Origin of the sequence: Streptomyces sp. 8N114 (assembly GCF_052245835.1) — a bacterium.
Classification (GTDB): domain Bacteria; phylum Actinomycetota; class Actinomycetes; order Streptomycetales; family Streptomycetaceae; genus Streptomyces.
In genome coordinates this window covers 57672-113855 of record NZ_JBQQBT010000017.1, presented here as the reverse complement: position 1 = coordinate 113855, position 56184 = coordinate 57672, and the positions used below count along the sequence as shown (strand labels likewise).

Annotated in this window: 48 protein-coding genes and 3 pseudogenes (2 of these 51 running past the window's edge); 27 read left to right on the top strand and 24 right to left on the bottom strand. The window is 71.0% G+C overall.

Going from position 1 to position 56184, the window contains the following annotated elements:
- From ACTWQF_RS27525 to ACTWQF_RS27515, 3 genes are all read right to left on the bottom strand, one after another.
- A protein-coding gene (locus ACTWQF_RS27525) for a histidine kinase (RefSeq protein WP_443282386.1) crosses the window boundary here: on the bottom strand, positions 1-763 show its 5' portion. The gene continues 428 nt to the left of window position 1, outside the view; the window shows 763 of its 1191 coding nt (coding positions 1-763); its start codon is at positions 761-763; the stop codon falls past the left edge of the window.
- Between the two features lie 4 nt (positions 764-767).
- Positions 768-3011, bottom strand: a complete 2244-nt coding sequence (locus ACTWQF_RS27520; RefSeq protein ID WP_443282385.1) for an MMPL family transporter — start codon at positions 3009-3011, stop codon at positions 768-770.
- A gap of 127 nt (positions 3012-3138) precedes the next feature.
- The gene (locus ACTWQF_RS27515) at positions 3139-3738 is read right to left on the bottom strand and encodes a TetR/AcrR family transcriptional regulator (protein ID WP_443282384.1); all 600 of its coding nucleotides are present in this window, start codon (positions 3736-3738) and stop codon (positions 3139-3141) included.
- A gap of 106 nt (positions 3739-3844) precedes the next feature.
- On the opposite strand from ACTWQF_RS27515, the gene ACTWQF_RS27510 reads away from it, so the two are divergent.
- The 6 genes from ACTWQF_RS27510 to ACTWQF_RS27485 all read left to right on the top strand — a co-directional run bounded on the left by ACTWQF_RS27510 (position 3845) and on the right by ACTWQF_RS27485 (position 7133).
- The gene (locus tag ACTWQF_RS27510; RefSeq protein WP_443282383.1) at positions 3845-4690 is read left to right on the top strand and encodes a class I SAM-dependent methyltransferase; all 846 of its coding nucleotides are present in this window, start codon (positions 3845-3847) and stop codon (positions 4688-4690) included.
- Between the two features lie 55 nt (positions 4691-4745).
- Positions 4746-5126 carry a VOC family protein gene (locus ACTWQF_RS27505; protein WP_443282382.1) on the top strand — a complete coding sequence of 127 codons (381 nt, stop codon included), beginning with the start codon at positions 4746-4748 and terminating at the stop codon, positions 5124-5126.
- A 4-nt stretch (positions 5127-5130) separates the two neighbouring features.
- On the top strand, positions 5131-5472 hold the full coding sequence (locus ACTWQF_RS27500) for an ArsR/SmtB family transcription factor (RefSeq protein ID WP_443282381.1): 342 nt from the start codon (positions 5131-5133) through the stop codon (positions 5470-5472).
- A 26-nt stretch (positions 5473-5498) separates the two neighbouring features.
- Entirely contained in the window at positions 5499-5993 is a 495-nt protein-coding gene (locus ACTWQF_RS27495) for an SRPBCC family protein (RefSeq protein WP_443282420.1), read from the top strand.
- 85 nt (positions 5994-6078) lie between these two features.
- The gene (locus ACTWQF_RS27490; RefSeq protein ID WP_443282380.1) at positions 6079-6672 is read left to right on the top strand and encodes a TIGR03086 family metal-binding protein; all 594 of its coding nucleotides are present in this window, start codon (positions 6079-6081) and stop codon (positions 6670-6672) included.
- Positions 6673-6752: 80 nt separating this feature from the next.
- Positions 6753-7133 (top strand): tautomerase family protein, encoded by a 381-nt coding sequence (locus ACTWQF_RS27485; protein ID WP_443282379.1) that lies wholly within the window; start codon positions 6753-6755, stop codon positions 7131-7133.
- A gap of 69 nt (positions 7134-7202) precedes the next feature.
- Here the strand turns inward: ACTWQF_RS27485 and ACTWQF_RS27480 are convergent, their stop codons facing one another.
- From ACTWQF_RS27480 to ACTWQF_RS27470, 3 genes are all read right to left on the bottom strand, one after another.
- The gene (locus ACTWQF_RS27480; RefSeq protein ID WP_443282378.1) at positions 7203-8039 is read right to left on the bottom strand and encodes a helix-turn-helix transcriptional regulator; all 837 of its coding nucleotides are present in this window, start codon (positions 8037-8039) and stop codon (positions 7203-7205) included.
- A gap of 104 nt (positions 8040-8143) precedes the next feature.
- The gene (locus ACTWQF_RS27475; protein ID WP_443282377.1) at positions 8144-8899 is read right to left on the bottom strand and encodes an SDR family NAD(P)-dependent oxidoreductase; all 756 of its coding nucleotides are present in this window, start codon (positions 8897-8899) and stop codon (positions 8144-8146) included.
- A 39-nt stretch (positions 8900-8938) separates the two neighbouring features.
- Positions 8939-9343 carry a hypothetical protein gene (locus tag ACTWQF_RS27470; RefSeq protein WP_443282423.1) on the bottom strand — a complete coding sequence of 135 codons (405 nt, stop codon included), beginning with the start codon at positions 9341-9343 and terminating at the stop codon, positions 8939-8941.
- Between ACTWQF_RS27470 and ACTWQF_RS27465 the strand changes: the two are divergent.
- Positions 9312-9724: pseudogene (locus ACTWQF_RS27465) on the top strand (DUF4232 domain-containing protein). The gene ACTWQF_RS27470 and the pseudogene ACTWQF_RS27465 overlap by 32 nt on opposite strands.
- A 287-nt stretch (positions 9725-10011) precedes the next feature.
- Here the strand turns inward: ACTWQF_RS27465 and ACTWQF_RS27460 are convergent.
- The 3 genes from ACTWQF_RS27460 to ACTWQF_RS27450 all read right to left on the bottom strand — a co-directional run bounded on the left by ACTWQF_RS27460 (position 10012) and on the right by ACTWQF_RS27450 (position 13396).
- Positions 10012-11256 carry a cytochrome P450 family protein gene (locus tag ACTWQF_RS27460; RefSeq protein WP_443282376.1) on the bottom strand — a complete coding sequence of 415 codons (1245 nt, stop codon included), beginning with the start codon at positions 11254-11256 and terminating at the stop codon, positions 10012-10014.
- Between the two features lie 346 nt (positions 11257-11602).
- Positions 11603-11791, bottom strand: a complete 189-nt coding sequence (locus ACTWQF_RS27455; protein WP_443282375.1) for a hypothetical protein — start codon at positions 11789-11791, stop codon at positions 11603-11605.
- 135 nt (positions 11792-11926) lie between these two features.
- On the bottom strand, positions 11927-13396 hold the full coding sequence (locus ACTWQF_RS27450; RefSeq protein WP_443282374.1) for a hypothetical protein: 1470 nt from the start codon (positions 13394-13396) through the stop codon (positions 11927-11929).
- A gap of 722 nt (positions 13397-14118) precedes the next feature.
- Between ACTWQF_RS27450 and ACTWQF_RS27445 the strand changes: the two genes are divergently transcribed.
- From ACTWQF_RS27445 to ACTWQF_RS27425, 5 genes are all read left to right on the top strand, one after another.
- On the top strand, positions 14119-14493 hold the full coding sequence (locus ACTWQF_RS27445; protein WP_443282373.1) for a hypothetical protein: 375 nt from the start codon (positions 14119-14121) through the stop codon (positions 14491-14493).
- Positions 14494-14597: 104 nt separating this feature from the next.
- Positions 14598-15218: a DUF5134 domain-containing protein gene (locus ACTWQF_RS27440; RefSeq protein ID WP_443282372.1), complete on the top strand. Its 621-nt coding sequence runs from the start codon at positions 14598-14600 to the stop codon at positions 15216-15218.
- Positions 15219-15311: 93 nt separating this feature from the next.
- Positions 15312-16250, top strand: coding sequence for a M56 family metallopeptidase (locus ACTWQF_RS27435; protein ID WP_443282371.1), 939 nt, complete (start codon positions 15312-15314; stop codon positions 16248-16250).
- 105 nt (positions 16251-16355) lie between these two features.
- Positions 16356-17054 (top strand): phosphatase PAP2 family protein, encoded by a 699-nt coding sequence (locus tag ACTWQF_RS27430; protein ID WP_443282370.1) that lies wholly within the window; start codon positions 16356-16358, stop codon positions 17052-17054.
- A gap of 493 nt (positions 17055-17547) precedes the next feature.
- A complete protein-coding gene (locus tag ACTWQF_RS27425; RefSeq protein ID WP_443282369.1) occupies positions 17548-18270 on the top strand; it encodes a TetR/AcrR family transcriptional regulator in 723 nt (240 codons plus the stop codon).
- A 10-nt stretch (positions 18271-18280) separates the two neighbouring features.
- On the opposite strand, the gene ACTWQF_RS27420 is transcribed toward ACTWQF_RS27425, so the two are convergent.
- Positions 18281-19066, bottom strand: a complete 786-nt coding sequence (locus ACTWQF_RS27420) for a DUF6214 family protein (protein ID WP_443282368.1) — start codon at positions 19064-19066, stop codon at positions 18281-18283.
- Positions 19067-19324: 258 nt separating this feature from the next.
- Here ACTWQF_RS27420 and ACTWQF_RS27415 point away from each other — a divergent pair, with 258 nt between their 5' ends.
- From ACTWQF_RS27415 to ACTWQF_RS27400, 4 genes are all read left to right on the top strand, one after another.
- A complete protein-coding gene (locus tag ACTWQF_RS27415) occupies positions 19325-20434 on the top strand; it encodes a WD40/YVTN/BNR-like repeat-containing protein (protein ID WP_443282367.1) in 1110 nt (369 codons plus the stop codon).
- An 85-nt stretch (positions 20435-20519) separates the two neighbouring features.
- Positions 20520-21197, top strand: a complete 678-nt coding sequence (locus ACTWQF_RS27410) for a uracil-DNA glycosylase (protein WP_443282366.1) — start codon at positions 20520-20522, stop codon at positions 21195-21197.
- Positions 21194-22375: an N-acetylglucosamine kinase gene (locus ACTWQF_RS27405; RefSeq protein ID WP_443282365.1), complete on the top strand. Its 1182-nt coding sequence runs from the start codon at positions 21194-21196 to the stop codon at positions 22373-22375. Before ACTWQF_RS27410 ends, ACTWQF_RS27405 begins: the two co-directional genes overlap by 4 nt.
- A gap of 159 nt (positions 22376-22534) precedes the next feature.
- Entirely contained in the window at positions 22535-23521 is a 987-nt protein-coding gene (locus ACTWQF_RS27400) for a sirohydrochlorin chelatase (RefSeq protein ID WP_443282364.1), read from the top strand.
- 168 nt (positions 23522-23689) lie between these two features.
- On the opposite strand, the gene ACTWQF_RS27395 is transcribed toward ACTWQF_RS27400, so the two are convergent.
- A complete protein-coding gene (locus tag ACTWQF_RS27395; protein ID WP_443282363.1) occupies positions 23690-24838 on the bottom strand; it encodes a lactonase family protein in 1149 nt (382 codons plus the stop codon).
- A gap of 103 nt (positions 24839-24941) precedes the next feature.
- Positions 24942-26418: pseudogene (locus ACTWQF_RS27390) on the bottom strand (FUSC family protein).
- 206 nt (positions 26419-26624) lie between these two features.
- On the opposite strand from ACTWQF_RS27390, the gene ACTWQF_RS27385 reads away from it, so the two are divergent.
- Together ACTWQF_RS27385 and ACTWQF_RS27380 are read left to right on the top strand one after the other, a co-directional pair.
- Entirely contained in the window at positions 26625-27308 is a 684-nt protein-coding gene (locus ACTWQF_RS27385; RefSeq protein ID WP_443282362.1) for an HAD family hydrolase, read from the top strand.
- Between the two features lie 59 nt (positions 27309-27367).
- Positions 27368-29128, top strand: coding sequence for a hypothetical protein (locus ACTWQF_RS27380; RefSeq protein ID WP_443282361.1), 1761 nt, complete (start codon positions 27368-27370; stop codon positions 29126-29128).
- On the opposite strand, the gene ACTWQF_RS27375 is transcribed toward ACTWQF_RS27380, so the two are convergent.
- The 6 genes from ACTWQF_RS27375 to ACTWQF_RS27350 all read right to left on the bottom strand — a co-directional run bounded on the left by ACTWQF_RS27375 (position 29109) and on the right by ACTWQF_RS27350 (position 36657).
- Positions 29109-31310, bottom strand: a complete 2202-nt coding sequence (locus ACTWQF_RS27375) for a tetratricopeptide repeat protein (RefSeq protein WP_443282360.1) — start codon at positions 31308-31310, stop codon at positions 29109-29111. The genes ACTWQF_RS27380 and ACTWQF_RS27375 overlap by 20 nt on opposite strands.
- Before the next feature lie 224 nt (positions 31311-31534).
- Positions 31535-32392, bottom strand: a complete 858-nt coding sequence (locus ACTWQF_RS27370) for a hypothetical protein (protein WP_443282359.1) — start codon at positions 32390-32392, stop codon at positions 31535-31537.
- A 125-nt stretch (positions 32393-32517) separates the two neighbouring features.
- The gene (locus ACTWQF_RS27365) at positions 32518-34020 is read right to left on the bottom strand and encodes a peptide MFS transporter (RefSeq protein WP_443282358.1); all 1503 of its coding nucleotides are present in this window, start codon (positions 34018-34020) and stop codon (positions 32518-32520) included.
- On the bottom strand, positions 34017-35462 hold the full coding sequence (locus ACTWQF_RS27360) for an NAD(P)/FAD-dependent oxidoreductase (RefSeq protein WP_443282357.1): 1446 nt from the start codon (positions 35460-35462) through the stop codon (positions 34017-34019). Before ACTWQF_RS27360 ends, ACTWQF_RS27365 begins: the two co-directional genes overlap by 4 nt.
- 44 nt (positions 35463-35506) lie before the next feature.
- Positions 35507-36079, bottom strand: coding sequence for a helix-turn-helix domain-containing protein (locus tag ACTWQF_RS27355; protein ID WP_443282356.1), 573 nt, complete (start codon positions 36077-36079; stop codon positions 35507-35509).
- Positions 36080-36234: 155 nt separating this feature from the next.
- Positions 36235-36657, bottom strand: coding sequence for a YjbQ family protein (locus ACTWQF_RS27350; protein WP_443282355.1), 423 nt, complete (start codon positions 36655-36657; stop codon positions 36235-36237).
- Positions 36658-37125: 468 nt separating this feature from the next.
- On the opposite strand from ACTWQF_RS27350, the gene ACTWQF_RS27345 reads away from it, so the two are divergent.
- Entirely contained in the window at positions 37126-38223 is a 1098-nt protein-coding gene (locus tag ACTWQF_RS27345) for an NAD(P)-binding domain-containing protein (protein ID WP_443282354.1), read from the top strand.
- Positions 38224-38245: 22 nt separating this feature from the next.
- On the opposite strand, the gene ACTWQF_RS27340 is transcribed toward ACTWQF_RS27345, so the two are convergent.
- The 5 genes from ACTWQF_RS27340 to ACTWQF_RS27320 form a co-directional block, all read right to left on the bottom strand.
- Positions 38246-39265, bottom strand: coding sequence for a LacI family DNA-binding transcriptional regulator (locus ACTWQF_RS27340; protein WP_443282353.1), 1020 nt, complete (start codon positions 39263-39265; stop codon positions 38246-38248).
- A gap of 169 nt (positions 39266-39434) precedes the next feature.
- Positions 39435-40517, bottom strand: a complete 1083-nt coding sequence (gene rhaS / locus ACTWQF_RS27335) for a rhamnose ABC transporter substrate-binding protein (protein WP_443282419.1) — start codon at positions 40515-40517, stop codon at positions 39435-39437.
- Between the two features lie 94 nt (positions 40518-40611).
- Positions 40612-41592 carry an ABC transporter permease gene (locus ACTWQF_RS27330; RefSeq protein ID WP_443282418.1) on the bottom strand — a complete coding sequence of 327 codons (981 nt, stop codon included), beginning with the start codon at positions 41590-41592 and terminating at the stop codon, positions 40612-40614.
- Positions 41593-41663: 71 nt separating this feature from the next.
- Positions 41664-42701, bottom strand: a complete 1038-nt coding sequence (locus tag ACTWQF_RS27325; protein WP_443282352.1) for an ABC transporter permease — start codon at positions 42699-42701, stop codon at positions 41664-41666.
- The gene (locus ACTWQF_RS27320) at positions 42698-44299 is read right to left on the bottom strand and encodes a sugar ABC transporter ATP-binding protein (protein WP_443282351.1); all 1602 of its coding nucleotides are present in this window, start codon (positions 44297-44299) and stop codon (positions 42698-42700) included. The genes ACTWQF_RS27325 and ACTWQF_RS27320 overlap by 4 nt, the downstream gene beginning before the upstream one ends.
- Positions 44300-44547: 248 nt before the next feature.
- On the opposite strand from ACTWQF_RS27320, the gene ACTWQF_RS27315 reads away from it, so the two are divergent.
- The 6 genes and pseudogenes from ACTWQF_RS27315 to ACTWQF_RS27290 all read left to right on the top strand — a co-directional run.
- Entirely contained in the window at positions 44548-47784 is a 3237-nt protein-coding gene (locus ACTWQF_RS27315) for a family 78 glycoside hydrolase catalytic domain (RefSeq protein ID WP_443282350.1), read from the top strand.
- Positions 47785-47966: 182 nt separating this feature from the next.
- Complete coding sequence (rhaI, locus tag ACTWQF_RS27310) at positions 47967-49160, top strand: L-rhamnose isomerase (protein WP_443282349.1); 1194 nt, start codon at positions 47967-47969, stop codon at positions 49158-49160.
- Positions 49148-50704 carry a rhamnulokinase gene (locus ACTWQF_RS27305; RefSeq protein WP_443282348.1) on the top strand — a complete coding sequence of 519 codons (1557 nt, stop codon included), beginning with the start codon at positions 49148-49150 and terminating at the stop codon, positions 50702-50704. The genes rhaI and ACTWQF_RS27305 overlap by 13 nt, the downstream gene beginning before the upstream one ends.
- On the top strand, positions 50695-51447 hold the full coding sequence (locus tag ACTWQF_RS27300; RefSeq protein ID WP_443282347.1) for a (Fe-S)-binding protein: 753 nt from the start codon (positions 50695-50697) through the stop codon (positions 51445-51447). Before ACTWQF_RS27305 ends, ACTWQF_RS27300 begins: the two co-directional genes overlap by 10 nt.
- Positions 51444-52976, top strand: coding sequence for a lactate utilization protein B (locus ACTWQF_RS27295; protein WP_443282346.1), 1533 nt, complete (start codon positions 51444-51446; stop codon positions 52974-52976). Before ACTWQF_RS27300 ends, ACTWQF_RS27295 begins: the two co-directional genes overlap by 4 nt.
- Positions 52973-53608: pseudogene (locus ACTWQF_RS27290) on the top strand (LutC/YkgG family protein); the annotation flags it as partial. The gene ACTWQF_RS27295 and the pseudogene ACTWQF_RS27290, both read left to right, overlap by 4 nt.
- Positions 53609-53769: 161 nt before the next feature.
- On the opposite strand, the gene ACTWQF_RS27285 reads toward ACTWQF_RS27290, so the two are convergent.
- Positions 53770-54885 (bottom strand): LysR family transcriptional regulator, encoded by a 1116-nt coding sequence (locus ACTWQF_RS27285; protein ID WP_443282345.1) that lies wholly within the window; start codon positions 54883-54885, stop codon positions 53770-53772.
- Positions 54886-55074: 189 nt separating this feature from the next.
- On the opposite strand from ACTWQF_RS27285, the gene ACTWQF_RS27280 reads away from it, so the two are divergent.
- Positions 55075-55683 carry a hypothetical protein gene (locus ACTWQF_RS27280; protein ID WP_443282344.1) on the top strand — a complete coding sequence of 203 codons (609 nt, stop codon included), beginning with the start codon at positions 55075-55077 and terminating at the stop codon, positions 55681-55683.
- Between the two features lie 133 nt (positions 55684-55816).
- Positions 55817-56184 carry the 5' portion of an MBL fold metallo-hydrolase gene (locus tag ACTWQF_RS27275; RefSeq protein WP_443282343.1) on the top strand. 376 nt of this gene lie beyond the right edge of the window, so only the first 368 of its 744 coding nucleotides appear in the window; its start codon is at positions 55817-55819; its stop codon lies off the right edge, out of view.

The window sequence follows — 56184 nt, the reverse complement described above, 5'->3', positions numbered from 1 at the left end:
CGCGGGCTTCGGCCAGGTTCTCGCGGGCCGTCCGCTCGATCGACTCCAGCTGCCGCAGGCTCTCGCCCGGTGCCGCCGCCAGGTTGTCCCGCGCGGCCTCCGCCAGCACCACGATGGAGGCGAACCCCTGGGCGAGGGTGTCGTGGATCTCGCGGGCGAGCCGCTCCCGCTCCTCGGCGGCGCCCTGCCGTTGGTACGCCTCCGCCAACTGCCGCTGCGCGCTGGCCAGTTCGACACCCAGCCGGTGGGCGCGCTCCTCGCCCTGGGCCACCAGACGCCGCACCCACAGCCCCAGTCCTACACCGGCCGCGTACCCGAAAGCGGTGATCACCAGGTCGCCGGTGAAGAACTCCGGGTTCCACTGTTCCCGCGGCAGGCCGGCGACGACGGACACGAAGGCGCCGGCACCGCTCCAGAGCACCGGGGCGCGGGAGCCACGTGCGTGGATCCAGAACAGCGGCAGTGACACCACGAACAGGGCCGCGCCGCCGCCGAGCGCCGCCGACAGCACGGCCATCCCGGCGACCAGCACGGCCAGAAACGTCCGTGGCCGCACCGCCGGGCGCTCCGCGCGTCCGCGCAGACCGGCGTAGCAGAGCCCGAGCACGGCCAGTACCGCCCAGGCGGTCAGCCGCGTCGCGAGGGCGTCGTCCACCACGCCGATGGTGGGAGGCGCCAGCCCGAACAGCACCCAGGTGACGGAGTACCAGCGGTGGAACGTGGCGGCGGAAGCCCGTTCGCCGAGCTGGAGCCAGGGACGCATGAGCTCACCCTATGCGGGCCGGCAGCGGTTCAGGACGCGTGGCCGGGGGAGTCGGTGCCCGGCGCGCGGGCCACCAGGAGCGCTCGCCCAACAACAGCATCAGCGCGGGCAGTACCAGCAGCCGGATGACGAAGGCGTCCAGCAGCACCGCGACGGCGAGGCTGAACCCGATCTGTTTCATCTCGATCAGATGCAGCGCCGCAAAGCTCGCGAAGACCGTCACCATCACGACCGCCGCGCTGGTCACCACACCGGCGGAGCTTCGTACGCCCGCCATGACGGCCTGCCGGGTGGGCAGACCGCTCTGTGCCGCCTCCCGTATCCGGCTGATCACGAACACCTGGTAGTCCATGGAGAGGCCGAAGAGGATCACGAAGAGGAACAGCGGCACCCGGGAGCCGATGGAGCCGGTGGAGGTGAAGTCCAGCAGCCCCTCCGCCCAGCGGTGCTGGAAGACGGCGACCAGCACGCCGAGCGACGCCGCTGCCGAGAGCAGATTGAGTACGACCCCGACCAGGCCGAGGACCACCGAGCGGAACGCCCACACCGTCATCGCGAACGTGACCAGCAGCAGCGCACCGACGACCAGCGGCAGTTGCTGCTTCTGGTGGGCGGGATAGTCGACATGGCGGGCAACGTCACCGGTCACGGCGAGCTCCGCGCCGGGCAGCGCGGTCGCCGCGTGCGGTACGTAGCGCTCGCGGAGCCGTTCCAGCGAGGAGCGGGCCTCGGCGGTGCTCACATGGTGCGGGACGGGCAGTTCCAGCATGCTGATCCGGCCGTCGGGCGATACCCGGATCTGCGGCGTACCGCCCAGAGCCGGGTCGGACTCGGCTTCCTCCGCCAGGCTGTGCAGCGCCCTGGCCACCTGGTCGGCACGGTCGGCACCGGCCCGCACCACGACCCTGTGGGTGGCCTTCAGTTCGGGGAACTCGGCGTTCAGCCGGTCGTAGGTCCGCATCGCGGCGACGGAGCGGGGGTGCGTTTCGCGGCCCATGTCGGTCAGGTTGATGCCGACCACGGGTGCCGCCAGTGCGAGCAGCACTGCCACGGCGAAGCCCAGGGTGGCGGCGGGCCGGCGCTCCACGAGCCGGAGCACGGTACCGGTGAGCCTGCCCTCCCGGGCGCCGTCGCCGCCTCTGTTCGCCGGGTCGGTGCGGCGGCGTATGAGCGGCCGGGTGCCGCGTTCGGCACGCCGGGCCGTACGCCGCTCGGCGCGCTCCCCCATCACGGCGAGCAGGGCGGGCAGCACGGTCAGGGAGCTGACCACGGCCACGACGGTGACGACGATGGCGCCGGTCGCCAGCGAGGAGAAGATGACGTCGTCCGCCAGATAGAGCGTCGCGCTGGAGAGTGCGACGGCCAGCCCCGACCAGACCACGGCCCGCCCCGAAGTGGCCGCCGCGAGCTCGACCACGGCACGGGAGCTGAGTCTGCCGCCGGACCGGGCACGCTCCTCCCGCTCCCGCTTGAGGTAGAACAGGGTGTAGTCGACGCCGACGGCCAGCCCGATGAGCAGGATGACGTTGGTGCCCACGCCCGCGTCGGGGAAGACGTGCGAGGCCAGCATCGAAAGCCCCACGGCCGCGACGATGGACGTCAGCGCCAGCAGCAGCGGCACCAGGGCCATCGCCACCGAGCCGAACACCAGCAGCAGAGTGATCAGGGTGACCGGCAGGGCCACCTTCTCGGTGCGGGCGAGTTCGTCCGAGCGCAGCCCATCGACTCCCTTGCTGATGGACGAGCCGCCCGTCTGCTCGATCCGCAGGCCGGGGTGGTCGGCGGCCGACTTCCGAGTCTGCGCCAGCAGCGGGTCGACGTGCTTCTTGCCGTCGAGTTCGGAGCCCTTCAGGGCCACGTCCAGCCGCAGGGCTGCGCCGTTCGAGGCGCGTACCGGCGCGCTCACGGACCGGACTTCGGGGAGCTTCCGCATCCCCGCGGCGATTTCACGGGCGGCGGTGAGCGCTGCTGTGCCCGACAGCGAACGGCTCTTGTCTCCCCTGTTGTCTCCGCCCGGTTCCCGGGTGATCAGGACGTGTTCCACGGGCCGTTGCTGGAGTCCGCCCTGTGCGGCCATGGCCTCGGCGCGGCCCGCCTCGCCGATGCGGTAGTCCTCGGTGGTGGCGGCGTGGGTCCCCGCGGAGATCCCGGCGCCGAGGCACAGCGCGACGAAGAGGAACCACCCCACGATGCCCTTCCAGGGGTGCGCCGCACTCCAGCGTGCCGTGCGTACAACAATGTTGGTCATGGGAAACATGCTGGTCGCGGGCGGGTCGGCGGCGACAGCATCGCCAGGTTGAACCTGCCGTCAACCGGTCGGTGGACCCCCACGGTTCCCTTGGGTACACCGTTGTGCTCCCGTGCGGACGGGGCCGTCAGCGGGGTGTGCCGGGGCCGGTGAGCGCCGCGATCACCCGGTCGAGCTGTGCGGACGGGTCCGGGGCGCCCGGCCAGCTGGTCATCAGGAGGTGGTGGGCTGTGCCGACCAGGGCGAGGGCAAGGGCCTCGGGGTCCGCGTCGGCGGCCAGGCGCTCCAGGCGCTGCTCGGCGGCCAGATAGGCGGCAACGGACTCCTGGACGGCTGCGAAGCCCGGGGCTCCGGCGGCCATCGCATCGCGGAAGCGGGCAGAGGCGCCGGGGCGGGTGAGGGCGATGCCTGCCATGGTCGGGCCGGCGGAGGTGAGCAGCGCGGTCGTGACGGTGGCGAGGTTCGCGGCGACCGTCTCCTGACCGGCCCGGCGCGGCAGTTCGGCGGCGAGCGCGGCGGTCCGCGCGAAGCGGTCCAGGACGAGTTGGGCGACGAACTCGTCCAGCCCGCCCGCGAAATGGGTGTGCAGCATCCCCTTGGCACAGCCCGCCTCATCGGTGACGGCCCTGCTCGTCAGCGCGCCGGGACCGCCGCGGGCGACAACACGTTCCGCGGCGGCGAAAAGTCGTTCACGGATATCGGGGACGGCCACACCACGAGGGGACATCGGGGACCTTTCGGATAGGACAGCGCTGCGAGTGGACAGTTTGGGCGTGCGCCCATACATTCTTTGGGCACACGCCCATACTAGGCAGGGAAAGCCGAGGTTCGTCATGCAGCAGAGCGCCAACGCCGAGCAGGAGCAGGCATGGAACGGTTACGAGGGCACCCACTGGGCCCGTAACCAGGACCGCTGGGACGCCGTCAACGAAGGGTTCAACCAGCCGCTTCTCGACGCCGCCGGCATCGCACCCGGCGACACCGTGCTGGACATCGGCTGCGGCGCGGGCGCCACCACCCGGCTCGCCGCCCGCCGTGCCACCGAGGGACACGCCACCGGCGTCGACCTCTCCGGACCGCAACTGGAGCGCGCCCGCGCCACCACACGCGCGGAACACCTCGACAACGTGACGTTCGAGCAGGGCGACGCCCAGGTGCACCCCCTTGCCGGACGCGACTTCGACGTGGCGATCAGCCGCTACGGCGTGATGTTCTTCGCGGACCCCGTGGCCGCCTTCACCAACATCGCCCGCGGCCTGCGCACCGAGGGTCGGCTCGCCTTCATCTGCGCGGCCGGCGCCGAGGGGAACGAATGGCTCCAGGCACTCGCCGAGCTGCGCGCCTACCTGCCGGTCGGCGGCTTCGGGGCGACCGGCGGGCCGGGCATGTTCTCCCTCGCCGACCCCGCGCGGGTGCGCGAGGTCCTCGCGGCGGCCGGCTTCACGGACATCGCCGTCCAGCACACCGAAGCGGACGGAAGGTGGGGGCAGGGAGCCCAGGACGCGGCCGACTTCCTGTTCGACTCGGGCCCCGGTCGCCACCTGCTGACGCAGGTGGACCAGGAGACCGGCGCACGGGCCCGGCGGGAACTGACCGAACTGCTGCGCGGCCACGAGGACGCCCAGGGCACGGTACGGCTGCGCAGCTCCGCCTGGCTGGTCACCGCCGTGCGCCGGTGACGGGTTACGACGGGCAGGGGTGACACGTAGGAAATTTCCTACGTATAGTGGGGGCATGAACATCACGCACGCCAAAACCGTCACCGTGCCCGTCTCCGACCAGGACCGGGCGAAGGACTTCTACGTCTCCACGCTCGGCTTCGAGGTCCTCGTCGACCAGCAGAACGGCCCGGTCCGCTGGCTCCAGGTCGCCCCGCGCGGAGCCGCCACCAGCTTCACGCTCGCCTCCGCCGAGCAGGGCTTCACCCCCGGCAGCGCGAGCGGCATCATCCTCGAGACGTCCGACCTCGATGCCGACTGTGCCGGGCTCGCGCAGGCCGGTGCCGCGATCGAGGGCCCGGACGAGCTGCCCTGGGGCCGCCAGGCCACCCTCGCGGATCCCGACGGCAACCGCTTCGTGCTCTCCGCACCGGCCCCGTCGGGAACCCGGGCCTGAACCGATGCCCGCCACCGGGACGCAGGAGGAAAAGGTCTTCGCAGCGCTGGCCAGCCCGGTGCGGCGCGAGGTGCTCGGGCTGCTGCGGGACAACGGACCGCAGCCCGTCACCGAGCTCGCCGCGCACTTCGCCATGGCGCGCCCGAGCTTCTCGGAGCACCTGCGGGTGCTCCGGGAGGCCGGGCTGGTCAGCGAGACCAGATCAGGCCGACAGCGGCTCTACCGACTGGAAGCAGCCGCCTTGTACGAGGTGCAGGAGTGGCTGAACCCGTTCGAGCGGTTCTGGCGCGAGAAGCTGAGCAACCTGCGCGACCTGCTCGACACCCTTGAGGACGATGAGCCGTGACCGATGACGAGGCGGCCGGTAACGCCATGAGCAGCCCCGACGACATGGCCGCCGAGGACATGGCCGCCGATGATGCGACCGCCGTCCGGGTCGACCAGTTCCTGGCGCATCCACCGGCCAAGGTGTGGCGCGCGCTGACCGAGCCGGACCTGATCGCGCAGTGGCTCATGCCCTGCGACTTCCGTCTCGAGGTCGGCCACCGGTACACCATGCAGGCCCGGGCCATGCCCGCCACCGGGTTCTCCGGCACCGTCCAGGCCGAGGTACTCGCTTTCGAGCCCGAGAGCATGCTGCGGGTCGGCTGGCGCGACGCCGACCCCTCCAGCCCGAGCGGCGCCGACTGGACCATCACCTGGACCTTGCGGCCCGAAGGCCGCGGGACCCGGCTCTTCCTCGTCCACGACGGCTTCGACCCCGACAATCCGCTCCAGCAGCGCGCCCGCGACGTGATGGGCGGCGGTTGGGTCTCGGTGGCCGGGCGCCGCCTGGACGAAGTCCTCCGCCACATGCCGCCGCACTGACCAGCGCATACGCGGCCCCGGCCACCCGCGGGCCCGTAGAGAACCGCCCACGTAGCTCCCCACGTACCGAGCAACAGGAGCCCTCATGTCCGATGCCGCAGACCGCTACGCACAGCTCGCCGACGCCTTCCTGGCCCGCGTCCGGGAAGTCCCCGCGGACCGGTGGGATGCGAAGAGCCCGTGCCAGGGCTGGACCGCCCGCGATGTCGTCGCACACGTCATCAACGGGCACCGGGGCATCCTCGCCGCGGTGCACGGCACTTCCCCGTCCCCGGCGCACGGTGTCGCCGTCTCCCCGATGGCGGAGGCGCCCGCCGTGGAGCCGGGCGCCGATCTTGCAGCCGCGTTCCTCGACTGCCGTACCCACATGCTCGCGATGCTCCGCGACCCCGCGTCGGCGGCCCGGCCGCTGCCCGGCGGTCCGCTCGGACCGGTCCCGGTGGAGCAGGCCGTCGATGTGATCGGCTCCCTCGAACTGCTGGGCCACACCTGGGACCTGGCCCGAGCCACCGGAGGCGACGAGATACTCGACCAGGACGCTGTCACCCGTACCCACCAGGCACTGCTCCCCCACCACGCGGAACTCCTGGCGACCGGCGCCTTCGACGAGAGCGTCCCGGCACCCGCGGATGCCGACGCACAGACCACGTTCCTGTGCTTCATCGGCCGTCGGCCCTGACGGTCGACTGTACCTACTAGTATGTACGGTACGTCGACGCCTGCGGCTGTCGTCCCGCCCACTGAAGGAGATCCGCTGCCATGCCATTCGTACGTATCGACGCACTACGGGCCGATGCGGACCGGCTCGACGCGCTCGGCCGGGCCGTGCACGACGCACTGGTCGAGACGATCGGGATACCGTCCGACGACCGGTTCCAGGTCCTCGTCGGCCACGACGGCACCAACAGCACGCTGCGCTACGGCGATTACCTCGGTGTGCACCGCGACGACGGCATCGTCTACGTCGCGATCACCATGCGCTCGGGGCGGACCCCCGCGCAGAAGCAGGCTCTGTACCGACGGATCGCCGAGCTTGCACAGCAGTACGCGGCGGCCGAGCCGCGCAACATGTTCGTCACCGTGACCGAGAACGAGTCGATCGACTGGTCCCTCGGCAACGGCGTCGCACAGTACGTCTGAGCCCGGCCCCGACGCATCGCGGGCCGGGCGGCGGCCGGTGTCCCGCTTCCGTCTCACCCGGCGCGGCGGTCAAGGCCCCGCGGAGCGGGTTCCGACGGCGGGCAGGAGGCGCAGCTTCTCGTCGCTCTCCGAACCGGGCGTGGCCGTGTAGACGAGGAGTGTCTGCGCCTGGTCCGGGTCAAGAAGAACCTGGCAGTGCACCTCGATCTCGCCCAGCTCCGGGTGGCGGAACCGCTTCGGCTCCACCCGTGGCGCACCGACCTCGTGCGCACTCCACCACTCGGCGAACTCCTCGCTGGCCGCAAGCAGCCGTTCCACAAGCGCTTCGGCCCGACTGCCCTTGCCCTGCCGGGAGTAGGCGGCACGCAGCTCCGCGGTGAAGAACCTGCTGTGCCCCGGGTGGTCCTCCTCCGGATAGCTCAGCCGGGTGGCCGGGTCGGTGAACCAACGGTGGTACAAACTGCGGTCCACAACCGTGAAGCGGGACTCGTCGCCGACCAGCGCGGTGGCCAGCGGTGTCTGCCACAGCGTCTCGGCCAGATCGTTGACGACCTGCGCCGGGGTGTCGTCGAGACGGCCCAGGATCCGCATCAGTCCAGGCGTGATGTGGTCCGAACCCAGCCGCGGGGGCGCATTGTGCCCGGCGATGCGGAACAGGTGGTCACGTTCGGCGAGCGACAGGTGGAGGCCGCGGGCTATGGCCGCCAGCATCGGTGCGGACGGCTGCGGGCCGCGCTGTTGCTCCAGTCGGCTGTAATAGTCGGTCGACATGCCGCTCAGTGCCGCCGCCTCCTCGCGCCGCAGCCCCCTGGTCCGCCGGCGCGGCCCCCGGGGCAGGCCCACGTCCTCCGGCTGCAGAGCCTCCCGGCGGGTGCGCAGGAAGTCCGCGAGTTGTGCTCTGTCCACGGTCCGATGCTCCCTGTTCCTTCGCTCCCGTTCCGGTCGCCGCCCTTCGGGACTCTCTTCCGCTCGGCAGCTCTGCTCGTGCCGCCGTGCGTCCCTCGGCCGCCTTACAGCAGCATGCCGCCTGACGCCTCGACGCGCTGCCCGGTGATCCAGGCACTGCCCTCGGCGAGCAGCGCCGCGGCGGCGGCACCGATGTCGTCCGGCTCCCCGACCCTGCCCATCGCGGTGACCGAGCCGATGGAGGTCCTGGCCTCCGCGCTGTCGCGGACGTGCCCGTCACCGAAGTCGGTCGCGGTGGCGCCCGGCGCGAGCACGTTGACGGAGATACCGCGCGGCCCCAGCTCCTTGGCGAGATAGCGGGTGAGGACCTCGACGGCGCCCTTGGCAGCAGCGTATGCCGATGTCTGAGCGGCGATGAAACGGGTCAGGCCGGTGGAGACGTTGAGGATCCGGCCGCCGTCACTGAGGAGCGGCAGCAGCGCCTGGGTGAGGAAGAAGACGCCCTTGACGTGGACGTTCATCAGCCCGTCGAAGTCCTCTTCGGTGGTGTCCACGAACGGCTTCTGGTTGCCGTGGCCGGCGTTGTTGACGAGGAGGTCGAAGTTCTCGCGGTCCCAGTGCTCCTTGAGCAGACCGCGCACGGTGTCGGCAAGAGCCGGAAACGCTGCGGTGTCCGCGGCGTCCAGCGGCAGCGCGACCGCCGTCCGGCCCATGGCGCGGATCTGCGCCACGACGGCCTCGGCCTCCTCGGCGTGCGAGCGGTATGTGAGCAGCAGATCGGTGCCCGCCTCGGCGAGGTGCAGCGCAGTGCTGCGCCCGAGTCCGCGGTTGGCACCGGTGATGAGGGCGATGCGGGTCATGCCGGGTTCTCCGTCCAGTGGTGATGCGGTGCTGAATACCTACAGCTCAACGGTGCCGTCGCCGCGGAACGGGATGGAAGGCAGCAGCTGTCCAGGGATCGCCGGTCCCCCTTTGGCGGCGGGACGGCCGAGGACGTACGGCTGCGTCAGACATGCCAAGGGGGACGCCGCTCCAGCAGGTCTCTCCCCGAATGACAAGGAGAAGGACAGCGGCGACGACAAGGCCAAGGACAGCAGCGTCGGCAAGAAGGCGAAGGACGGCGGCTCGCAGTCCGGCGGTGCGTCCTCCTCCGGCTCCGGCAGCTCCTCAGGCGGCGGCGGGAACAGCGGCAGCACCACCGGTGATGGGGAGGCCAGTGCAGCTCCCGGCTCCGGCTTTGACTCCGGCTCCGGCTCCGGCTCCGAGGGGTCGGTGTGTACGACCTCCGATCTGAAGGCGTCCATAGGCCCCAACAGACCGGGAGCGGGCCAGAACCACTACGCACTCATCTTCACGAACAGCTCGGGCCAGCCCTGCAGCTTGAGCGGTTTCCCGGGGTTCGCCTTCATCAACGCCTCCGGTGCACAGGTCTCCGTCCCCCGGAGCGCGAAGGCAGCAGTTCGCAGCCGGTCAAGCTCTCGTCCGGCGCGAGCGCCTGGGCACCGCTCTCGTACACCAACCCGCAGGTGTCGGGCGCCGAGACCGTCACCCCGGATGCTGCTCTGCTCACCCCGCCCGACCAGCATGCGTCTCTCCGGGTCGGCTGGTCCGGTGGCCCGGCCCCCGCCGCGGGCGAGGGGTCGGTGCCAAAGATCGGCCCGCTCACCCCCGGCACCGGCGGATGAGCACCGCAGGCAGCCGGTCGGCGGGTCGGGCTTGTCCGGCGGATCTGGCCCCCCCTCTGTTGTCCGGTAAGGAGTGCCCCTACCTGATGCCAGCGGGCTGCGGGTGCTCCCCCAAGCTCTTCGAGCAGGGAGGTACCCCCATGGCTGGTGGGGGCACCTCCCGGCCGGAGGCTGGGGGAGCGGTTCCCCGCGCCCCTTACCGGGCGCGGGGAACTGCGAAGCTTGGGGCAGCAGGGTGGGCAAGCGCAGCCCACCATGCCGGGTACACAGGAGGCGCTGGACAAGCCCTAGTCGGCGGCGGGCGCCGGGCGCAGCACCACCGGCAGGGTCTGGTGACCGTTACTGATCAGCGAGGGCACGGGACGCAACTCCTCTGCGGGAACCCCCAGTTGCGCGTCGGGGAAGCGGGCGAAGAACTTCTCGAGCGCCGTGGTGCCCTCCAGCCGCGCGAGCGGCGCGCCGAGGCAGAAGTGGACACCGTGCCCGAAGGCGAGGTGTTCCGGACCGGGCGCGGAGCGCGTCAGGTCGAACGTGTCGGCAGTCTCACCGTGCCAGTCGGGGTGCCGGTTGGCCGCCGCGTACGAGGCGAGGATCGGCTCCCCCTTGGCGATGACCTGTCCATCCGGCAGAGCGATGTCGCGCACCGCGAAGCGCATGGGCAGGTGCTTGACGGCCGGCTCGAACCGCAGCGTCTCCTCGACCACGTCGGTCCAGCCGGCCTTCCCCTCCCGCACCAGCGCAAGCTGCTCGGGGTGGGTCAGCAGCACGGTGATGGCCTGGTCGAGAAGGTTCACAGTGGTCTCGTAGCCCGCGCTGATCATCAGCAGCAGCGTGTCCCGCAGTTCGGCCTCCGAGAGCGTGGAGCCGTCTCCCTCCTCGTCCCGGGTGTCGATGAGAAGTGAGGTCATGTCCTCGCCAGGCCGTTCCCGCTTCTCGGCTATGAGGTCGTCGAGCGTCGCGTACAGGCTGGCGGTGTTGGCTGCGGCCTCTTCCGGAGTGAGGGTCGTGGCGAAGACGTTGTCGACCAGTTCGCGGAAGCCCTCGCGGCGCTCCTCCGGCACCCCCATGAGGTGGCAGATGACCTGGATCGGCAGCGGATAGGCGAACAGCTCACGGATATCCGCCGCTTCCCCGTCCGGCGTGCGCTCCAGCACGTCCAGCAGGTCGTCGACGATGAGCTCGACGCGCTCCCCCAGCGCCGCGATGCGCCGGGCACTGAAGGACGGGGCCACCATGCGGCGGAGCCTGCGGTGATCGCTGCCGTAGGAGGTGAACATGTTCTCCACGGCGACCCACAGCGCCAACGGCCAGCTGGCGACCGCCTCGGCGAACTGGGGCCAGTGCTGCCGTGCGTCCTTGGAGACGTCCGGGCCGGTCAGCAGCTTCTTGAGGAGAACGGGGTCGCTGACCGACCAGGCAGTGACACCGAGGATGTCCACCTTGGTCGCCGGACCCCGCTCGCGCAGTGCCTTGTGTTCACCGTGCGGGTCGCTGCCGGTGGGGTCGAGAATCAAAGGCTCGGAAACAGACACGGTGAGTCGCAATCTCCGTTCGGGGCGGGGAGTTGACGCGGTGACGACTGCCACAGTACGAGCCGATCAAGCGTCCGTGTAGAGGGCAGAAGCATCAAGATCATCTCACGTCGAACGAAGTCCCTCCGTGGGCGCCGCCGTACGAGCCTCGCGAGGCAAGCCGCAAACGACCCCGGAACGGCCCGCCGGCTCTTCGCAGACGAACACCTCGAGGGCCTGCGGTACACCGCCCCGGTGCCCGCGCACTGCCGCGCCGTCCGGACATGCGGACGGCGCGGCAGTCGGTGCAACGACCGGACGGATGCCGGTACCTGCCCGGGTCGGTGTCGGTCGGCGGGATCTGCTGTCAGCTGCCGCCGAGGTTGACGACGCCGCCCAGCACGGTGCCCAGGATCTTCTCCGTGATCTTGACGGCCGCGTGTTCGCGCGGGGTCAGATCGTGGGGCTTGGGGGCGGATGCGGCAGCAGCGGGGGCTGCGGCCAAGACAGTTGCCGCGAGCAGTGTTGCCAGTGCCAGTGCGGGTCGACGGGACATGCGCGCTCCTTGGTGGTTGTCACGGACAGTGCGCGATACAGCGTCCGAGATGTGCCACCGGATGAGTGCTCGGCTGGTCCGGTGCTGCTGCGAACGGACCAACCGGTGCCACTCCTGCGGATGCCGCCCCTCTGTTCACTGTTCGACGCCGCCGAGGAGGCGCTCCGCGCGCTCCTCCACCAGCCGTACGGCGCCGGGCTGGCGACCGGGCACCCGACGGCGAAGGAGGACCAGTTCCGGGGCCAGCTCGCGGGCCATGGCCTCGTCGTCGAGAGACTGCCACTGGTGGTGGGCTCGGTCGACGGCGCCTTCGACTTCCAGCGCGTTCTCCGCCTCGCCGAGTTCGAGGCGGCCTCGGGCCACCCGCAGCCACAGTTCGCAGCTGCGGGCCGGGTCACCTGCGAGGCGGGCGAGGTCGGCGCGGACCTCCACCCAGTGCAGCGCACCCTCCGAACCGGGGCCTTCGGTGCGCTCGGCGGCGTCCTGCCAAGCTGCCGCGAGGGACTCGGCCTCCTGGTGACGGCCTGCCCGCGCGGCGTCCATGATCGTCTCGTGCGGGTCCTCCGCGGGCTGCGCGCGCGGGGGTTGGGCGGCGGGGGGCGGGGCTGCCGCGGCTTGGGCCGCCGAAGGCTGTTGGGCCGCCGAAGGCTGTGCTGCGGCTTGGGGCTGGGGGGCAGCACCGTTCTCGGCCGCGGTCGGCGTCGGGGCGGGCAGCGCGTGACCAGTCTCGCGCCGCCACTCCGCCGGCAGGTCCGGCCCGGGCTGGTGCTCCCAGCCGTTCTGGGCGACGGGCGCCTCCACGGACTGATAGCCGTTCGGCATGCCGGCTGCCGGCACGGGAGCCTGGTTCCCCGCCGGATACTGGTTCCCCGCCGGAGACGGGAACGCGGCTGCGGTGGCCGAGGCGATGAACAGCGGCTGCTCGTTCTCTGTCGGACCGGAGACCGCCGAGGCCCGCTCATGCAGTTCTGCGAAGGGCATACGACCGCCCGCGCGCCACAGCCGTACGCACTCCTGGAGATACGCGGGTTCCATCGGCGCCTTGCCGGCCCGCCGCCGTCGCCACTTCGACTCGCGGCCCTGTCGTACGACCCGGCCGTAGACCCCTACGCCGGGGGCTTCCGGCAGGCCGCCCGCCTGGATCGCCTCCCAGGTGCCCGCCTCCGCCGCCACGTCCAGCAGCACCGTCGTCGTCCCGGGATGCCTTATGGCCAACTCCCCTATCAGCCACTCCCAGGGCAGTCCGCTGTACCGCACCACTGCCGAGTGCTGGCCGGGCGCTCCCAGTCCGACGTGCAGCCCGCCCTTGCGCGGGTCCCTGCGCAATTCCCCGACGATGACGACCAGCAGCTGCCCGGACACCCCGGCGACCAGGCGCACACGCGCCAGCACCATCTGTGGGTCGACCGGGCCCACCAGTTCGACGACTCCCACTCCGCCTCTGCTGCCGACGGGTTCGCCGCCCGCGCCGGCCAGTACTCCGCTCCAGGACACTCCGCCCAGACCCGCCACGACGACGCCGACATCCATCAGTCCCCCGCCGACGCCCGCCACCACCAGCACACCGTCGCCCGCGCCCTCGGAGCCCACACCCGGAACCGACACCAGAACCCCCCACACACCAAACCGATCAGAACACGGACAGTTTCAGCCCAAGGCCCGGCGGGCCGTCGCCGCCGCCCGGGTCGGAGCCGGCCGGTACCGGACCACGTGGGGCCCGACGGTGGCGCACATGGCGGGCCTGGCAGCAGAGCCCTTGCTGGCAGCGACCTCCAACCCATCGACGGCGGACTCCAATTCAACACGACCGCGTCTCCGTCGGCGATCCGGCTGCCGCTGCTCGGGGAGCCGGAAGGGGACATCCGGGCGGATTCGGACGCGATGCCGGTTCGCCACCCTGACGGGTGAAATTCGTGTGCCACACCGCGACGGTTTCCACCATCGTCGTCGGGGGCGGGATTGCGGCGAGTGGCCAGATGCCGCATCGAAAGCGGTCCCTGCATCACTCAAGACGGTCACCTTCGATCACAGGGGAAAGAAAATAAGGCTCTTCCTCGCCCGGCAGTTCGACGTGCCGATGTCTTCCGTTCGTGGCAGCTGCTCATGCAATTGCCGATGAATTTGCACGCGACAGGCACTCGTGGCGTACGGCCCATCCGGAGCTGTAGCTTCCGGCAGGAGGGGGTCCGTAACGGAGGGAATGGGAGGGGAAGAGAACGTTGAGCGTTCGTATGCCCTTGCCGTGCGAACACCACTGCACCGCGAATTCGGCGCAGCCGGACACCGAACGGAAGCACAACAGCCCGGAACCCGAACGAGATGTACCAGTGGAGTTCGCTGCTTTCTGTGCTCTTTACCAACACCGGTATCGGGAGTACGCGCACAGCCGCCTGTCCGATGCGCGACAGGCGGACACTGCCGTACGGCTGGCCTTCGCCGAACTGGCCGACCAATGGGACCAGGCGCTGCGGAGCCCGCACACCAACGCCTATGCCTGGCGGCTCCTCAACCGTCACATCCGCGCGGGCGCCGCGGAGGAGGAACGGGACGGGCGGGAGGACGTCGAGAGCCGGGCGGAGCACCAGGACCGCTCGTTCCTGCCCGACCACGCGGACGAGGCCCGTATCCTCCACCAGGATTTGGGCATGCCGTTGCCCGAAGCCTCCGAAATGATGGGCCACACCACTCCCCGGCCCCGCTGAGCAGCAGCGAACAGCCCCTGCTGCGGCGCGCCCTCGTTGCTCCCGTGCGCTCCCGTGTGCGGCACAGGGCGGGGCAGCCTCTCCGCGAGCCAGGAGGTGAGCGGATGCACGGCCCTGCCACGATCGGGTGGCTGCTGGTGGCGCTCTGCGCGGCGACGGGCGCCTCGTGCGTACTGCGGGCGCGGGACGCGGAACGCGGACAGCGGGCAGAAGCGCAGAGCGAGGCGGCGATGGGTTTCGGGATGGCGGCCATGGCCGTGCCGGCGCTGTGGGGCGGGGCACCAGTGCTGCACACGACAGCGGCTTGGGCCTTCACCGCGGCCTTCGGTCTGCTGCTGGCACGTGAGCTGTGGCTGGTGACGGGCGGACGGCACCGGATCGCCTGCCGGGCGGGGCATCTGCACCATGTACTGGGCAGTGCGGCGATGGTGTACGTGGCACTTTCCATGGCTCTCGGCGCCTCCTCCGGTACCGGCGCGCACCACCCCGCAGTCGGCGGCGTACCCCTGGTGACGGGCGTGCTGTTGGCGTACTTCGCGGTGTACGTGCTGTGGACGGGCACGCGCCTGATGCCCGTAGCAGCAGGGGCGGGCAGCGTGGTCACAGCGGGCGCCGACGGCGGCCGGCGGGCCGTGGCGCTGCCCGTGATGCGGCAGGCCGGGGTCGCGGCCGGCTGCCGAGTGGCCATGGGAGCGGGGATGTTCGCGATGCTGCTGACGGTATGAGCGGCAGTCGGAACGCGGCTGTGCAGTGAGCCGCGTCACTTCTGCACTGTCGGGCATATCACTGTCTCGTAACAGCCTCTTAGGCTGAGCGGTATGACGGTCCCGCTCGCGCTGATGGTGCTCGCCCTGTTCGCCGCGGGTCTCGCGCCGCGCGTACTGACCCGCTGCACGTGGCCCGACCGGGAGCCGGTGCTCGCCCTGTGGGTGTGGCAGTGCGTTGTCGGGGCTGTACTGCTGTGCTGTCTGCTGGCAATGGCCCTCTCGGGTGCCGCGGCCTTCACCGTGGTGCGCAGTCACGTCTTCGCCGGGGCCCCGAACGGAGTGGCGGAGGCGTACACCTCCAGCGCGCACACCCCGTGGTCGGGGGCCCTGTGCGTGCTGCTGGCATGCGGGGGTGCCTGGACGGGCGCGATGCTGCTGCGGGAGATCAGGGACGCGCGGGCCACGCGCCGCAGGCGACGTGCGGAGCTGCGGGAGCGGGCGCCCCAACTGCCGGGCGAGGACACATCGTCGAGCGAACGGCTGCTCGTCCTGGAGGACGAGAAACCGGATGCCTGGTGGCTTCCGGGTGCCACCCCGCAGTTGGTCATCACCACGGGTGCGCTGCGGCGGCTCAAGGGACGGCAGCTGGACGCGGTGGTGGAGCACGAGCAGGGGCACGCGCGGGCGCGGCACGACTGGCTGCTGAACTGCTCGGCCGCGCTGGCCACCGGCTTCTCCCGGGTACCGGTCTTCGCAGGCTTCCGCGATCAGGTGCACCGGCTGGTCGAGCTGGCCGCGGACGATGCCGCCTCCCGCCGTTACGGCAGGCTGACGATCGCGCTGGCGCTGGTGGAACTCAACGAGGGCCGTGGAATCTTCGGCCCTGGTCCGGCTCCGTTGGCGATGGTGCCGCAGCGGGTGCACCGGCTGCTCGCCCCCGCTCCGCGGCTGCCGGTCAGCCGCAGACTGCGGATGACGGCGGTGGCGTCTCTGGTGCCGGTGATCCCACTGCTCGTGGCAGTCGCTCCGGGTCTGTCCGCGCTGCGCTGACGGCGGCCGGTACGGTTCCGGTCGCGGAGGAACGTATCAATGAGCTGCCGGAAGGGCGTGCCCGTGAATTGTGCTGTCACGGACGGCAGGGGCGATGATCGGCACATGAGTGGTGCGACCCGCCCGAGTTCGCCCGGCGTGCGGCCGGCCGGAGTGGCCGCCGCGCTGGGTGCTGCCGGCGTCCTGCTGACCGTCCTGGCACTGCTGCCGTGGCAGCCGTTGGCCGCGCTCGACCGGAGCACCGCATCCGGGCTGCACACAGTCGCGCTGGAGCACCCCGCACTGACCCGGACCATGCGGATCCTGACCGACTGGGTGTGGGACCCGTGGACGTTCCGGCTGCTGCTGGCGGTGGTGTTCGTGCGGCTGATGTGGTGCCGGGAGCGTCTGCCGGCGTACTGGGCGGCGGGGACGGCGCTGGTCGGCTCCGGGGTGCAGCAGGGCATGAAAGCTGCGCTCGGGAGGGAACGCCCGCGTTGGCGGCAGCCGGTGGACTCCGCGGAGTACGCCGCGATGCCGTCGGGGCACGCGATGACTGCCGCGTTGGTGTGTGTGGTGCTGCTGTGGCTTTGGCGCGAGCGGGGAGCGCCGGTGAGCGACGCGTGGTGGCGGCCGGCGGTCGCCGTCGCGGTGGTGTCCGTGATCGGCGTGGCATTCACCAGGGTGTGGCTGGGCGTTCACTGGCTGACGGACACAGTGGTCGGCATGCTGCTGGGAACGGCGGTGGCCTTGGCGTCCGCTGCGGCGTGGGAGGCTCTGCGGCCCGGTGAGCGGCTGCCTGACCCCGCGGGCCGGAGAGGCTAGCGCAGGCCCCTCAACGGGGCTTCAGGGCCCGTCTCCGAGGGCTCAGGGTCTACGGGTCACGCCCCTCACGTTGTCGACCTCGGCCGGCGCCGGGCTTGAGGAAGTCGAGGATCCCGGCCGCCCGTCATGGTTCTGCCCCGGCCTCGGTACGTCCTCGATGCCCGCCGCCACATACGCGGCAACGCACCCATGGGCCGGTGTTCGGACGTCGGCCCGAGAAAGTGAGGGCTGCGGGAGGGGTGTTGGGGAAGCGTACGTCCTCTAGAGTCGGGCCTGCGGCTGCCGCTGTCGGGACGCTCGGCAACTCTCGCCGGAACCTGACCGGTCCACCTCGCCGAGCCACCTGGTCGATGCCGATACCGGGGCGATCCCCCGCGTCGCCCCGATATCGGCCGCTGTACCGGGTGTCGTACTCCGCGCTCGAAAGGGGACGCGAACACCCGAAGTCGTGCTGAGTATATTGGCTGCGAGCCAGTCAACGCAGGAGTCCAGCATGTCCCCCCGGAGCGCATCGGTCAATGAAGAGTTGCGCCGACGCTCGCGCGAGCGCCTCCTTCAGGCGACCGTCGAGCTGGTCGCCGAGCGCGGCTACGAGTCGACGACGCTGGGGGCGATCGCCGACCGGGCGGGGTCGGCACGCGGCCTGATCTCGTACTACTTTCCGGGCAAACGGCAGCTGTTCCAGTCGGCGGTGCACCGGCTGATGCATCTCACGCTCGCCGAGGCGCTGGACCGCGGCCCACTGCCCGAAGCGCCGGACGGTGGGAAGGAGATGCTGGCGCGGGCCATCGACGCCGTACTGGGACTGGCGCGTGATCAGCCGGTGCTGATGCGCGCCCATATGGCAGGCATCCTGCAACAGGAGGGGTTCGTCCAGTGCGACGAGCAGCAGCGCCTCGCTTCCTTGCTGCGGGCCGCTGTGGTCCGGTACGGCTCCCCCGACCCGGACACCGACTACCCACTGCTGCGCGCCAATCTGATGGGCTCTGTCGTCGCGGTTCTGCTGCCCGGCGCTCCGATGCCACTGGAGCGGCTACGGGGTGAGCTGTTCGCCCGGTACGGCCTCAAGTGGGAGCAGGGAGAACCGCCCGACCAGGCGGAGAGAGGCATGAGCCAGGCGTCGCCCGCGGCGTGCGTCCGGCGCTTGCAGCGGCTGCGGCCGTGCGGCTGGGAGGCGAGCCCCGGACAGGGGGCGGCAAGGGATCAGCGGGAGTGAGCTCTGTGGATCAGCGCCGCGCGTGGCGCGGGCTCAGCAGGCCCGCATCACGGGCACTCGCGATGACGCGCAACGACTTGCGCCGGCTGTGCCCGGTGACGCGCATGACGGCCAGCACGGGATCCTGACCCAGTTCCCGGGCCGCGCTGTACGCCTCGGCTGCCGCACGCAGCGCGTCCCGGCCCCGGGGCGCAGGCGGCCGCCTCCGGCCCCTGGCCCGCGCGGGGGACGGCGCCGTATGCGCTGCGGGAGCCGGGTGCGGTGGCGGCGACTGATAGGGCATCGGGGGCAAGGCCGGAGAGGGGGGCGGCGTTCCCGGAGCCGGCGGGGGCGGGGGCGGCGGCTCCGAAAGGGCCGGTGCCGCGTGTGGTGGCGACACAGGCAGCGGCGCCGCAGGCAATGCGCAGGCGCCCGTCGTCCGGGCCGTGGGGCCGGTCTGCGGCGGCCGGATGGCCGACGGGCACGCCTTCGTCAGCGGCTCCCGGAGACACGGCGCGAGCCTGGCGAACTCCTGGAGCGTCAGGGGCGGATCGGCCCGCACCTCTTCCAGGCGGACCCGGCCGTCCACCACGGCGGCCACCACCTCCACCTGGGTACCGTCCGCGCGGCTGACACCGACGGCGAACCAGGGCGGCTGGGCCCCGGCGGCGTGCGGGCCGGGGCCTGCGCCGGTGCCGTACCCCCGTAGCTTCCACGCCGGGCACGGCGGCGCCAGCGGGTCGCCGTCCGGCGGGCAGCCACCCCGTTCGTACGAGTGATCCGACGAATAGCAAGAGCAAGAGGATCTCTCCGACACGTCGGCACCGTAGACCCGGCCGCCCGGCGCCGGGCGGCGCGGCACGCTCGGCCGGACGGAGGGCAACCCTGACGACGGAGGCCACAGCAGCCCGAACGGCGCACCGGCTGCCGCCGTACGGGCGTCGGGGCGCCCGCCTCGGCCGAGCATCGGGGCGGGCCTCCAGCTGAACATCCGCGCAGGCCAGGGGCGAGTGTCAGTGGCCGGGTGCAGACTGTTCCGTACCTCAGACAACGACGTCTCGAAGGCGGTGCCGCCATGGCGGATGTACTGCTCGCGGTAGGTACGAGAAAGGGCCTGTTCCTCGCCCGGCAGAAGGCCGGCCGACGGGATTCGGGGGACTGGGAATTCACCGGCCCGCATTTCAATGCGCAGGCCGTCTACTCCTTCACCGTCGACCGGCGCGGCCCCGGGTCGCCCAGACTGCTGGCCGGGGGCGACAGCGCGCACTGGGGCCCGTCGGTCTTCCACTCCGACGACCTCGGCAAGACCTGGAAGGAGCCCGAACAGCCTCCGGTGAAGTATCCGAAGGACACCGGAACCTCCCTGGAACGGGTGTGGCAGTTGCAGCCGGGAGGAGAGAACGAGCCGGGAGTGGTGTACGCCGGGACGGAACCCGGGGGGCTGTTCCGCTCGACGGACGGCGGCGAGTCCTTCGAACTCGTCCGCTCGCTGTGGGAGCATCCCACGCGCCAGGAGTGGGAGCCCGGCGGAGGCGGGCTGGGGCTCCACACGATCCTGGTCGACCCCCGTGACGCGCGGCGTATGACGATCGCCGTCTCGACGGGCGGCGCCTACCGCACGGCGGACGGCGGTGAGAGCTGGGAGCCGTGCAACCGGGGCGTCTCCGCGGTCTTCCTGCCCGAGAGCATGCGCTACCCGGAGTACGGGCAGTGTGTGCACAAGATCGCCCGGGACGCGGAGAACCCGGACCGGTTCTATCTGCAGAACCACTGGGGAGTCTTCCGCAGCGACGACAACGCCACGAGCTGGCAGTCGATCGGCGACTCCCTCCCCTCGGACTTCGGTTTTCCGGTCGCCACCCACCCACGGCGCGGCGGCGTGGCCTACCTCTTCCCGCTCAACGCGGACGCGGACCGGGTCCCGGCAGAGCATCGCTGCCGCGTCCACCGCACTCAGGACGCCGGTGAGAGCTGGGAGGCGCTGGGCCCGGGCCTGCCCGAGGCGGCGCACTACGGACCGGTGCTGCGGGACGCGCTGTGCACCGACGACGCCGACCCGGCAGGCGTCTACTTCGGCAACCGCAACGGGGAGGTCTTCGCCAGCGCGGACGAGGGCGAGAGCTGGCGGCAGTTGGCGTCACACCTGCCAGACGTGCTGTGCGTGCGGGCGGCGGTGATCGACTGAGACGGTGACCGACCGACGCGGCGGAGGACGGCGGTTTCCGGCGAGCGGGCCGGGCCCGGTCGCTGAGCCAGTAGAGTGACGGCTCGTGGCTGCACGACCGTTGAACGAAATTGTCGAACCGGGCTGGGCGAAGGCGCTGGAGCCGGTCGCCGAACGGATCGCCGCGATGGGCGACTTCCTCCGCGCGGAGGTCGCGGCGGGGAGAACGTACCTCCCGTCGGGGGCGAACGTCCTACGGGCGTTTCAGCAGCCCTTCGACGAGGTGCGTGTCCTCATCGTCGGCCAGGACCCGTATCCGACGCCGGGGCACGCTGTGGGGCTGTCCTTCTCGGTGGCGCCGGAGGTGCGGCGTCTGCCGGGCAGTCTGGAGAACATCTTCCGGGAGATGAACAGCGATCTCGGGCTCCCCCGGCCCTCTTCGGGCGACCTGACGCCCTGGACGAAGCAGGGCGTGCTGCTGCTCAACAGGGCGCTGACGACGGCGCCGCGCCAGCCCGCGGCACACCGCGGAAAGGGCTGGGAGGAGGTCACCGAGCAGGCGATCCGTGCGCTGGTGGGGCGGGGGCGTCCGATGGTGTCGGTGCTGTGGGGCAGGGACGCCAGGAATCTGCGGCCGCTGTTGGGAGACCTGCCGGCGGTCGAGTCCGCACACCCCTCACCGATGTCGGCGGACCGGGGCTTCTTCGGCTCGCGTCCGTTCAGCCGGGTCAACGATCTGCTGGCCAGGCAGGGGGCCGATCCGGTGGACTGGCGCCTGCCGTGAGCCCGGCTGCGGGCGGAGCCGCCGACGGCACGGGCAGCGCCGCGGACGTCGCGGGCGGGTGGCTGCTCGGCGTCGACTCGGGCGGATCCGGGCTGCGGGTCGCCCTGGCCCGGCAGGGCACGGGCTCGGCTGCTGAGCGTACGGGCGGCGCGGGGGTGTCCGGGGGCCCGAGCGGGGCTCCGGAGGTCGTCGGTGCCCTCACCTGCCAGGAGCCGGTGCGCACCGGCGCTGCGGGCATCGACGCGGCGCACATGGCGGAGCAGTTGGTGCCCGCGGTGCGCTCGCTGCTGGCGGACGCCGGGGCCGGTACGGACGACGGTGGGGCTGCGCACATCGCCGCTGCCTGTGTGGGGGCCGCCGGAATGGCGACCCTCGGTGCGGAGTTGCGGGCCGAGCTGCCGGGCATGCTGGCGGAGGCGTTCGGGGTGCGACGGCTGGCACTGGCGGCGGACGCGGTGACGGCGTACGCGGGTGCACTGGGCGAACGGCCCGGCGCTGTGGTGGCTGCCGGAACTGGCGTGATCGCCATGGGCACAGACCTGCGGTCCTGGCGGCGCGCCGACGGCTGGGGACATCTGCTGGGCGACTGCGGCAGCGGCGCCTGGATCGGCCGCGCAGGGCTGGAGGCCGCTCTGCGCGCCTTCGACGGCCGTACGGGCGGCTCGGCCGCGCTGCGGGCCAGGGCGGAGGCAATGTTCGGCGCGCCGCTCAGCACGTTGCCGGGACAGCTGTATCCGCGTACGGACCGGGCCGCCGTCCTGGCCTCGTTCGCCCCGGAGGTGGCACGGTCCGCTGAGGAGGACCCGGTCGCGGCAGGGATCATGCGGGAGGCAGCGCGCGAGATCGCCGCGAGCGCTGTCGCGGTGTGCCCGCGCGGAGCTGTTCCGGTGCGCCCGGGTGAAGGTGACGCGTCCCGGCCCGGGGAGGGCTCGGCAGGGTCGGCGGCAGGAGCCGAGGGAGCCGATGGGGAGGCCAGGGTCGCCTTCACAGGAGGGATGGTCAAGCTCGGTGAGGCACTGCTCGGACCGCTGCGCGCGGAGTTGGCGGAGCAGCGTCCTGGAGCCCGGGTCGTCGAAGCGGCCGGCGGGCCCCTGGACGGCGCGCTGTTGATCGCCGCGCGGCTGGCGGTCGGAGGGCTCGCACTGCCGTTGGACCCGGCGCTGCTGTCGGTCGCGTAGGAGGCCGGTAGCGTGCCTTTCCCGGGCACGCACGGCACGGCACCGCTGCGCAGGGCGACCGGAACCCGCGACTACCCCTCCGGGATGAATCGGGACATAAGCCCATCGGTCTCCCCCAGCCGAACAGCAAAGCCCATGAAGGCATTAGCATGCAGGCGCATGAGCTCCCCCACAGGACCGGACAATGGCCTGCCCGTACGAATGCCACGTCCCCGCCAGCCCGGACGGCACCGCCGACCGGAGCCCGTCGTCGCCCCCGAGGGCGCGCCGGCACTGGTTCTGGCTGTCCCCGGCACCCCCTCCAGCGCCACGCGCAGCCTCGCTGAGGAGACGCTGAGTATCGCGCGCTCGGAGCTGCCCGGTCTCGACGCGCGCATCGGTTTCACCGAGGGCGACGGCGAGGAGTTCCCGACCATCCGCTCCGCTCTCGGTCAGGCGGTGACCGACCGCGCGACGCGCCGCCGGTACGCGCGCGAGGCGGCTGCCATGGCGGAGGCGGAGGAGGCCGCGGCGCAGGAGGGCGAGACCGCGGTGGCCGCGCCCGCGCCTGAGGCGGCCGACGACGGCCTGCCCGCCGTGGTGGTACCGCTGTTGGCGGGCCCGGACGCCGCGCAGCTGCGGCGGATCCGCCAGGAGGTCCTCAACAGCGGCTCGGGTGCCGAGCTGACCGACGTGCTGGGGCCGCACCCGCTGCTCGCCGAGGCCGTACATGTGCGGCTCTCCGAGGCGGGCCTGGCGCGTGCCGACCGGGCGCGGCTGTTCACGGTGGCGACGGCAGCGGACGGGATCATCCTGGCGACCGTCGGCGGCGAGGAGGCCGTGCAGGCGGCAGGGATCACCGGCATGCTGCTGGCGGCCCGGCTGGCGGTACCGGTTCTCGCCGCGGCGCTCGACGACGAGGGCGCCATCCAGCACACTGCCGAGCAGCTGCGCAACTCCGGCTCGCAGCAGCTGGCCATCGCCCCGTGCCTGATCGGCCCGGAGATCGCCGAGGGACTGCTGGAGGCGGCGGCCGAGGAAGCGAGCTGCTCGACGGCCGAGCCGCTGGGTGCCTACCCCGCGCTGGGCAAGCTGGTGGCCTCCACGTACGCCGCCAAGGCCGGCATCGCCCAGCCGCAGGCCCGGCAGGGCGCGCCGGTGCGCTGAGCACCCACACCACGCGGATCGTTGTCGGCGTGCAGAAGCGATACCGGCCGGGGAGTACGCTCTCCGGCCCGTATCGGCGATGCTCATGCCGTCACCACCGTGGCGGCGCGGCGGGTCTCTCTCCCCGCTCGTCCGCTCTCCTGCTTGACTGCTCACCCTGCTCCCCGCTCACCCGTCGGCTGTTGGCCCGAAGACGACGCATGAGGCGGCCGGAGCGGTGAGGGATCCGGCCAGGAGCGGTGTACCGGTGACAGGGTCGACGTCGAACCAGGTGACGTCGCCCGAGCGCTCGTTGGCGGCGTAGAGCAGGCAACCCATCGGGTGTACGGCCAGGTCGCGAGGCCAGTGGCCGCCGCAGGGCACGGTGGTTGCGTATTCCGGCAGAGCTGCCGAGGTCAGATCGAGGACGGTCACGCTGTCGTCGCCCCGGTTGGCGACCCAGGCGAAGCGGCCGTCCGGCGAGAGGGCGAGCGCGGAGGGGTAGTTGGTGGCTGCTGCGCGCTCCGGCGGCAGGAGACGCGTCTCGCCCAGTGGTTCCAGCTCGCAATTGTCGGCGCTCCAACGGCAGGTCGTCACGGTGGAGTCGAGCTCGTTGACGACGTACGCGCGCCGGAGCGTGGCCTGCTGTCCGGGAAGTCCCGGCGCGAACGCCAGGTGGCGGGGGCCGGTTCCGGCGCGCAGCGGGATCTCGCGGTGGAGCCGCAGACCGGCTTCCTTTCCCCGCAGGTCGTAGATCCACACCGAGTCGGTTCCCAGATCGGTGGAGAGCAGCCACTGTCCGGACGGGTCCGGGACGACGGCGTGCGCGTGCGGCCCCTGCTGCCGCTCCGCCACCGGCCCCCGGCCGCGATGCTGGTGGGTGAGTGCACGAGTGCCCAGACTGCCGTCGGCGCGCAGCGGGAGTGCGGTGACGCTGCCCGAGGTGTAGTTCGCGGTGTAGAGGGTGCGCCCGGCCACGGCGAGGTGCGTGGGTCCGGCACCGGCCACGGGCACGGTGCCGCCGAGCAGCCCGGGGCCGGGGACAGTGCCGTCGAAGGACGCTCCCGGCTCGTCGAGAAGTACGGTGCCGGGCGGTGCGGAGCCGTCGAGGGAGAAGGCCGCGGCTCCGCCCCGGTCGGTCTCGCTGACGGCGTAGAGGACGCCCCCTCCGGGTGCCAGGGCCAGGAACGAGGGGTCGGTGACGGCGCCTTCCGTGTGGTGCAGCGCGGTGAGCGCGCCGGTGCGGGGGTCGAGGGCCGCCGTGGTGATCCCGCGGCCTCCCGCCGAGGTGAACGATCCGATATACGCCCGCAGTCGGCTCTCCGTACCGTCAGCCATCGGGCTGCCCCCCTTCGCTGCCGTATCCGGGTGCACGACGGTAACAGGCAACGGTTCTTTGGTCTGGACCACAGCCCTACGGCGGAGTGACCGCCCCAGCCTGCTAGGCAGTCGCCTTCGGAGAGGTGTGCAGCGGTGCGGCGAGCTGGTGGAGGGAGTTTTCCAGCGCATGCAGGTGCGCCAGGGCACGGTCACCCGGCGTCGGCGGTTCGACGGCGGCAGCGGCAGCCGGAGCGAGGGCACTCGGCGCCGTGCCGTCCGGAGCCGGGGCGGGGGCCGCCAGGCGGCGTACGGCGTCCTCCACCCGCTCGCAGGCTGCCGTGAGCCGCGCGTCGTGCGAGGCGGCCGGATCCGCGGCGGCCTCCGCCAGGCCGCGGACCTGGCGGGCGCAGTCGTCCAGGAGAGCCAGCACCTGCCGGGCCCTCGCCTTGCGGGCACGCATGGGGCTGAGCGGGTGCACGAGCGGCGCGACCGACAGGCGTACGCGCCCCAGCAGCAGCTCCAGCTCGGCGATGCGGGCCTCGGGTCCGTCGCCGCTGTCCCCCGCCAGGCGGCGCGCCGCGTCGAGGGCGCACTCGTGGACGCAGTGCACCGCCCGCCGTATCCACACCTCTGTCGCGGCATGCGTGGTGACGGGCAGCACCAGAGCGACGGCGAGCACCGCGCCCACAGCGCCCACGGCGGTCTCTTCGAGACGCAGCCCGAGCAGGCCCGGGTGGAGCACACCCAGCAGGCCGTAGAGCATGCCGACCATGAGCGTGACGAAGAACATCATCCACGAGTACGACAGCTGCGCCGTGTAGAAGATCCCGAAAACGCAGCAGGCTACGACGGCGAGGGTGGGAGCTACAGCACCGTCCGCGGGCACAGCGATGAGCAGCCCGGCGGCGAGCCCGGTGACGGTGCCGAGGACCCGGCGGAAGCCGCGGACGAGCGTCTCACCGCGGGAAGCGGTGTTCACGAAGATCCACCAGGCGGCGCCGACCGCCCAGTACCAGCGGTCCAGGGAAGAGCGCCTGCCCGGCGGCCAGCGCGAACCCGCAGGCGAACAGCGCCTGGAACGCCTGCCGCGTGGTGGGACGGCTCAGCCCTCGGCCGCCCACCGGCGCGATCGCGGGCTGCGGGCCGGTGCCACGTTCGACGGGCCACAGGACGAAACGGGTGAGCGCGGCGGCCACGAGGGCGATAAGGCCCGCGGCCAGGGTCTCCGGAAGCCGCTCGGGGACGGTGTGCAGGAACTGCGCCGCGAAGAACTCCATGAATGCGAAGATCCCGAGCGCGTTCCCGCGCGGCCCCCAGCGCCGGGCGTAGACCCCGGCGAAGACCACAGCTAGGAACGCGGCGTCCCTGGCGAGCGGCAGCTCGTGCAGGAACGCGGCCAGCGCGAGGACGGGGAAACCGGCGACCGGCAGCAGTGCCGTGGTGACGGCCTGCCCGCGCACGGTGGTGTCCGCGACGGTGAACAGCGCGAGGAGCGCCACCAGCCCGCCCGCGACGACGGCCTGCAGCGGGAGTCCGCTGAGCGCGCAAACGGCGACTGCCAGTCCGATGCCGATGACGGCGCGCGACGAAACACGCACCCTGAGGGAGCGTTCTGGACCGAGTGTCGCGACGGTGCGACGGAGGAGATGTGCTGGGGTTCGTCCCCCGGGCTTCCGAAGCGACTTCTCCAAAACCCCTCCAATCCGGGCTTACCTGGCCGACCACCTGTCCACATGCTGGTACGAAGAGGAAAGCACCCCTTCCCACCTGCGACCAAATCGCACGCGTTTGGCATGCTGGGATCATGATCGGTTCTCCCGCCGCCCCCGCGGTCGTCTTCGACTTGGACGGCACCCTCGTCGACAGCGAGCCGCACTACTACGAGGCGGGCAGGCGCCTGCTCGCCGCGCACGGCGTTACCGGCTTCACCTGGGAAGACCACTCGCGGTTCGTCGGGATCGGCACCCGGGAGACCCTGGAGACGCTCCGCCGCAAACACGGGCTCACGGCGTCCGTGGACCAGCTGCTGGCGGAGAAGAACCGTCTGTATCTGGAGCTAGCGCGCTCGGGGACCGAGGTATTCCCCGAGATGCGAAAGCTCGTGGAGCGCCTCCACGCGGCCGGACATCCCCTCGCCGTCGCCTCCGGGTCATCGCGCGCAGCCATCGACGCCGTACTGGGAGCCACCAGCCTGGATGCACTGCTGCCGCTCCGAGTGTCGGCGGAGGAGGTGGCACACGGCAAGCCCGAGCCAGACGTCTTCCTGGAGTCGGCCCGCAGGCTCGACGTCTCCCCCGCCGACTGCGTCGTCATCGAGGACGCCCCGCCCGGCGCGGAGGCGGCCCGCCGCGCCGGGATGCGGTGCGTGGCCGTTCCGTACATGACCGCCCATGCGACGGATCCGGCCGTCGCCGCTGCCGATCTGCTGTTCCCGGGCGGCCAGCGCGAGTTCGACGCGCAGAAGGTCCACGACTGGATCGCCGGCTGACGGGCCGATCGCCGGGCGACAGCAGAAGAAGCCAACGGGGGAAGCCCGGAGGGAGATACATGAGCGGGGTGGGAACGCCGGGCTGGATACGGGTTCCGGTCGGGGACGACGCGGCCCGGTGGGCCACGCGCGGACGGTGCCGCCGCGTGCTGCTCGTGGTGCACAACGTCACATGCGCCAGCCGCCTGCTGGATGTCGTACCGCTGTTCCACGACGACGTACGGGTGCAGCTGCTGCTCACCTGCACCGGGTCCTCCGCGTTCCAGGCAGGGGTCGGTGAACTCTTCGCGGAGACGGGACTGCCGACCGTGCCTTGGGAGCAGGCTTCGGCCACCCCCGTCGACCTGGCGGTCTCCGCAAGCTTCGGCGGCCAACTCCACCGGATCCAGGGACCGTTGGCGATTCTGTCGCATGGAGTTGGATACACTAAAAGGCTGGCAACAGCCGAACAGCCGAACAGCCGAACAGCCGAACAGCCGAACAGCCCCGCTCCCGCGCCCGCGCCTGTCTTCGGGCTCTCGCCGGAGTGGCTGCTCACAGACGGCTCGCCGCTCGCGGATGCCCTCGTGCTCTCCCACCCCGAGCAGGTCGAACGGCTGCGGGCAGCCTGTCCGCAGGCCGCGCACACCGCGGTACTCGCGGGGGACCCCTGCTTCGACCGGATGCTCGCCGCGCGTCCGTACCGGGAGAGGTTCCGCCGCGCGCTGGGCGTACGGCGCGGACAGAAGCTGATCGTCCTCAACTCCACCTGGAATCCGGAAGGGCTGTTCGGGGACGGTGGTGACGCGGATGTCCTGCCGTATCTGCTGTCCCGATTGACGTCCGAACTGCCCGTCGACGACTACCGGCTGGTGGCCGTACTGCATCCCAACATCTGGCACGGGCACGGTCCGGGGCAGATCCGTGCCTGGCTCGACCGGGCGCGCCGCCGGGGGTTGACGCTGGTCGACCCGCTGCACGGCTGGCGGCAGGCGCTGCTCGGCGCTGACGCCGTGATCGGCGACCACGGCGCTGTCACCTTCTACGCGGCGGCGTTGGAAACGCCCGTCCTCCTGGGAGCCGCGCCACTGTCGGGGCTCGCCCCGGACTCCCCCGTGGCCGCGTTCGTTCGGTCCGCGCCACGTCTCGACCCGTCGGCGTCACTGCTGACGCAGTTGGAGAAGGTGCTGGCCGACCACCGTCCGCCCCTCGGGCCTGCCGAGTTCACCACGTCGGTGCCCGGCGAGTCAGGGGCCCTCCTGAGACGGCTCTTCTACCGGATGATGAGACTGCCGGAACCGCCCTGGCCCGCCCTGCTGGAGCCCTTGCCGCTGCCCTCGTACGAGCCGCCCGCCCCCTCCGCGCCGCTGCGCGTGCTGACCGAGCCGGGGACGGTCCGCGGGGAGGTCTCCGTACGCCGCCTTCCTGATCCCCCGTATGAACCCGCAGCGGGCGGAGTCGCGCACACCGCCGTGCACGAGGACACCCGGGAGACCGGCGCGCTCGGGGTTGCAGACGTGATCTTCCGCAGCGGGCCGCTGGACGATCCGCGGCTGGGCCCTCCCGCGGAGTGGACGGCTGAGGTCCTGGAGCGCTACCCGCACTGCTCCCTCGCGGCCTACGTCACCGGACCCGACAGCTGCCTGGTGCGCACCCGCGGCGGGCACTTTCTGGCCTTGCGTGCGGCGTCCGCGCAAGGTGCCGACCCGGCAGCATACGCGTCGGCCCTGCACGCGTTGCTGGCGCCGGGCAAGGCGCCGGAGGAGCTGGTGGGGGGCGTGCTGAGGGTGCGTATCGGGGCCGCCGTTCACACCGTCTCGGTCACTCCGGCGGAGGGCTGACGCAGCGTCGGCGCAGGGAGCGGAGATATACCAGGTGGTATTCCGCGCCTTCGTCGGTCAGGGCGGCCATGGCCCGGTCGATCAGCGGCAGTGCCGCAGCGGCGTCCTCGGCGTCAAGCAGGGTTTCCGCCAGGTCGGTGAGCGTACGGGCCGTGTTGTACGCCTCGCCGCTCTCCTCGAAGAACCGCAGTGCCTCGTCCAGCCGCTCACTCGCCTCCGCCCGGCGTCCCAGCCCACGCAGCGCCCGCCCCTGGTGGCGTTTCAGCAGGGCGTGTGCGCGGGGAAGGTCGGCTGCTTCCTCGGCTTCCGGAGGGACGTCGGCGTAGCGGCGCATGGCCTCCTCGAAGCAGTCGTACGCCTCGGCGAATCGCCACTGTCGCAACCTCAACAGCCCGAGGAACTCGACGGCGGAGGCGTGGCCGCGTACGTGGCCGGCCGCGGCCTCGCTGTCGGCGGCGGCCCGGGCCGCCGCCTCGGCCTCGCCGAAGCGGCGCAGTTCCGTGAGGCTGTGGGCGAGCTGGGCGTGCAGCGCCCCTGCGGCGCGGGAGCCCGGCACATGGTCGTCGGCGGTGCGGGCCGCGAGGCGGAGAGCCGGCAATACCTCGTCATGACGCCCGGCCTTGAGCTGCAACGGCCACAGGGCCTGTCCGAGTAGTACGACGGTGGTCGGGTCGCCGAACTCTTCCGCCGCGTAGAGGGCTTGGACCAGATTGCCCAGCTCGGTGGTGAGGTGGATGACGGCCTCCGCGCGGTCGAGGCCGCCGCCATTGTCGTGGCGCTCGTGGCCGGGGCCGTGCGCATCGGAGGTGAGCTCTTCCGGGAGGGGCGGCACCCGCCAGCTTGCGGGCAGAGCAGCGTTCGCGGCGCGGAGTGCTCCGTGCAGATGCGCTTGGACGACGCGGGAGACGGCGGCCGCGCACTCCCCCAGTCCGTCCTCACGAAGCGCCGTCTCTTGGGCGTGCTCCCGGACTGCCGGGCGGTAGCTGTAGCGGCCGGTCGCCACATGTTCGAGCAGTTGTGCCGCTGCCAGCTCGTCGAGCAGTTCCGCGGCTGATGCTTCGTCGAGGGCTGCGCCGCCGACGGCGTGGGCCGCTGCGGCAGGTCCGAAAGCGGGCCAGGGCCGCAGGGACATCAGCCGGTACAGCCGTGCCGCCTGTGGGCTCAGCAGCCGGTAACCGGCCTCGGCCGCGGCGCGGACGGGATCGGGCTCGGACTCGGTCATGTTTGCCGCCTCCGAAGGTCGGGCCGACACCGTGGGCGTGGCCAGTCGGGGCGCGGCGGCACGCAGCGCGAACGGGGAACCTCCGCACCGTGTGAGCACCGCGGGAAGTTCGGAGCCGGCCCCTGTGACGGTTTCCTTTCCCGCCACGTCGGTCAGCAGCCGCAGCGCGTCCCGCTTCTTCAGCGGACCGACGGTCACCGGTACGGCGTCCAGCCCGGCCAGCGGGCTGCCCGCGACGACCAGGAGGAAGACGCCGGGTGCGGAAGTGAGCAGCGGCCGTACCTGGGCGGCCGAGTGGGCATGGTCGAGGACGATCAGCAGCCGCTGCTCGGCCACCAGTTGCCGGTAGAGGCCGACGCGTGCGTCGGGGGCCGGGGGGATCTCCGCCTCGGGCACGCCCAGCTGCCACAGCAGGCTGCGCAGTGCGGCGCCCGCGTCCAAGGCGCTCCCGGCAGCGGAGCCGCGCAGATCGACATAGAGCTGACCGTCCGGGAACCGCTCGGCCTCGCGGCAGCCCCAGTGCACGGCGAGCGTGCTGGTTCCCATGCCGTGACGGCCGTGGAGCAGAGCGATACGGGGCCGCCCGTCGGGAGCCCTGGACGCCTCCCGGTCCAGCTTCTTCATCGCGTCACCGCGGTCGGTGAAGAAGCGCGGGGATGGGGGGAACCCGGGCCTCGCTCTGAGGTCGGAGGCGGCGGCCGGGCCCGTCGCCGACACGCTGTGCGCGAAGGCGCTCCAGGCACGGGCGAGTCGAGGATCGCGGTGCACTCCGTCGTACACCGCTCGGGCCACCTCCTCGATGCCCGCAGAACCGGAAGGTGCCGGAACCTCCCGTCCGACGATCCTCCGGACCAGCCCGCCCGCCGACTCCCACGCCCGCTTCCCTGCCTCGTTGGCCATCCCGGCCCCGACCGCGCCCAGCGCCGCCGTGATGGCCGTCAGCGAAATAGGCTCGAGCATGCAGCCCCTGCCCCCCACGTGTCTGCGCCGTATGCAGCCGCAACAGCGCGCCCGATCATGGTCCGCAGCCCACCCTAGCGGGCGCCGCGGTCGGCACGGTGGGCTGTGAGGACGCTCGATGCGGGACACGCAGGGGGGCTCAACCCCGACTGCTGAGTGCGCAGTTCCTTCGCGACGGCTTGGCCGTGATCACCGGTTGCGGCCGGTACGGGCCGGAAGGGACGTCAGCTGTCCGTGGACCGGACAGTGCTCATGATCTTCTTGATCTCGGCGGCCTTCAGCGCCTTCGGAACTCCTTGGTCCGCGTAGATCACCCAGCCGTGCATGGTGCCGTCGGGGAGCTTCTGCGCGATGCTGTGCACGACTGCCTTCGCCGGGACACACGAGCTGGGCTGGTGGGTGACCGTGACCTGGGCGGTCGCGGTGTAGCCGTTGATACCGCCCTGCTTCCACGGCTTGGCCTTGCTGACCTTGATCTTGGGCTTGTGGTCCTCACCGCCGTACGCGGCGAAGCCCCAGTTGCCCGCCCAGTTACGAGCGTTCTCCTGGAGGGAGCCGTCCTTGCCGCCGCCCGTGGTGCCGACGGTGGCGAGCTGTCCCTTGCCCGCCTCGCCGTATGCCTTGGGATTGGGACTCGACGCGCAACCGCCCTCGCGGTAGTTGCCGGTTCCGGTCATGACGACGATCGGCTTGCCCTCCTTGTCCGTGTAGGAGAGCGCCGTGCTCTCGGGGAGGATCTTCCACTTCTTCGCCTTGCCGGGCACGTCATAGCGGAAGTGGTGCTTCTGCGAGGTCTGCGTCTGCCATCCCGCGACAAACGGCTTCTTGCCCGAGGGGCTCTTCGGCTTGCCGGCGGGGCTGTTCGGGTTGGAGGACTGGGACGACTTCGCCGAGGGGGTCTTCGAGGCGGCGGCGTCGGAGCCCTTCTTCTTGGACTTGCCGACGTCTTCGTTGCACCCGCTCAGAGCGACGGCCAGGCCGATGCCGGCGGCCACGATCAGGGTCTTCTTCGTTCGGCGGGACGGCATCGGGTTGGACTGCCGGAGCTGGGCTATGTGCTGGAGGGCCTTTGACTGAGACATGCCCGATACCTTAAGTGAGCTGCACTTCCGCACATTCATCAGGTGGGCATCCCCTACGAGACGTATACCGGCTCGTGACACATCACTCAAAGCTGTTACGCGCGGTATGCGAAGCACCGGCTCCGTCAGTGCTCCAGCCCGGCCCTCAGCAGACGGCCCACCGGCCGCCGCACGAGGAACAGGACCAGGCCGATTGCGACGCCGCATACAGCAGTGAGGGTGAAGTAGGAAGCGTTGTCGATCGCGGCGAACAGCTGGCCGAGCAGGCCCGCCAGGGACGAGCCCAGGGCAAGCGTGAGGAAGTTCAGGCCGACCATCTGCGAGCGGAATTTCTCGGGGCCGATCTTCGTGGCCAGGGACAGCCCGATCGGGCCGACGAAGACCTCGGAGGAACCGGCCGCCATCATGAACAGGAGAATGAGGATCAGCGGGATATCGGCCTCTCCGGTGGCCTCGGAGATGATGAGCAGGAACAGATAGGCGCAGCCGATCTGGGTCAGTCCGATGGCGACCTTGGCCACCGTTCCGGGCTGGCGCTCCCCCAGGGTTTTCCACATTCTCGCGACGAGCGGGGTGATGAGAACGGCCGCCAGCGGGCTGACGGTTGTGATCCAGGCGACCGGGAATGTCCAGCCGCCGATCTTCAGATCGATACGTTCGGTGATGAGGATCGAGATCGCGGTGAACTTCTGGAACAGGAAGCCGAAATACACCCCGGAGGCCAGGAAGAGAGGAAGGTAGCCGAGGATGCGTCGGCGCTCGTCCCGGCCGACTGCCGACGACGTGGTCATGGTGAGGAAGTAGGCGGCAGCGGCCACCAGCGAGGCGACGGTCACCACGGTGGACAGGTTCTGCGCACGGAGCAGGCCCGTCGCGACGGCGGCACCGACGGCGGCGAGGAAGGCGAGGGCCGCCAGCACTGCGAGCGGACGACGGTTGGCGGGCAGGGGGTTGTTCACGGTCCGGGCGCGCTCGGGGAGCCTCTTCATGGAGGCGATGTACTGGACGAGCGCCGCTGCCATGCCGATCGCGGCGAGCCCGAACCCGTAGTGGAAGCCGAGTTCGTTCTGAGCGAGCCCGGTGGTGAGCGGGCCGACCACCGCGCCGATGTTGATCGCCATGTAGAAGTAGGAGAAGCCCGCGTCCCGGTAGCGTTCGTTCTGGTCCAGGATGAAGCCGACGATCGAGGTGATGTTCGTCTTCAGCGCGCCGGTGCCCAGGACGATGCAGACGAGCCCGACGCCCAGCCCGGCGAAGCCGGGGACGAAGGCGAGGACCATGTGTCCGGCGGTGATGACGACAGCGCCGTACAGCACCATTTTCTGCGGGCTGATGAGCCGGTCACCCAGCCATGCGCCGAGGATCTGGGACAGATAGACAGCGCCGCCATAGGCTCCGACGATGCCTGAAGCGACGGCCGGATCCAGGTGGAGACCGCCGTCCGCGAGTGCGTAGAGCAGGTAGAACGAGAGAATTCCCTGCAGGCCGTAGAAGGAGTAACGCTCCCACAGTTCGGTGAAGGCCATGCTCAGCAGGGCGGGCCGGAAGGGCTGACCGGATGCCTCGGCCGGTGTCTCGCGGGGCTCGGGGTCGACTGCCGTGGTGGTCTGGTGCGGTGTTTTTCTCATTCGCTGAGTCCTGCCAGTCGTGAACCGAAACGGGCGATGAGGGAGGTGTTCTGGGAGTGCCGGCTCTCCTCCCACCGGTCGGCGACGCCGAAGAGCCGGTACATGGCGTGGACTCCGAGCCAGCGCAGCGGTTCGAGCTCCCAGCGTCCGGAGTCGTGGTCGTTCCACGGCAGCCGGGTCAGCGCGGTGTCGCGTCCGGCTGCCCGGTCGAGGAGGGTCCGTGCGGCCAGGTGGGTCGCGGTCACGCCGTGTCCGGCGAAACCCCGCGCGACGCCGATCCCGGTGGTGGGGTCGAAGGTGATTCCGGCGCACCAGTCGCGGGTCACGCCGATGGCACCCCGCCAGGCGTGTTCGACGGTGAACTGCAGGCCGGGGAAGAACAGTCGGATCCGTTCGCTCAGGGTGCGCACGGTGCGGGCATCCACCCGGCCCTGGCCGGGGGTTCGGGAGTTGAAGGCGTAGGGCGTGCCACGGCCGCCGATGGCGATGCGGTCGTCGGCGGTGCGCTGTGCGTAGACGAAGGTGTGCGCCGCATCGCCGAGGCATTCCCGGCCCTGCCAGCCGATCTGTTCCCAGATCTGTTCGGGCAGCTGATTGGTGACGATCATCGAGGAGTTGACGGGGATGATCTCGCGCCTGCCGAGGCCGCGCGCTTCGCTGTCGACCTCTCCGGAGTACGCCTCCAGGCAGGTCAGGACGGTCGTGGCCGATACGGTTCCGCGGGTGGTGGTCACGGCACCGGGCGCGATGCGTGTGACGCGCGTGTTCTCGAGGATGTGTACGCCCTTGGCCTCCACGGCCGCCGCGAGCCCGTGCGTGAGCTTGGCGGGGTCGACGCACGCGGTGGTACGGGTCAGCAGGCCGCCCAGTGCCGGGGTGATGGCCACCCGTTTCCTGACGGCGTCGGCGTCGAGGAGTTCGAGGTCCTCCGGGCGGTATCCGGCTGCGAGGTCCGCCGCGTGGGTCAGTTCCAGGCGTTTCATCGCGGCCGGTGTGGTGGCCACGCGCAGATGCCCGCCCCGGTGCTGATCCGCCTGTATCCCCTCGTCCTGGAGGATGCGGAGCGTGTCGTCGATGGCTCCGTCCATCTCCCGCTGGAAAGAGGTGACGGCGGCGGCACCGTCCTGCCCCCGCTTGCGCGCGGCCTTGGCGTACACGGCCCGGTTGCCCGGAATGAGGGGTGAGAGCCAGCCACCGTTGCGTCCGGAGGCGCCGTAGCCGACCTCTTTGGCCTCCAGGACGGTGATCTTCGCTCCGGGGCGTTCCACGGCGGCGTGATAGGCGGCCCACAGCCCGGTCAGACCGCCACCGACGATGACGAGGTCCTGTTCTTCCGCCTCGGGCAGGCCGTCGGACCGGCGGTCCGAAGAGCTGGTCCGGCCGTTCGCGGCGCGGGAGGCCCTCATCCAGTGCGATATTTCGCCGTTTCGGTAGGCGGTCATGGCTGTCTCCAACGGTGGACGGGCGGTGATCCGGCGGTGCGGACTCAGTAGGTGGGGGGCGCTATCGCCCACAGGACCCGGGCCTCTTGCGTCCCGGTGGTCTCGGCGACGCGGTGGGGGTCGCTACTGAGGTAGTGGATCGAATCCAGCGCGGAGAGCCTGTGGTGCTGCTCGCCGACCCACACCTCCACCTCACCTGCGAGCACCAGGAGCAGCTCCTCGGAGCTGCCATGCGTGTACGGCTCCACACCGGTGGAACCGCCCGGCGCGAAGTGGCCGAGGAGCACCTCCAGGTGGTCGAAGGCCCCGGGAGTGAGTTTGATCTTCGTTGCGCCCTCACCGAACGACATGCCATGGGCGTCGCGGAACCGCAGAACCGGACTGGCCACGGGTCCGCCCTGATCGAAGAGGTCACCGACGTTGAGCTTGAGGACCTCGCACAACCGCTGAAGCGTGCGCACGCTCGCGTTCACCTGGTCGCGCTCGACCTGGGAGAGGTATCCCTCGGTGAGGCCGGTCTGGTGGGCCAGGTCCTTGAGTGTCAGATGAAGGGCCCGTCTGCGCCGACGCAGCCGGGCACCAACGCCGGAACGGGAGTCGGGCTTGTCATTCGGCATGGGCGAGAACCTAACAGGGCTTTGTCCTCACCACAATGAATTCTTCTCTCATCAAAGTTTTCTTTGATGGCGTGCGGGTTCGCCGAAGCGGACGGCGATGGTCCGGAGGTGTTCGAGTCGGTGGAGCGGGCGCTCGACGAGGTTGCGGTGCGGGGTCAGCCGAAGAACGACAGCCTGACCCGGCGGCTCGCGTTGTCGACGTTCGTATCCACCAGGCAGACCGACTGCCAGGTGCCCAGCGCCAGTTCTCCGCCGACGACGGGCAGCGTGGCGTGCGGGGGTACGAGGGCGGGGAGGACGTGGTCGCGGCCGTGGCCGGGGCTGCCGTGCTTGTGCCGCCAGCGGTCGTCCGCGGGGAGGAGGTCGCGGAGAGCGGACAGCAGGTCGGCGTCGCTGCCGGCGCCGGTCTCCAGGAGTGCCACGCCCATGGTGGCGTGCGGCGCGAAGACGTTCAGCAGCCCGTCCCGGCCACCGGCGACGTCCCGCAGGAAGGACACACAGTCACCGGTCAGGTCGTGGACCGTCTCCTGTGAACCGGTCCTGACGTCGATCTCCAGCGTTGTGAAGCGCTCAGCCATGGGTCGATCTTCTCAAAGAAGGCCCACGAAGCGGCCGATGCCGAGCGCGGCCACGCGGGGCTGAGGGTTTCGGGAAGTGGGCCCAAGAAGTACGGGGGGAACCTCCCGGGCCCAGGGGGTGTCTATCGATCACCCATGGAAGTGATGGCCGAACAGTCTCTCGAGCAGTGCCCAGAGGGCGCGTGCCCCCAGTGCGACCGCGAGCCGGCTGCCGACCCCGTCTCCCCTCCCCTTGTGCTGTCGGGAGGTTTGTGACGCTTCTACCACTTCGCACCTCATCTCCGGGGCCGCGTCCCTGCACCGGTGTGAAGGGGCGCCCCCCTCTTCCCGAGATGAGCCGCGCTCAGCATACGGGGCCGTACGGCCTGGCCGCAGTACAACCCCGCAAGAATCATGGGGAGTTGGGGGCGTAGGCCGCCGTCCGGGACCCGCGGGAAGGTTTCGGGGCTCCGGAGGGTTCGCACAGGCATGAACAACGTGGCGGTCGTGGTCGTCGGTGCAGGTCAGGCGGGGCTCTCCAGCGCGTATCACCTGCGGCGCACGGGGTTGGAGCCCGGTGTGGACTTCGTCGTCCTGGATCATTCGCCCGCGCCGGGCGGCGCCTGGCAGTTCCGGTGGCCGACGCTGACCTACGGCCGGGTGCACGGTATGCATGCGCTCCCCGGCATGGAGCTGACCGGCGCGGACCCGGAGCGTCCGTCGTCCGCGGTGATCGGGGAGTACTTCGCCGCCTATGAGCGCGCTTTCCGGCTGCGGGTACGGCGGCCCGTGGAGGTGCACGAGGTGCGGGAAGCGGGCTGGGGCGGACGGCTGCTGGTGCGGACCTCGGAGGGTGACTGGGCGGCACAGGCCCTGATCAACGCCACCGGTACCTGGGACCGGCCGTTCTGGCCCCGGGTGCCCGGCCAGGAGGTCTTCCGGGGCCGGCAGCTGCACACGGCGCAGTACCCGGGGCCCGAGGTGGACGCCTTCGTGGGCAAGCGGGTGGTCGTCGTCGGGGGCGGGACGTCGGCGGTGCAGCATCTGATGGAGATCGCCGAGGTCGCGCGGGAGACGCTGTGGGTGACGCGTCGGCCGCCGCTCTTCCGTAGCGGTCCGTTCGGCGAGGAGGAGGGCCGGGCCGCCGTTGCGCTGGTCGAGGAGCGGGTGCGGGAGGGTCTGCCGCCACGCAGCGTGGTGTCGGTGACCGGGCTGCCGATGACCGAGGCGGTCCGGCGCGCCCGGGCGAGCGGGGTGCTGGAGCGGCACCCGATGTTCGCGCGGCTCACCGAGGACGGCGTCGAGTGGGCCGACGGCAGCCGGGCCCCGGCGGACACGGTGCTGTGGGCGACCGGCTTCCGCCCCGTCATCGCCCATCTGGCGCCGCTGCGGCTGCGTGAGCCGGGCGGTGGCATCCGGCTGGAGGGCACCCGCGCTGTTCGCGACCCCCGCGTCCACCTGGTCGGCTACGGCCCCTCCGCCAGCACGATCGGCGCCAACCGCGCGGGGCGGTCCGCCGTACGGGACGTGAGGGCACTGCTGTCGGCCGCGGAGGAGCGGGCCGCGGTGCCCGCCTCCGCCGCGTGACCCGGCCGGGCGCCTGCGTGTGTCAGCCGCGCGACGGCAACGAGGACGCCCGTACGACGAGCTCGGGCTGGAGGACGATGCGCTGGTGTTCGTGGCGGTCCGCGTCCTCGCCGGTCTCCTCGATCAGCAGGTCGGCCGCCGCCCGGCCCATGCGGTAGGCGGGCTGGCGTACGGAGGTGAGGGGGACGGCCGCCGCGGCGGCGAACTCGATGTCGTCGTAGCCCACCAGGGCCACTTCCTCCGGGACGGCGACGCCCGCCCCGTACAGCGCCTGCAGCACGCCGAGGGCCATCAGATCGTTGGCGCAGAAGACGGCTGTGGGGCGCGGTGACATGCCCAGCAGCCGGGCGCCCGCGTCGCGGCCGGCCGCCACGTCCATCCGGGCACCCTCGATGTGCCGCAGCTGGGCGCCGGTGCCGAAGGCGCGCAGGACCTGGGTGCCGCCGGTGTGCCGGTCGCGGCACTGGCTCAGATGCATCGGTCCGCTGACGTAGGCGATGTCCCGGTGGCCGTTTTCGAGCAGATGGCGCACGGCGAGCCCGGCGCCCTCGATGTCGTCGACGGAGACCGAACACCCTTCCGCGCTGGGCACCACGCGGTCCACGGAGACGAACGGGATGCCGTGCCGTTGGAAGGCGGTGAGGTTGTCCCCCGTCGTCTCCGTGGGGGTGATCAGGACGCCGCGGACGCGCTGTTCGGCGAAGAGGGCGAGGTAGTCGGCCTCCTCGCCGGGGCTCTGCGCGCTGTTGCAGAGCATCACGCCCAGCCCCGCGGCCCGCGCCGCCCGCTCGGCGCCCGTGGCGACGTCGACGAAGAACGGGTTGGCCATGTCGAGAACCAGCAGGGCGATGATGCGGCTGCGCCCGGCGCGCAGCTGCCGGGCGGACTCGCTGCGCACATAGCCGAGCCGTTCGATGGCGGACTGCACCCTCACGCGGGTCTCCTCGGCCACCATGGCGGGCCGGTTGATGACGTTGGAGACCGTGCCGACGGAGACCCCGGCTGCGCGGGCGACCTCCTTGATTCCGACCGTCCGGCTCACCTGTGCGCTCCGGTGGCTTCCGGTCGCCCGCGCCGCTTCCGCCGCACCTGTCCAGCCCCTCCCTGCCGGCCCGCCCGGCCCCGTCAGAAGTCGACGTCCCGGTTCGGGGTGACGCCGCACAGGCCCAAGTTTCGCAGAGGCCCGGATTCTCTCAGCAGCCGGAAGCTGCTCAGAAGTCGAAGTCGTCGATGTTCTTGCTGGTGAACACCGTGGGAGGACCGAGGACGACTTCGCCGTCCTTGCCGACCGTGTACTCCCCGAGCTTCCCCGCCTTGAACTTCTCGCCCTCCTTGCCGGTGATCTGCCCGGAGGAGAGGGCCGCGGCGGCGTAGGCGCCCAGGTAGCCGAGCTTGGAGGCGTCCCACAGGGAGAACTGCTCGATGGTGCCGTCCTTGATGTACTTGCGCATCTGGTTGGGCGTGCCCAGTCCGCCGAGGGTGACCTTGCCCTTGTACTTGGAGCCACTGACGTAGCGGGCCGCAGCGGCCAGTCCGACCGTGGTGGGCGAGATGATGCCCTTCAGGTCCGGGTACGCCTTGAGCAGTCCCTGGGTCTCCTGGAAGGACTTCTGGTCGACGTCGTCGCCGTACGCCGTCTTGACGAGCTTCATGTCCTTGTACTTGGGCTTCTTCAGCTCGTCCTTCATGATCTTGATCCAGGCGTTCTGGTTGGTGGCGTTCTGGGTCGCCGAGAGGATCGCGATGTCGCCCTTGTAGTCGAGCTGTTCGGCCATGTCCTTGACCAGGCCGCGGCCGATGTCCTCGGAGCCCGCCTGGTTGATGAACAGGTGGCGGCAGTCCTTGCCCGCGTCGGAGTCGTAGGTGACGATTTTGACGTCCTGCTTCATGGCCGCCTTGAGGGGCCCGCACACCGCGTTGGGGTCGTTGGCGGCGAGCAGGATGGCGTCCTGACGCTGCTGGGTCAGAGTGTTGATGTAGCTGACCTGAGAGGACGCCTTGGCGTCGGAGGGGCCCACCTCTTTGCCCTTGCCGCCGAACTCCTTGGCGGCTTTGATGCCGCCCTTGTCGACGACGGTCATATAGGGGTTGTTGATCTGCTTGGGCAGGAAGGCGAGCTTGAGGCCCTTCTTCAGTGGCGCGTCCGGGTCGGCCTTGGCGTTCTGTGCCTTCTCCTTCGCGTCGTCCTTGGCGTCGCTCTTCGTCGTACCGGAACAGCCCGCGAGGGTGACGCTCAGGGCGCAGGCCGCCGCGGTGACGGCGAGGGCGCGGGAGGAACGGTGATGCGGTCGCATGGACATGGCCTTTCGGGAGGGTGCGGGGGACCTGCGATTCAGCTGCCGAGGCCGGTGGGTGACCGCCGGGGGCGCACCCGTCGCTGCCGCTGCGTCAAGGGGTCTCGCCGACCGCTGTGCGGCGGTGTTTGCGGGCAGTGAGCAGCGAGATCACTCTGGGGGTGAGCACCGAGACGATCAACAGCACGCCGGTGACGATCACTTGGATCTCGTGGGAGACGTCGTTGAGGGTCAGGAGGTTGTTGAGCACGCCGATGAGCAGTACCCCCGCCACCGCGCCGCCGAGCGTTCCCTTGCCGCCGTCGAAGTCGATACCGCCCAGCAGCACGGCGGCGACGACGGTCAGTTCCAGGCCCAGTCCGTTGTCGGCGCGTGCGCTGCCGTAGCGCAGGGTGTAGACGATCCCGGCGAAGGACGCCACGAAACCGCTGACGGCGAAGAGAATCAGCTTGAGGCGTTTGACCCGGACCCCGGCGAAGTAGGCGGCGTCCTCCTGCGCGCCGACGGCGAACAGTGCACGGCCGAAACCGGTGCAGTGCAGCACGACGGCGGCGGCGACGGCCAGCACGGCGAAGAGCGCCAACGGATACGGCACGAACGTGCCCGGCACGGTCTCGGTGTTGCTCGCCCAGTGGGCGTAGGTCTCGGGGAAGTCGGCGACGGCCTTGTTGCCCAGCACCACGGAGGCCAGCCCTCGGTAGAGGGTGAGGGTGCCGATGGTGACGGCGAGCGAGGGCAGTCCGACCCGGGTGACGAGCCAGCCGTTGAGCAGTCCGCCGAGCAGCCCGACCACCAGACAGACCGGAACCAGCGTCTCGAAGGTCCACCCCGCATCCCACAGTGCCCCCGCCAGGGCGCTGGAGAGGCCGAGCATGGAGGCGACGGACAGGTCGACCTGGCCCGCGACCACCAGAAGGGTCATCGGCAGCGCCAGCAGGGCGATCTCCGCGGTGTCGTTGAGGGCCGCCGCCAGGTTCGCCGTGTCGGAGAAGCCCTCGGTGGTGCCGGTGCCCACCAGGAAGGCGGCGACCAGCAGGGCACCGACAGCCGCGTCCCAGCGCAGGAAGCGGCTCAGGCCACGGCCGGCCTCACCTCGGTCCTCGGCAGGCGGTGTGGGCGTGTCCGCCGGCGCGGCTGGTGGTGCGTTCACTGCCTTCTCCTCTTCCTGAGCGCACGGGTGCTGCGGCTGCGTACGACCCGGTCGGTGCTGATGGCGGCGAGCAGCAGCGCACCGGTGATGGCCTGCTCCCAGAAGGAGCTGACTTTCAGCACGACCAGGGCGCTGCCGATGGTGGTCAGCAGCAGCGCGCCCAGCGCGGCGCCCCACACGGTGCCCACTCCCCCGGTGATGGCCACGCCGCCGACGACGACCGCGCTGACGACGGTCAGCTCCCAGCCGTTGGCCGCGTCGGCGACGACGGTGCCGAAGCGGGCCAGCCACAGCGCACCGGCGAACCCGGCGACGGCACCGGAGAAGGCGTACGCGGTGAGCACCCGGCGGCGGATGGGGATGCCCGCCAGACGCGCTGCCTCCGGGTTGGAACCGATGGCGTACAGCTCCCTGCCGCTGCGGTAGGTGCGCAGGAAGTAGCCCGTCGCGGCGAGCACCAGCGCGGAGATGAGCGGCAGATAGGGGACGCCGAGGACGCTGCCGCTGCCCAGGGTGAGGATGTCGTCGGGCACGGTGGCCGCGTTGATCTGCTCCCCGTGCGCCCAGGCGTGGTCGACGCCCTGGATGACGTACAGCATGCCGAGAGTGACGACCAGCGCGGGCACCCTGCCGAAGCTGACGAGGGCACCGCTGACGAGCCCGCAGGCGGCGCCCAGGGCGATGCCGAGCAGGACGAGGGTCAGCGGCCCGTGGTCGGTACCGGAGACGAACGAGCCGCAGGCGAACGCGGTCAGCCCGACGACGGAGCCGACGGACAGGTCGATGTTGCGGGTGAGGACGACGACGGACTGTCCGGTGGCGAGCAGCACGAGGATGGAGGAGTTGAGCAGCAGATCCTTGATGCCCTGGTCGTCGAGGAAGGAGGGGTTGACCAGCCAGGTGACGAGGATCAGCAGGACGAGGGCGCCGCCGATGCTGTACTCGCGGACCCGCAGCACGGTTTCGGCCGTGGAGCGGCCGGTGCGCTCCGGCTCGGTGCGGGTGGCGGCGGGGGGCGGCAGGGTGGTGCTCACGCGGCGCCTCCTTCCGGCCCTTGCGGCGTTCCCGATGTCTGCGGTGCTGCCGCTCCTACCGGGCCTTCTGGTCCTGCCGGTCGGGTGCGTCCGGTGGCCGCCGCCATCACGCTCTCCTCGTCGGCGCGGTCGCGGGGTATCTCGGTGACGAGGCGGCCCTCGTGCATGACGAGGACCCGGTCGGCCATGCCGAGGACTTCGGGCAGGTCGGAGGAGATCATCAGGATGGCGAGCCCTTCGGCGGCCAGTGAGGTCAGCAGGCGGTGCACCTCGGCCTTGGTGCCGACGTCGATGCCGCGGGTGGGTTCGTCGACGATGAGCACCGCCGGCTCGGTGGCCAGCCACTTGGCGAGGACGACCTTCTGCTGGTTGCCGCCGGAGAGCACGCTCACGGAGTCGGAGAGGCGGTCGTACTTCAGCCGCAGCTTCAGCCCCCAGTCCCCCGCGCGGGCCCGCTCAGCGGCACGGCGGACGAGTCCGCCCCGGCCGAGGCTGCCGAGACCGGTGAGACCGATGTTGCGCTCGATGGAGGCTTCCATGACCAGCCCGCGTTGTCTGCGGTCCTCCGGTACGAGGGCGACTCCGGCGCTCATGGCGGCGGTGGGTGAGCCCGTGCGGAGCACCTTCCCGGCGACCCGGACCTCGCCCGCGTCGGGGCGGTCGACGCCGAAGACGGCCTGGGCGACCTCGCTCCGACCCGCGCCCACCAGTCCGGCCAGCGCGACGATCTCCCCTTTGTGCACCTCGAAGGAGATGTCGCGGAAGACGCCTTCGCGGGTGAGCCGGTGCACGGTGAGCGCCACCTCATCGACGCGGGTCTCCTGCTTGGGATAGAGCTCCCCCAGGTCGCGGCCGACCATCCGGCGGACGAGTTCGTCCTCCGTCAGGCCGGCCAGGGGTTCGGAGGCGACGAGCCGGCCGTCGCGCAGAGTGGTGACGCACTGGCACAGTTCGAAGATCTCGCCGAGCCGGTGGGAGATGAACAGCACGGCCGCGCCCTCGGCACGTAGGGCCTCGACGACGGAGAAGAGCCGCGCCGTCTCGCTCCCGGTGAGCGCCGCTGTCGGCTCGTCCATGATCAGTACCCGTGCGTCGAAGGAGAGCGCTTTGGCGATCTCGACGATCTGCTGGTCGGCGATGGACAGTCCGCGTGCGGCCCGGTCCGGGTGCAGGTCGACGCCGAGCCGCTCCATCAGCGCCGCGGTGGCCTCCCGGACGGCGGCATGGTCGATCCGGCCCAGAGAGCGACGGGGCTGACGGCCCATGAAGATGTTCTCGGCAATGGACAGGTCGCCGAAGAGCGTCGGTTCCTGGTAGATGACCGCGATGCCGGCGTCACGCGCGTCGGCGGGACCGTGGAAGGCGGCCGGGGAACCGTCGAGCAGCACGGTGCCGCTGTCGGGGGCGTGCACACCGGCGAGGATCTTGATCAGCGTGGACTTGCCCGCGCCGTTCTCTCCCGCGAGGGCGTGTGCCTCCCCGGCGTACAGCTCGAGATGCACGCCGCGCAGCGCACGCACACTGCCGAAGGACTTGTTCACCCCCTTCAGCGCGAGAACCGGCGCCTGGTCGGCGCCGGCCGGTGCGGTCCTGCTCATGCTTCTCCTCCGGTGCGCAGCAAGGCAACTGACGGTGAGTCAACGACGGTCATGCAGAAGTGAAATGATTCAAGGCGTCAGGGAACAATGGACGGGAAGCTAGCCCCAACCCACAGCCGGGTCAAGAGGGTGAGAGGCAGCTAAATCCCAGCAAGGGCGAGGGTATTGACCGCCTCTGAAGAACGCCTCTACGTTCCCCCAAGCCGGTACTGAATCGTTTTTAGTCGTACGGCTTCCAGGAGGCGCACGTGATCAGCAGACGCCAGATCCTCGCCACAGCCACCGTCACAGCCGCCGTTTCAGGCACTGTGCAAGCGCTGCCCGAGCTGACGCCGCCAGCTTTCGCGAACACCGACCGGCACGACGGCGAGGGGCTGCACATCGGAAGCACCACTACCGAGTACGCCGACCAGCCCCTCGGGCTGGACACTCCTCGCCCCCGGCTGAGCTGGACCCTCCACTCCCGTACCCGCGGCCAGCGGCAGACCGCCTACCGGATCCGCGTCGCCACCTCCGCCGCCGGGCTGCGTTCCCCCGACGTATGGGACAGCGGCAAACAGAAGTCGGGCCGGTCGGTGCTGGTGTCCTACGACGGCCCGGCGCTCCGTCCCCGGACGCGCTACCACTGGTCGGTCCGCGTATGGGACAAGGACGGCCGGCCTTCCGCGTGGAGCGAACCGACCTGGTGGGAGACCGGGCTCGGCCCACAGGCGGACTGGCACGCCGACTGGATCACCGCACCTCCCGCGTTGGTGGCACCGCCGTCCGTCGAGGACGCAGCCTGGGTGTGGTTCCCGGAGGCAGGCGGTACCGGACGGGCGCCGGCGGCCACCCGCTGGTTCCGCGGCACGTTCGAGGTCTCGGGAAAGGTCGGCAAGGCCGAACTCGTCATGGCCGCCGACGACGGCTTCACCGCGTGGGTCAACGGCGACCGGGCGACGGATCGAGAGGCGGTGGGCGTGCAGAAGTCCTGGAGCCGGCCGGCACGCGCCGATGTCACCGAGCTGGTGCGCGCAGGCCGCAACGTGCTGGCCGTCTCCGCGCGCAACGCTGCGGCGGGCGCCGCGGGGCTGCTCGCCGTCCTGGAGGTGACCACGGACGCGGGCACCTCCCGCTTCACCACCGATGCCACGGGGTGGCGTGCCACAGCGGATGAACCGGAGGGCGACGACTGGCGCGGCCCGGGGTACGACGACAGCGGCTGGCGGCAGGCGCAGAAGGTCGCGGACTGGGGCGCGGATCCATGGGGCAAGGTGCTCCCCCAGCAGAGCCCCGCACTGCTACGGCGCTCGTTCCGGCTGCCGAGTGGCCCGGTGGCACGCGCACGGCTGTACGCGAGCGCGCTCGGCCTGTACGAGGCACGGTTCAACGGAGAGCGGGTCGGACACGACCAGCTCACCCCGGGCTGGACCGACTACCGCAAGCGTGTCGCCTACCAGGCGTACGACGTGACCGACATGGTGCGCGACGGCAACAACGCGCTGGCCGTCACCCTGGCGCCCGGCTGGTACGCCGGCCACGTCGCCTGGTTCGGGCAGCAGCAGTACGGCGAGCACCCGGCGCTGCTCGCCCTGCTGGAGGTCACCTACCAGGACGGTCGCACCGAGCGGGTGGCCAGCGACGGCTCGTGGCGCTCCGCCGCGGGGCCGCTGCTGACGGCTGATCTGCTGCTGGGCGAGGAGTACGACGCACGCAAGGAGGCGGAGGGCTGGGACCGGCAAGGTTTCGACGACACGGCCTGGCAGCCCGCCGGAGCGATGGCGGGGAAGACCCCTGAGGTGGTCGCCATGACCGACGCGCCGACCCGGGTGATGAAGGAGATCGAGCCGGTCGACGTCAAGGAGATACGACCCGGAGTCCACCTCTTCGACCTCGGCCGGAACATGGTGGGTTCGGTCCGGCTGAAGGTCGCCGGGCAGGCCGGCGAGCGTGTCACCCTGCGCCACGTCGAGGTCCTGGACCAGGACGGCGCGCTCTACACCGAGAATCTGCGTACCGCGCGCCCGGTCGACACCTACACCCTCAAGGGCACCGGCCGCACGGAGACGTACGAGCCGCGCTTCACCTTCCACGGCTTCCGCTACGTCGAGGTCTCCGGCTATCCGGGCACCCCGGGCAAGGACGCCGTCACGGGGCGCGTCATGCACACCTCCGCGCCGTTCACGATGGAGTTCTCCAGCGACTCGGAAATGCTCAACCAGCTGCACCGCAACATCACCTGGGGCCAGCGCGGCAACTTCCTGTCCATACCCACGGACACTCCCGCACGGGACGAGCGGCTCGGCTGGACCGGTGACATCAACGTCTTCGCACCCACCGCCGCCTACGTGATGGAAGCGGCACGGTTCCTCACCAAGTGGCTGCAGGACCTGCGCGACGGTCAGCCGGCGGAGGGGAACGAGAAGGGCGCCTTCCCCGATGTGGCCCCGTTCTTGGGGACCGTCGGCAAGGGCGTCGCCGGGTGGGGCGATGCCGGGGTGACCGTGCCCTGGAATCTGCACCGCGCATACGGGGACGAGCGGGTGCTGGAGGAGAACTGGCAGGCGATGCGTGCCTGGATCGACTACCTGGAGGCGCACAGCGAAGGGCTGCTGCGCCCTGCGGAGGGCTACGGAGACTGGCTCAACGTCGACGACGAGACCCCCAAGGACGTCATCGGCACGGCCTGCTTCGCGGATGTCACCGATCTGGTGGCCCGTACAGCGCGACTGCTGGGCAAGGACGCGGCACCGTACGAGGAGCTGTCCAAGCGCATCCGCAGCGCCTTCAACGCCGCCTATGTGGACGGCAACGGGCGCATCAAGGGAGACACCCAGACCGGGTACGTACTGGCGCTGTCCATGGATCTGCTGCCGACGGCCGCGCTGCGGCGTGCGGCAGCCGACCGGCTGGTGGAGCTGATCGACGCCCGGGGCGGCCATCTCTCAACCGGTTTCCTGGGCACTCCGCGGCTGCTGCCCGCGCTCACCGGCGCCGGGCACACGGAGGTGGCGTACCGGCTGCTGGAGCAGCGGACGTTCCCCTCCTGGGGCTATCAGATCGACCGGGGCTCCACGACGATGTGGGAGCGGTGGGACTCGATCAAACCGGACGGCAGCTTTCAGGACGTGGGGATGAACTCCTTCAACCACTACGCCTACGGTTCCGTCGGACAGTGGATGTACGAGAACATCACCGGGATCTCGCCCAAGGAGCCGGGCTTCCGCGCCATCACCGTCAGGCCGCGGCCGGGCGGCAGTCTGCGGAGTGCCTCGGCACGGTTCGGTTCCCTGTACGGCACCGTCGCCACGCACTGGACGCGTGCGGAGGACGGCAAGTTCACGCTGGATGTGACGGTGCCGGTGAACACCACCGCTCAAGTGTGGGTGCCTGCACGGCAGCGGGAGCAGGTCACACAGGAGGGCGCGAAGTTCCAGCGCATCGAGGACGGCTGCGCCGTCTTCCTCACCGGCTCGGGGAAGTACCGCTTCGTCTGCCGCACCTGAGGCTTGCCCGCGCCGCAGGGGGACGCGCCCCGTACGGCGCAGGCCGCAACTCCCCTGCTTGCACGGACCCTTGACGGCCATTGGAGGGCGGTCTAGTTTCGGTCCGGCCAATGCTCTGAATCGTTTCATGGGCGCGCTTTCATGAGCGCTCCGCCCGTTCCCGCGTCCACTCAAGGAGCCGTATGCCTGAGCAGAACCTCGCGCTCGTGAAATCCGCGCTGAGCGAGCAGCGGATCGAGACGCCGTCATGGGCGTACGGGAACTCCGGTACGCGCTTCAAGGTGTTCGCACAGGCCGGGGTCCCGCGTACGGTCCACGAGAAGCTGGACGACGCGGCACGGGTGCACCAGCACACCGGGGTGGCACCCCAGGTTGCCCTGCACATTCCCTGGGACCACACGGACGACTACGCCGCGCTCGCCGACCACGCCCGGGAACGCGGGCTGCAGCTGGGTGCCATCAACGCGAACGTCTTCCAGGAGGACGAGTACAAGCTCGGCTCGGTCACCAACCCGGACCCCGCGGTACGGCGCAAGGCACTGGACCATCTGATGGAGTGCGTCGACATCATGGACGCCACGGGTTCGCGCGACCTGAAGCTGTGGTTCTCCGACGGACTCAACTACCCGGGCCAGGACGACCTGCGGGCCCGTCAGGGGCGGCTGGCGGAGGCGCTGTGTGCCGTCTACGAGCGGCTGGGGCCCGAACAGCGACTGGTGCTGGAGTACAAGCTGTTCGAGCCGGCCTTCTACGCGACGGACGTGCCCGACTGGGGCACCTCCTACGCGCACTGCCTCAAGCTCGGCCCCAAGGCGCAGGTCTGCGTGGACACCGGCCACCACGCCCCGGGCACCAACATCGAGTTCATCGTCGCCTCCCTGCTGAACGAGGGGAAGCTGGGCGCGTTCGACTTCAACTCACGCTTCTACGCGGACGACGACCTGATGGCGGGCGCCGCCGACCCCTTCCAGCTGTTCCGCATCATGTACGAGGTGCGCGCCGGTGGCGGCCTGCCCGGCACACCGGAGAGCGCCGAGAGCGACCCTGGGATCGCCTTCATGCTCGACCAGTGCCACAACATCGAACCCAAGATCCCTGCCATCATCCGCTCGGTGATGAACGTCCAGGAGGCCACCGCCAAGGCTCTCCTGGTGGACCGGGAGGCCCTGCGCGAGGCGCAGCGGTCCGGTGATGTGCTGGGCGCCAACGCCATCCTGATGGACGCCTACAACACCGATGTCCGGCCGCTGCTGGCCGACGTACGGGAAAAGCTGGGCGCCGACCGCGACCCGGTTGCGGCCTACGCGGCCTCCGGCTGGGCGGAGGCCATCGAGCGCGACCGGGTGGGCGGCCGGCAGGCAGGATGGGGAGCGTGAGGCACCCCGCGGCTGCCCGGGGCGCGTTCGCCGCCGTCGACCTGGGCGCGTCCAGCGGCCGGGTCATGCTCGGCCGGGCACAGGACGGCAAGCTGGCGCTGGAGGAGGTGCACCGGTTCGCCAACCGGCCGGTGCGGGTGCTCGGCACCCTGCACTGGGACGTGCTGGGGCTCTACGCGGGCGTGCTGGACGGGCTGCGTGCCGCAGGCGCTGCGGCGGGCAACGGCCCGGAGGAGCCGGCCTCCGTGGGCATCGACTCCTGGGGCGTCGACTACGGGCTGCTGGACGCGGACGGCGCCCTGCTCGGCAATCCCGTGCACTACCGCGACGCACGCACCCAGGACATGCCGACCGAGGTCGGGAAAGTACTGCCCGCCGATGAGCTGTACGCGCACACCGGTATCCAGCGGATGCCCATCAACACGCTGTACCAGCTGGCCGCCGCCCACGGCAGCCGCCAGTTCCAGGCAGCCCACCAGTTGCTGCTCGTCCCCGACCTGATCTCGTACTGGCTGACCGGGCAGCGCGGCACCGAGCTGACCATCGCCTCCACCACGCAGCTGATCGACCCGCGTACCCACAGCTGGTCGGAGCCGGTGCTGGACGCGCTCGGGCTTGAACCGAGCCTCTTCCCCCCGCTGCGCTCCCCCGGGGACCCGGCCGGGCAGCTGCTGCCCGGCGTGCTCGCCGAGACGGGACTGACGGGGCCGGTACCCGTCACGGCAGTGGGCGCGCACGACACGGCGTCCGCCGTCGCGGGAGTGCCCGCACAGGGCGGCAGGTTCGCGTACATCGCCACCGGCACATGGTCGCTGGCCGGGGTCGAGCTTGCCTCCCCGGTGCTCACCGAGGAGAGCCGGGCGGCGAACTTCACCCACGAGCTGGGTGTGGACGGCACCGTGCGCTATCTGCGCAACATCATGGGGTTGTGGCTGCTCCAGGAGTGCCTGCGCGCATGGGAGGCGGAGGGCACACCGCAAGAGCTGGACACCCTGCTGGAGTCGGCAGCCCGGGTACCGGGGCTGCGTTCGGTCGTGGACGCGGGTGGTGCGGAGTTCCTGGAGCCCGGGCAGATGCCCCGGCGGATCGCCGAGGCGTGTCGCCGCAGCGGCCAGCCCGTGCCGCGCGACCCTGCCGAGACCGCACGCTGCGTCCTGGACTCCCTCGCCCTCGCGCACCGGGAAGCCGTCTTCGACGCCCGGCGGCTGTCCGGGCAGGAGGTGGAGACAGTGCACATCGTCGGCGGAGGAGCGCGCAACGCACTGCTGTGCCAGCTGACCGCCGACGCCTGCGGGCTGCCGGTCGTCGCCGGACCCGTGGAGGCCGCGGCATACGGGAACGTGCTGGTCCAGGCGCGTACGGCCGGAGCGGTGACCGGTCCGCTCTCCGCGCTACGAGACCTGGTGCGCAGCAGTGTGCGGCTGCGACAGTATGCACCGACGGCTGATCACTCGTCGTGGGAGCAGGCCGCTGCGCGCGTCCGTACGGACGCGCCCCGGGACGGCAGGCAGCGCGAGGACGGAAGGGAGGCATCGTGCGCGTAGCGCTCTTCGTCACGTGCATCAACGACGCGCTCTATCCGCGCACGGGGCGGGCCGTGGTGACGCTGCTGGAGAGACTCGGGGTGCAGGTCGATTTCCCCGAGGCCCAGTCGTGCTGCGGCCAGCCGCAGTTCAACACCGGCTACCGGCACGCCACCGAGCCTCTGGTGCACCGTTACGCCGCGGCGTTCGAGGGCTACGACCACATCGTCGTCCCCTCCGGCTCCTGCGCGGCCATGGTGCGGGAGAACTATCCGCGCATCGGCGCGAAGGCGGCAGCCGAGGGGCGGGGCGGAGTGCTGTCCGCGGTGGCCGAGCGGACTGTGCCGCGCACCTACGAGCTGACGGAGTTCCTGGTCGACGTCCTGGGGGTCACCGATGTCGGCGCCTACTTTCCGCACACCGTCACCTACCACCCGACCTGCCACGGGCTGCGCATACTCGGCTTGGGCGACCGGCCGCGCATGCTGCTGGAAGAGGTGAAGGGGCTCGAACTGCGCGAGCTGGAGGGCGCCGAGGAGTGCTGCGGTTTCGGTGGCACTTTCGCCGTCAAGAACGCAGCCGTCTCCTCCGCCATGGGCGCCGACAAGGCCCGTCACATCGAGGAGAGCGGCGCGGAGTCGGTGTGCACGGTGGACAACTCCTGTCTGATGCACATCGGCGGCACGCTCTCCAGGGCGGGCTCGCGGGTGCGCCCCGTACATCTGGCGGAGATCCTGGCGAGCACGGAGGAGTCACCGCTGTGAGCGTCACCTACCTGGGCATGCCGCCGTTCCCGCAAGCCGCCGCGGTCTCCACCAGGGACGAGCGGCTGCGCGGCAATCTGCGGCACGCCACGCACACCATCCGGGACAAGCGGGCCGGTGCGGTGGCCGAGCTGGCGGACTGGTCCGCACTGCGGACAGCAGGGGCACAGATCAAGGACCGCACCCTGCGCCATCTCGACCACTATCTGGAGCAGTTGGAGGCGTCGGTCACCGCCGCGGGCGGCACCGTGCACTGGGCGGCCGACGCGCGCGAGGCCAACGAGATCATCACGCGGCTCGTGCGGGAGACGGGTGAACGGGAGGTCGTCAAGGTCAAGTCGATGGCCACGCAGGAGATCGGTCTCAACGAGGCGCTGGGACAGGCCGGGATCTCGGCGTACGAGACCGATCTGGCGGAGCTGATCGTGCAGCTGGGTGACGATCACCCCTCGCACATCCTCGTTCCCGCCATTCACCGCAACCGCGGGGAGATCCGGGATATTTTCCGGGACCGGATGGGCCGCTGGGGGCGCCCGGCGCCGGAAGGGCTCTCGGACCGTCCCGCCGAACTGGCGGAGGCCGCACGGCTGCACCTGCGGGAGAAGTTCCTGAACGCCAAAGTGGGGATCTCCGGCGCGAACTTCATGGTCGCCGAGAGCGGCACCCTGGTGGTCGTCGAGTCCGAGGGCAACGGCCGGATGTGTCTGACGCTGCCCGAGACGCTGATCTCGGTGGTCGGCATCGAGAAGGTCGTCCCCACCTGGCGGGACCTGGAGGTCTTTCTGCAACTGCTGCCGCGCTCCTCCACTGCCGAGCGGATGAACCCGTACACCTCCACGTGGACGGGTACCACGGACGGGGACGGCCCGCGTGACTTCCATCTGGTGCTGCTCGACAACGGGCGCAGCGACACCCTGGCAGACCGGGTGGGCCGGCAGACGCTGCGCTGCATCCGCTGCTCGGCCTGTCTCAATGTGTGCCCGGTCTACGAGCGCGCGGGCGGGCATGCCTACGGTTCGCCCTATCCGGGGCCGATCGGCGCGATCCTCACTCCGCAACTCGACAGCATGGAGACCGGGCTGGACGCCTCCCTGCCGTACGCGTCGTCGCTGTGCGGTGCCTGCTACGAGGTGTGTCCCGTGGCCATCGACATTCCCGAGGTGCTGGTGCACCTAAGGGAGCGTGTCGTTCAGGGCGGCACGGTGACGGTGCGCGGGCAGCGTACGACTGTGCGGCCCGCCAAGGGACACGCGGCCGAGCGTGCCGCCATGCGGGCGGCCTCCTGGACGCTCGACCATCCGCGCGCCCTGCGTACCGGGGAGCGGCTGGCCGCCCGGACGCGGCGCCTGGTGCCGCGCAGGCTGCCGGGGCCGGGCCGCGCATGGACGGACACCCGGGATGTGCCGCAAGTGCCGGCGGAGTCCTTCCGCGACTGGTGGCGGCGCACCCGCGGGCCCTCCGCCGGCGCCCCGGCGAGCAACAGCAACCTCGGCACGGGCGGCACCGGGCAGCAGGAGGGCACTCGATGAGCGGCCGCGAGACCGTGCTCGGCCGGGTCCGCCGCGCCTTGGCCGATGTGCCCCGCGGCGAGCGGCCCGAGCGAACTCCGGTCGTACGCGACTATCTGCGGGTGCACGGCCGACGCTCCGCGCAGGAGACGGCACGGCTGCTCGCCGCCCATCTGACGGACTACCGGGCGCACGTGCACCACTGCACCCCGGAGGGCCTGCCGGAGACGATCGCGGGTCTGCTGGCGCAGCGGGACTCGCCCAGCGTGGTGACACCTGCCGGAGTGCCCGGGGAGTGGCTGCCCGACGGGGTCGAGCAGGTGCGGGACTCAGCGGCGCTGACCCCGCTCGGCCTCGACGCGGTGGGGAGCGTGGTGACGGGATGCGCGGTCGCCGTGGCCGAGACGGGCACCCTCGTGCTGGACGCGTCCGAGGACCAGGGGCGGCGCCGCATCACCCTTGTTCCGGATCACCACATCTGTGTGGTGCGGGTGCCGGAGCAGGTCGTCGACTCAGTACCGCAGGCTCTCGAACGGCTGGATCCGGCCCGGCCGCAGACGTGGATCTCCGGCCCCTCCGCCACCAGTGACATCGAACTCGACCGCGTCGAGGGCGTGCACGGGCCGCGCACACTCGATGTGGTGCTGGTCGCAGAAGAGGGCTGGGCCGACTCGGACGCAGCCGCGGAGGACACGGCGGCCGGACGGACCGGGGCGGCCGGGGCGGCGGCCGGAGACCGACCGCCGGCGAGCCCGACCGCCGGGCGCCGCCGGTAACGTCGCGCCGGCGGACGGGCTCGCGGCCTCCCAGCGCATCAGCAGACCGGTGCGGCGAGCGGTGCGGCCTCGCGCCGCGCCGACTCCCGTTCCTCGTCGCGGATCCGGGCGTGCTGGCGGGCCAGCTCCTCCCACAGCAGGCTGACCGGATGGTCGGGATCGAGGTTCTCCGGATCGCTCCGGCGGAAGGCACCGACGAGCACCCGCTGGCTCGTTCCCATGTCCTCCGCCAGCGGCAGGGTGCGCAGTCCCTGCGCCTCGGGGAGCCTTCCTTCGGCTATCGCCTCGCCGATGCCCTGGGTGACGAGCATGCTGCCGTACAGCACACGGGAGCTGAGGAGTTCGAAGCCGTAGTGGGCCGAGTCGATCTCGGCGGCTATCCGCATCCGGCGGCGGTACTCAGGACCGAACCAGCCGCGCAGCACACTGGGGATCAGCCCGTCGCCGGACACGACCAGCGGCAGTCTGGGCAGACATCGCACGCCCACCGCCCTGCTGCCCTGTCTGCTGTCCGGCGCCAAATCGCTGTCCGGCTGGTTGGTGACCAGGCAGAAGCCGCCGCGCCGCCACTCCATGACCTCGTAGCCGGCGAGCCGGACGTCCTGCTCGGCCGCTTCCGTCGTCTCGGCGGCCCCCGCAGACGCCGAGACGAGGATGCTGCCGCACACCAGGTCCAGTTCATGGCAGCGGAGCTTCTCCAGCAGCGCTCCGCTCCGGACGTGCGCCATGGTCAGCTCCACCCCCTCCCGGGTGAACCGGTCGTTGACCTGCTCGACCGCGTTCAGGAGGTAACCGAGTGTGTAGCGGGTCGAGCCGACGCGCAGGCTACGGCCGCGCCGTCTGCGGGCGGTGTCCAGCCCTTCGCGCCAGCCGTCGAGCGTTCCCCGCGCCAGCCGGGCGAGTTCCTCGCCGGTGCGGGTGAACTGCACCCGCTCGCCACGGCCGCGCTTGCGCAACAGCGGCTCTCCGCAGTGTTCACCCAGTTTGCGATTCATGGTGTCGAGCTGTTTCTGGATGCTGGACTGTTCCCGGCCGAGTCGCCGGGCAGCGCCCAGCGCGGTGCCCTCCTCGTAGACGGCGAGCAGGGTTCGGAGTTGGTCCATCGTTGTGTCGAGCAACCCGGGCGGGTAGTCGGACGTGCTTGGCAGGGGCATATGTGCTGTTCACTCTCCTTGTTCAGGTGCGGGCAGGGCCAAGCAGCCTAACTTCCCTGTCCTGTCCAGAAGTTCATGTGCACTGTTCTTCACATTCCTTTTCGGAACCAGTGGTTCGACCGGGTGTTCCCGTGCAAGGGTCGAGCTGTTCGACTTCCCCTATGCAACTTTTGCAAGGAGTTTCCGTTCGTGAACCACCCACAGACCGCCCCCCACAGCGGTATGCCCTCCCCCGTCGGCATGCCGACCGGCTACCCGGGCACCGGCCACCGGGCAGCCGGGCCGGTCAGGAGACCGGGCCTCGTGGTCGCCATGCTGGCCGTCACCGTGCTGTCCGCTCTCTCCGGAGCTCTCAGCGCGCTGGTCGTGTACATCGGCGGCAAGGACCTGGCCGACGAGAACGTCCGCAACGCGGTGGACAGCGACCCGACAGCGGTCGGGCTGTCCGCGGGAACGGATTCGGCCGACATCAAGCAGCTGTCGGGCACCATGTGGGACAGCGTCGTGACCGAGTGGCAGAGCACCATGTCGGCACGCGCCACGATCGCCATGGTGTTCGCCGTCGCTGTACTGCTGCTCGCACTGGGTGCGCGCAAGGGCGCCGTATGGGCGCGGGTGTTGCTGACCATCGTCGTCCTGCTGTCGGCCGCCTTCCCGCACGCCCTCGTCCTGCGGGACGCCGCCCCGACCGGGCTGTACTCGGCGAGCCTCGGCGCCATCCTCCTGGGACTGGTCGCGGTGGTGCTGGCCTGGCTGCCTCCGGTGGGGCGCTACAAGAAGGCACTCCAGGGCCGCTGACGCCTGTACGCCCTACGCCTCAACGCCGGTGCCGCCGCCCCCGCCACAGGCGGGAGTTCGCTGAGCGCGCAGCGGCTACGCCCCCGGCGTAACGCCATGGAGCCACGCCGGGGGCCCGGCATACGGTCGCGCCATGGAACCCCAGACAGTGCGGCCGTTTCTGCATGTGATCCCGTTTCCTGTCGGCCAGGCGTACCTGTGGCGGGACGGTGACGCTCTCACACTCGTCGACACCGGCCCGCCCGGCAGCACGGACGCGGTGGAGGACGCCATCCGGCGCAGCGGGGCCGAGCCGACGGCGCTGCGCCGTATCGTGCTCACCCACTTCCATCCCGACCACGCGGGCTCGGCCGCCGAGCTGGCCACGCGACACGGGGCGGAGGTGGTGGCGCACCGCGCGGACGCGCCCATAGTCCGTGGCGAAGCGCCCTCCCCGCCGCCGGACATGGCCGGCGCACCGGAGTGGGAGCGTGCCCTCTTCGATCAGGTGCACGCCCCGTT

What these genes read in the sequence shown, in the direction of transcription:
- ACTWQF_RS27440 (WP_443282372.1), top strand. Translation starts at nt 14,598, where the DNA reads ATGCACGGCCCTGCCACGATCGGGTGGCTGCTGGTGGCGCTCTGCGCG.
- ACTWQF_RS27380 (WP_443282361.1), top strand. Translation starts at nt 27,368, where the DNA reads ATGAGCGGGGTGGGAACGCCGGGCTGGATACGGGTTCCGGTCGGGGAC.
- ACTWQF_RS27350 (WP_443282355.1), bottom strand. Translation starts at nt 36,657, where the DNA reads ATGGCTGAGCGCTTCACAACGCTGGAGATCGACGTCAGGACCGGTTCA.
- ACTWQF_RS27365 (WP_443282358.1), bottom strand. Translation starts at nt 34,020, where the DNA reads ATGAGAAAAACACCGCACCAGACCACCACGGCAGTCGACCCCGAGCCC.
- ACTWQF_RS27320 (WP_443282351.1), bottom strand. Translation starts at nt 44,299, where the DNA reads ATGAGCAGGACCGCACCGGCCGGCGCCGACCAGGCGCCGGTTCTCGCG.
- ACTWQF_RS27435 (WP_443282371.1), top strand. Translation starts at nt 15,312, where the DNA reads ATGACGGTCCCGCTCGCGCTGATGGTGCTCGCCCTGTTCGCCGCGGGT.
- ACTWQF_RS27355 (WP_443282356.1), bottom strand. Translation starts at nt 36,079, where the DNA reads ATGCCGAATGACAAGCCCGACTCCCGTTCCGGCGTTGGTGCCCGGCTG.
- ACTWQF_RS27475 (WP_443282377.1), bottom strand. Translation starts at nt 8,899, where the DNA reads ATGACCCGCATCGCCCTCATCACCGGTGCCAACCGCGGACTCGGGCGC.
- ACTWQF_RS27430 (WP_443282370.1), top strand. Translation starts at nt 16,356, where the DNA reads ATGAGTGGTGCGACCCGCCCGAGTTCGCCCGGCGTGCGGCCGGCCGGA.
- ACTWQF_RS27515 (WP_443282384.1), bottom strand. Translation starts at nt 3,738, where the DNA reads ATGTCCCCTCGTGGTGTGGCCGTCCCCGATATCCGTGAACGACTTTTC.
- ACTWQF_RS27375 (WP_443282360.1), bottom strand. Translation starts at nt 31,310, where the DNA reads ATGCTCGAGCCTATTTCGCTGACGGCCATCACGGCGGCGCTGGGCGCG.
- ACTWQF_RS27485 (WP_443282379.1), top strand. Translation starts at nt 6,753, where the DNA reads ATGCCATTCGTACGTATCGACGCACTACGGGCCGATGCGGACCGGCTC.
- ACTWQF_RS27370 (WP_443282359.1), bottom strand. Translation starts at nt 32,392, where the DNA reads ATGTCTCAGTCAAAGGCCCTCCAGCACATAGCCCAGCTCCGGCAGTCC.
- ACTWQF_RS27385 (WP_443282362.1), top strand. Translation starts at nt 26,625, where the DNA reads ATGATCGGTTCTCCCGCCGCCCCCGCGGTCGTCTTCGACTTGGACGGC.
- ACTWQF_RS27425 (WP_443282369.1), top strand. Translation starts at nt 17,548, where the DNA reads ATGTCCCCCCGGAGCGCATCGGTCAATGAAGAGTTGCGCCGACGCTCG.
- ACTWQF_RS27285 (WP_443282345.1), bottom strand. Translation starts at nt 54,885, where the DNA reads ATGCCCCTGCCAAGCACGTCCGACTACCCGCCCGGGTTGCTCGACACA.
- rhaI (WP_443282349.1), top strand. Translation starts at nt 47,967, where the DNA reads ATGCCTGAGCAGAACCTCGCGCTCGTGAAATCCGCGCTGAGCGAGCAG.
- ACTWQF_RS27360 (WP_443282357.1), bottom strand. Translation starts at nt 35,462, where the DNA reads ATGACCGCCTACCGAAACGGCGAAATATCGCACTGGATGAGGGCCTCC.
- ACTWQF_RS27505 (WP_443282382.1), top strand. Translation starts at nt 4,746, where the DNA reads ATGAACATCACGCACGCCAAAACCGTCACCGTGCCCGTCTCCGACCAG.
- ACTWQF_RS27415 (WP_443282367.1), top strand. Translation starts at nt 19,325, where the DNA reads ATGGCGGATGTACTGCTCGCGGTAGGTACGAGAAAGGGCCTGTTCCTC.
- rhaS (WP_443282419.1), bottom strand. Translation starts at nt 40,517, where the DNA reads ATGCGACCGCATCACCGTTCCTCCCGCGCCCTCGCCGTCACCGCGGCG.
- ACTWQF_RS27305 (WP_443282348.1), top strand. Translation starts at nt 49,148, where the DNA reads ATGGGGAGCGTGAGGCACCCCGCGGCTGCCCGGGGCGCGTTCGCCGCC.
- ACTWQF_RS27470 (WP_443282423.1), bottom strand. Translation starts at nt 9,343, where the DNA reads ATGGACGCCTTCAGATCGGAGGTCGTACACACCGACCCCTCGGAGCCG.
- ACTWQF_RS27345 (WP_443282354.1), top strand. Translation starts at nt 37,126, where the DNA reads ATGAACAACGTGGCGGTCGTGGTCGTCGGTGCAGGTCAGGCGGGGCTC.
- ACTWQF_RS27395 (WP_443282363.1), bottom strand. Translation starts at nt 24,838, where the DNA reads ATGGCTGACGGTACGGAGAGCCGACTGCGGGCGTATATCGGATCGTTC.
- ACTWQF_RS27520 (WP_443282385.1), bottom strand. Translation starts at nt 3,011, where the DNA reads ATGACCAACATTGTTGTACGCACGGCACGCTGGAGTGCGGCGCACCCC.
- ACTWQF_RS27510 (WP_443282383.1), top strand. Translation starts at nt 3,845, where the DNA reads ATGCAGCAGAGCGCCAACGCCGAGCAGGAGCAGGCATGGAACGGTTAC.
- ACTWQF_RS27495 (WP_443282420.1), top strand. Translation starts at nt 5,499, where the DNA reads ATGAGCAGCCCCGACGACATGGCCGCCGAGGACATGGCCGCCGATGAT.
- ACTWQF_RS27400 (WP_443282364.1), top strand. Translation starts at nt 22,535, where the DNA reads ATGAGCTCCCCCACAGGACCGGACAATGGCCTGCCCGTACGAATGCCA.
- ACTWQF_RS27490 (WP_443282380.1), top strand. Translation starts at nt 6,079, where the DNA reads ATGTCCGATGCCGCAGACCGCTACGCACAGCTCGCCGACGCCTTCCTG.
- ACTWQF_RS27455 (WP_443282375.1), bottom strand. Translation starts at nt 11,791, where the DNA reads ATGTCCCGTCGACCCGCACTGGCACTGGCAACACTGCTCGCGGCAACT.
- ACTWQF_RS27500 (WP_443282381.1), top strand. Translation starts at nt 5,131, where the DNA reads ATGCCCGCCACCGGGACGCAGGAGGAAAAGGTCTTCGCAGCGCTGGCC.